Here is a 55,991-nt window from a genome sequence, read left to right on the forward strand (position 1 = left end):
AGATGTCCGGGAACGTCAGGAGCGGCTTGGCGTTGAATCGCAGCGGATCTTTCTGCAACTTCTCCGGCAGCTGGTCGAGCCGAGCCAGCGATCCACGGGAGAGGGCTGCGCGGCCGAGCTTGGGCGGCGGAGCAACCGCGTCGAACCATGCGCTCGAGTAGTCGTAGTTGTTCTCGCTGCCGTCGCTGTGCAGCGCGATGGTTTCGTCGAGGGTGCTGGTGACGTCGCCGTCGGCGATGAAGTACGCCGTTTCCGTGGGCGTCATCTCGATGGTCGCGCGCAGGATGATGCCGGTCAGACCGTTGCCGCCGACCGTTGCCCAGAACAGTTTGGCGTTCTTGCCCGACGGCGTCAGGTGCCGGATCTGACCGTCCGCCGTGAGCAGTTCCATCGAGCGGACGTGGTTGCCGAAGCTGCCCGCGCTGTGATGGTTCTTGCCGTGGATGTCGGTGCCGATCGCACCTCCGATGGTGACCTGTCGCGTACCCGGCAGCACCGGTACCCACAGACCGAACGGCAGCGCAGCACGCATCAGCTGATCGAGGTTGACGCCACCGTCGACGTCGACGATGCGCGTGGACGCGTCGATGCTGTGAATGCCGTTCAGCGCATTCATGTCGATGACGAGGCCGCCGGAGTTCTGCGCGTTGTCACCGTAGGAGCGGCCTAGGCCGCGGGCGATGACGCCGCGTCGGAGGTAGGCCGGCTTGGAGTCGTTCTGCTCGGCGACCTGCTTGACCGCGTTCGCGATGAGCTCGGGGTCGGAGGTCGAGAGCACCTCTCCAGTGGAGGGAGCAGTGCGGCCCCAACCGGTGAGTGTGCGGGTCTGCGTGGGTAGCGGCGCAGTGTTCCCGGCCTGTGGTTCCAGGGGGAAGAGTGCGTCGTCGGCTGTCGTGGACATCGCTCAAGAGGGTACCCGCACCGCAGCAGCGGCTAGTGTCAGTCCTCGTGTCCACCCCCGACCGCTCCGCAGAAGAAGGCTCGACGGGCGACGACTGGTCGCCCGAGGACGAAGAGTTGCAGCATCACGTCCCGCTACCCGTCGAGCTGCCGTTGACCGAGAACATCGCCGACGCGGCCCTCGACCTCAAGACGCAGGTGCTGCGGTTCCTGGCGACGGGTGTGTTGTCGGCGATCGTCGACCAGGGCGTCAACCTGCTGCTGCATTTCGTGTTCGGCGTCGGTGTGACGCTGGCCAAGGCCATCGGCTTCGTACTCGGAACGACGACGGCCTACCTGATCAATCGCCGCTGGACGTTCAACGCGGCCCCGTCGCGGGCTCGGTTCTTCGCCGTCGTCGCGCTGTACGGAGTCACCTTCGCCGTCCAGGTGGGCATCTACACCTGGCTCTACCAGGCCCTTCCCGACGGCTTCTGGTACGCCAACGTGGCCTTCGTCATCGCGCAGGGCACGGCGACGGTCATCAACTTCCTCGTTCAGCGATTCGTGATCTTCAAGATCCGCTGAGCCTCCGGGTTCGGGCTCCCGGGGGTCCGCAAGCGCGGGTTCGCCCCCAGAGGTTCGCAAACGCGCGCGCACTTGCCGGACGCGCGCAGAATCGCCCGTGTCCGCGAGCGATTTCCCGCGCACCCGACGAACGCGCGCGCGTTTGTCCGATCCGGCGCTCGCCGCTCACGAGAAGCTCGGCAGGTCTCCGCGTTCGAGTGCTTCGGCGAGGGTGGGGGCGGCTGTGTCCTTGTCGGAGAGTTCGTAGGTCAGGGGCGATCCGTCGCGTGCGGTGGTGGGCCAGTCGATGCCCAGGGCGGGGTCGAGTGGGTTGATGTCGCGGTCCAGGGCCGGGGTGTACTCGAGGCTGCACAGGTACATGACGGTCGAGTTGTCCTCGAGCGAGAGGATGGCGTGGCCGAGTCCTTCGGACAGGAACACTGCTCTGCGGTCGATGTCGTCGATCAGCACGCTGTCCCACTGCCCGAAGGTCGGTGACCCGACGCGGAGGTCGACGATCACGTCGAGGAACGCTCCGCGGGCGCAGGTGACGTATTTGGCCTGCCCGGGTGGGTTGGTGGTGAAGTGGATCCCGCGCAGCACGCCGGCGGCGGAGACCGAGCAATTCGCCTGCAGCAGGTTCAACGACCGCCCCGTCGTCTCCTCGAAGAGGCTCGCTTTGAACCATTCGAAGAACACACCGCGATCGTCGCCGAACTGGCGTGGGGTGTACTCGTAGGCACCGGCGATGCTCAACTCACGAAAGCTCATGCTCGGTGTCCTCGGTCGATCAGATCCAGCAGGTAGTGGCCGTACCCGGATTTGACGAGTGTCTCCGCCCGGGCGCGCAGTTCGTCGTCGGTGATGAATCCGCGTCGCCACGCCACCTCTTCGGGGGATCCGATCTTCAGGCCCTGACGTTGTTCGATGGTGCGCACGTAGTTCGAGGCATCGAGCAGCGAGTCGAAGGTGCCGGTGTCGAGCCAGGCGGTACCGCGGGGGAGGACTTCGACCTGGAGGCGGCCTGCCTCGAGGTAGTGGCGGTTGACGTCGGTGATCTCGTATTCCCCACGCGCGGACGGCTGCAGGTCGCGGGCGATGGCGATGACGTCGTTGTCGTAGAAGTACAGCCCCGGGACGGCGTAGTTCGATTTCGGGGCGGCGGGTTTTTCTTCGAGGGAGATGGCTTTTCGGTTCGCATCGAATTCGATGACGCCGTAGGCGGTGGGGTCGGAGACCTCGTAGGCGAAGACGGCTCCGCCGTCGATGGTGTCGAAGCGAGACAGTTGGGTGCCCAGGCCGGGGCCGTAGAAGATGTTGTCGCCCAACACCAATGCCGCGGAGTCGGTGCCGATGTGGTCGGCACCCAACACGAACGCCTGGGCGAGGCCGTTGGGCTCGTGTTGGACCTTGTAGGTCAAGTCGATGCCGAATTGGGAGCCGTCACCGAGCAGACGCGTGAACTGGTCGGCGTCCTGGGGTGTGGTGATGACGAGGATCTCGCGGATCCCGGCCAGGATCAGAGTCGAGAGCGGGTAGTAGATCATCGGTTTGTCGTAGACCGGGACCAGCTGCTTGCTGACGCCCATCGTGATCGGATGAAGACGCGAGCCCGTGCCGCCCGCCAGAATGATTCCCCGCATGACGGCGAAGTCTTCCAGACCCTCCGATCACCCGCTCGCTTGTGCCGCTCCGTTTCCGCGCGCGATGTGGAATCCGCCTCTAAACTTCGTCCTGCCCCGCAGCTGTGGGGAACGGGACCGACTGACCACCGAGAACCGAGGACAAGCCACGTGACGACGACGAACCAGATCGCCACCGGTATCGATCAGGTCACCGCTCTGCTCTCCACAGTGACCGAAGCCGAACGCCCATCGGCGACGCCCTGCACCGAGTGGACCGTCGCCGACCTGACCGATCACCTGGTGAACACCGCTGCCAACCTGGTGACCATGGCTCGGGGTGGAGAGATCGACTGGTCGGCGACGCCCGAGTCGTCCTCGGATCCGATTCCGCTGTGGACCGAGCGGACTCGCGAACTGCTGGCCGAGATCGACGCAGGTTCGCCGCTGCCGCTCGGCATGGTTGCCGCGGAACTCTCGGTGCACGCGTGGGATCTCGCGACCGCACTCGGTCGCGGCACCGATGATCTCGACCAGACCGTGCCCGAGGAGGGGATGGTGTTCATGTCGGCGAACATGACCGACGAACGGCGCGGTGGTGCCTTCGATCCAGAGCAACCGGCACCCGACGACGCGAACGCGTACGAGCGTTTGGCGGCTTTCGCCGGCCGCACCGTCCGAGGCTCCTGACAGGTCCGACGGCCGATCGCTCAACCGAGTTGGCGACATCGGCCTACGTGATTCGGTAGGGCCGACACGGCACTCCCTCGTACGGTTCGGGCACTTCCGGTGCCAGCTGCGGGATTGCCCACATGAGGCCGAACGACAGCGCTATCGATGCCGCGAGACGAACAGGAATCTTCCCCAGACCCATCCGATTACTACTCCCCCGAAGTCGAGCAGAAGCTAGCACGCGTGGCAGACAAGATCGGCCCGCACGAGCATCCCCCGGTAAAGTGCCTGTTCATGAGAATTCTCGTCACGGGTGGGGCCGGGTTCATCGGCGCGAACTTCGTACATCAGACCCTCGCGCAGCGTCCCGATTCCCAGGTCACCGTGCTCGACAAGCTCACCTACGCCGGTAACAAGGCTTCCCTCGATCCGGTGGCCGATCGAATCGAGTTCGTGCACGGCGACATCGCCGACGCCGATCTCGTCGACCGCCTCGTGCGCGAGACGGACCTGGTCGTGCACTTCGCCGCCGAATCCCACAACGACAACTCGTTGACTGATCCCTGGCCGTTCGTACACACCAACGTCATCGGCACCACCACCTTGCTCAATGCGGTCCGCGAACACGACGTCCGCTACCACCACATCTCCACCGACGAGGTCTACGGCGACCTCGAACTCGACGACCCGGCGCGGTTCACCGAGTCCACTCCGTACAACCCGTCGAGCCCGTACTCGTCCACCAAGGCGTCGAGTGATCTGCTGGTGCGGGCCTGGACGCGTTCGTTCGGCGTCCGCTCCACCATCTCCAACTGCTCCAACAACTACGGCCCGTATCAGCACGTGGAGAAGTTCATCCCGCGCCAGATCACCAACATCCTCAGCGGCTCCCGGCCCAAGCTCTACGGCGCCGGGCAGAACGTGCGTGACTGGATCCACGTCGACGACCACAACAGCGCCGTCTGGGCCATCATCGACGGCGGCCGCATCGGCGAGACCTACCTCATCGGAGCCGACGGCGAAGCGAACAACCGCACCGTCCTCGAAGCGATTCTCGAAGAGACCGGCAACGCACCCGACGCCTTCGACTTCGTCACCGACCGCCCCGGCCACGACCTGCGTTACGCCATCGACTCGACCAAGCTCCGCACCGAATTGGGTTGGACGCCAACGTATGTCGACTTCCGTGCCGGCCTGAAGGCGACCGTCGACTGGTACCGCGAGAACGAGCAGTGGTGGCGACCGCAGAAGGACGCCACCGAGGCCGTCTACGCGGCGAAGGAGTCGGTCCTGCCCTGAAGCAGGGACTAGCTGCTGCGCGACATCCGGTGGCGCAGCAGCAGGTACACCGCGCGACGCATGAACGACGTCATCAGTGCCTTGGCGTTTCCGATGCGAACGTCGTTGTCGGACAACAGGCTCGGGTCGCTGGCCTGTAGTGAGCGGTGGAAGTCGGCGGCCTGACGTGCCTGCTGCGTCGCAAGCTCCACACTCCACTGCCCCGAGTTGATGCGGAACGATGCCAGTGGTCGGGGAATTGCCACGATGTCGCCGCGGAGCGCGACAGCGATGAACGTGGCCTGATCGATCAGGTAGGGATGGCTGTTGTCCCACAGCCCGATTTCGCGGAGCTCCGCGAGCTTCATCATGACGCCGCCGGGTTCGCCGAAGATGTTGGCGCCGGCTCGGACTGCGGTTCGCGCGGCAACTCGACCCGAGACCGTTCCGTGCAGGCCGCCGAGCCCGCGGGCGGCGATCACCGTCTTGCCGTAGGCGTCGATCAACGTCCGCTGAGAGGCGACCAGAACGGCGGTCGGGTTGTCGTCGAATGCTTGGACCTGAGTCGCCAACGCGGTGGGCGCGATGGTGTCGTCGCCGCAGACGAGTTTGATCAATTCGCCGGTGGCCTCTTCGGTGACCCGATTCCAGTTGGCCTGCGCGCCGCCACCGGCCGGGGTCGTCAGCACACGAATGCGCGGGTCGTCGAATTTCTGCGCGACGGCGAGGGTGCCATCGGTCGACGAATGATCGGCGATGACCAGCTCGAAGTCCGTGAAGGTCTGGGCGAGAATCGAATCGATGGTCTCGGCCAGGTACTCGGCGTTGTTGTACGCCGGGACGACGACGGATACACGGGGTGTCATGGTGTGGGGGCCTGGCTCTTTCTGCGGAACGAGAAGTCGCGGTAGCCGAAGAAGCTGACGACTGCCATCACTGCTGTGACGACCAATTGTGAAGGGATGGGCGGGAAGTGGAAGACGGATACGGCGATCGTCATCAGGGAGATGTTGGCGACGAAGGCGCCGAAGTTCACGACGAAGAAGCGCAGCAGATCGCGTAGGAAGTGCCCACGCACGCGGAACACCAGGTATCGGTACATCGCGAACGCGCACAGCACGTTGCAGAGGTAGCCGAGCACGATCGCGGCGTGATATCCGTATCGCTCACCGATCAGCAACTGCCACAAGATGAACCACGCGGTACCCAGTGCAGTGTTGACGCCTCCGACGAGCAGGAACGCGATCTTCTGATTCTTGACGATGCGCATCAGCGGCCCCGGTGCGCCGTTCATCCCGGCCGGGGGAGCGGGGGTCTGTGGTTCGGTCATCGACCGACCCCCAATGCCTCACGGGTCGCGAACAGTGTGGAGGCGATTCCTGCGGGCAACGTGCGGTGCGTTCGACGATCGATCTGCGGCCAGACCGTCGAGCGCAGTCGCAGATCGCGACCTTGGAACACCGCGAGCGGCGACGCCGCCAGCACCACGTTCGGTCGACGGCGGAACACCGTCCGGCAGGCTCCGAGGATCGAGCCGATGGTGACGGCCTCACCGGAGGCGAAGATCTTGATCGTCGGCGAGTGTCGTTGCGTGGCAGACATACCGAGAGTGTCGGCGACCATCTCCGCCGCGTCGGACACGTACAGGTAGTCCCGCAACGTGTCCATCGGTACGTAGATGGAGACGGGTGAGGCCATGAGGTAGCCCCGGCACAGGTGTGAGATCAGGCCCTGCGGCTTCGCGAGGTTCTGGCCGGGCCCGTAGAGGTTCGCGAACCGACCGATGGCCACGTTGATCCCGGTGCGTTCCCCGAACTCGGTCGCGATGGCCTCGGACTGTAGTTTCGCGAAGCCGTAGTCGCCCAACGGAACCGGCCGTGTTCCTTCGTGATGCGGGGCTCCGGTCGCACCGGCGTAGACGCCTCCGGCGGACGAAGCGAGGAATACGGTTCCGGTGCCCGCGCGGTCGCCGGCGGCACTTTCGATGCGCGCCAACACGGCTCGGATCAGGCCGTTCTCTTCGGCGAATTGCGCTGCGCTGGTTCCGTTCACACCCGCACCGGCGGCCCAGATCACGTTCCACGTACCGTCGGAGAAAGAGTCGAAGAACTCCGAACAGCGCTGCAGCAGAGCTTGTTCGGCAGATTCCCTGTCCGACCACGGGATGGTGCTGGTGTGCACTCGGTGCCCGCGACGACCGGCCTCGCGGGTCACCGCAGCGCCCAGGAGTCCGCCGCTGCCGACGATCCACGTGTGCGTTGCGGTCACGCCGACGGTGTGTTGTCGGTCGACTGTGGAGTTTCGACTGATCCTGCAGGCGCGGTGCGTCCGAGGGGGCCGTTTCCCGGATCGGTGACGATCAGGTACGGCGGCTTGCCCATGGCCGTCTTGACGTTGACGCCCACGTACTCGGCCACCACGCCGAGGGAGAACAGAGTCGCCCCGAAGCCGAACAGCAGAATCACCATCGTCGATGCCCAGCCTCGCACCTCGGCACCGGAGTCGAAGACGAAGTACGACACCAGTACGTAGGCCACCAGAATCAGGCCGAGTACCGCGAAGGCGATGCCGATGAAGCTGACCAGCCTCAGGCCCTTGGTGCCGCTCGAGAGCACCATCCGCCAGAAATGCGAGAGCAAGGTGCGCAGGCGGTAGCCCGATCGACGGTCCACCTCTTCGCGCAGCGCCACCGGGCTGGTCGTGACGTCGCCCGCGATCCACCCGAGTGCGATGTCCAGGTACGCCTCCGAACCGGCGTAGGCCGCGACGGAGCGGCCGACCTCACCGAGCACCAGGCGATAGCTCTGATAGTCGACGGTGTTGTCCCCGGCCAGGGCCTTGGCGATCAGCCATTTCGCGCCGCGGGAGGCGGTGTTGCGCCACAGTCCGTGCGGTGCGACGTTGGTGGGCTTGGCGTAGACGACTGTGGACTGCCGGTCGAGGGCGGTGTCGAGCATGCCGCCGATGGCTGCCGGGTCGTGCTGCCCGTCCTCGTCCATCGTGACGATCCATTCGCCGCCGCTGGACGCCATGCCGGCGAGGGTGGCGGGGTGCTGGCCGAAATTGCGACTCAGCCACACTCCACGAACGAACGGGTGCGCAGCGGTCAGCCGCCTGATCACCGCAGCGGAATCGTCGGGTCCGTGATCGAAGACGAGCAGAACTTCCTCGACGATCATCGGCCGCCCGACGGGGGTGTGAGTCACCTGCGTCAACGGAAGGATCTCGTCCATCAACGCACTGAGGGTCCGTTCACCCTGGTAGACCGGCACCACGATGGAAATGCGGTGCGGATCAGCAACAGAATCGTCGGACATCACGAGGGCCTACCCTATCCGTTCCCGCTGTCGCCATCGAACTCCGGCGCGGCAGGGCTTCTGCGTCGTCGCACATCGAGTACCACCAGACCGACCAGCAGCAGCACCCCGCCCGCCATCGCGGCGAGTCCGAGACGTTCGCCGGGCGGCCGGAAGGTGATGTGCAGATCTGCGTTCTCGGTACCGGGCGGCAGGTCGACGTAGAGGAAGATGTCGGCCAAGCCCTTGGTCTGCAGCTCTTCACCGTTCAGGGTCGCGGTGTAGCCGGGCCAGGCCAGACGGGAGAACACGACGCTGCCGCCGTTCGGAGCGCTGACGTCGACGTGCTCGGAGTCGGCGTCGGACGATCGAGGTTCGGCCGTGGCGTTCACGGTCGCGACGACGCGTCCCGACGTGGCGGGAATCAGTCCGTCGACGCGTTCGAGGACGTAGATCTGGCGGGCGGACTCGGGCGTGGGAGCGGTCACCCACTCCCAGCCTGCGGGTGCGGGCCGTGCATTCGCGAGCGGATACTGGTTCTTCTGCAGCACGATTCGATCGAGTTGCATCAGATCGGCGTAGGTCTTGCCGGTGTACGGCTCGATCTCGAACACGCGCCGGAAGGCGTCCTCGCAGGTCGATCCCTCGTGCTCGAAGCACAGCAGGTTGGCGAAGTCGAGATATCCGACCGGGGTGTACGCGTTGACGTAGTCCAGGCCCATGATTTTGGCGGAGTTGCCGTACACCTGGGAGTGCCAGGGCAGCTTGGGGTCGTCGGGTCCGTCGGCCTCGGTCTCGGTGAGCGCACGGCTGCCGAGTTGCAGAGTCGCGCCCTGCCACTGCGGGAACTCGGCCTTGGCCTCGGATTGGGACGCGGGCAGCCACCACTTGTCGAAGGGTGGTTCGTAGGTGGCCACCTGGTACATCGCGACCGGCGCGATGGTCACCAGCAGCAGTGCCGCGGTCGCGCGCGTGGAGAACCGGTGGGCCAACAGCAGGGCGAGTGCTCCGACGAGCAGGATCACCAGCGCAGCGAGGACATGGCGGCCGAAGAACTCCGGGCCCGAAGAACCGGCCCGCAGCAGCAGCACCAGCGTCAACAGGCCGGCGGCGAGCAGCCGGGGCCGTAGCTTGTCGAGAGTGCCGTACCGGCTGATCAGGGTGACCACGAGAATCAGCGCGACGAGGGCGACGAACGGCAGGATGCGGGCGGGCCAGCGGATCGGTCCGATGTCGCTGGGGCCCGCGGTGAAGATCAGGGCGAACGCCAGCATGATCAGCGGGGCTGCCAGCTCGCGCAGAGCCGCGGGTACTCGACGCCATGCGATGAACGCCAGCGCGGGCACCACGAACCAGGCGATGTAGGTGACCGGCGATTCGGTGGTCTCGCCCGCCCAGGATTCGATGCTGGTCACAGCGGTCGGGATGCTCGCGGTCAGCGATTCCGACCACGGTGCCGTCAGGAAGTTGTCGTTGAACGTGCCTTCGTCGCCGCTACGCCAGGTGACCGCCGAGGTGAGCACGCCGGGCAGGAACGTGACGGCCCCGCAGGCCGCGGCGGCGATGCCTACGGCGCACACCTTCACTGCCGGACGCCACAGCCGCTGGAACAGGCGTTCGCCGATCGCGACGGATCCGATCATGACTCCGGCCATCACCGCGGCGTGGACGTATCCCACGCTGATGGCGAGGTAGAGGAAGACGAACGGCACGATGGGGCCGGTGCGGCCGCGGGCGTAGGACACCGAGCTCGCCCACGCGTTCATGATCCACGCGGTACCCATCAGTGCGGTCACCCACGAGGTGTTCTCGAAGAACAGCGTGAAGCCGACGAACGGTGCGCTCGCGCCCGCTACCGCGGCCCAGTTCGCCCGCGCTCCGTAGGCCAGAGCGACGCGAAAGACGCCCCAGGCCAACAGAATCGAGAATCCGAGTTTGACGACCGTGGCCAGCAGCACCAAGTTGTCGATCGACGGCGAGATGTAGTTGATCGCCATCTGCACGGGATTCCACAGGCCGCCCTGGCCCTCGACCGGGTAGTTGCCTGCCATCCACTGATCGAGCACCAGCGAGGGGAAGTGCCCGTCGCGCATGATGCGTCCGAGCTGGAGCCAGTTGGGTACGGCACCCGATTCGGTGTCGTCGATGTAGAAGAAGCGGGGATCGACGCTGAGCACAAGGAGGTAACCGAGAACGACGACTGCAGCGACCGCTGCTCCCCACGCGAGGCGCTCTCTCCTGCTGTCGGGCAGGGCGGCGCGCGCGATCTGGGTATCCGTGGGGGTCAAGGGTCAACTCCGTGAGTGCGGGCAAAGACACCCGACTGTAGCTCCCGAGGTGTCCGGGAACCGAAACGTCGACGCGTGTGACCCGCAGGTGTTGGCGGAAAACCGACTATTGCGAGCGATCACTCTCTAAGTTAGATTGACGTGACACTATGACGGAGGTCACATTGAACTCGAACACTGCTTTCGACGTCGTCATCACCGGCGGCACCGTCTACGACGGGTCCGGCGGTCCCGGAGTGCGAGCCGATGTGGGCATCGTCGACGGTGTCGTGCGGGCCGTGTCGGCCACGCCGCTCGAGGTGGGTCCGGCGACCGAGGTGGTCGACGCCACCGGCAAGTGGGTCACCCCGGGCTTCGTGGACGTGCACACCCACTACGACGCGGAGGTGCTCGTCGGCCCGGGTCTCGAAGAGTCCGTCCGGCACGGGGTCACGACGGTTCTGCTGGGGAACTGTTCGTTGTCGACGCTCTATTCCACTCCGGTCGACATCGCGGATCTGTTCAGTCGGGTCGAGGCGCTGCCGCGAGATCATGTGCTCAAAGCCGTCGATACGCACAAGACGTGGACCAGCCCCGACGAGTACATCGCTGCGCTCGAACGACTGCCTCTCGGTCCCAATATCGCTGCTCTGGTGGGACATTCGGATCTACGGGCGCACGTGATGGGCTTGGATCGCTCGACCGATCGCAGTCAGCGGCCCACCCGCGAGGAGTGGCGCGCCATGTCGGACGCGCTCGAGCAGGCACTCGATGCCGGACTGCTCGGGATGTCGACGATGACGAACCCGTGGGACAAGTTGGACGGCGATCGGTACCGGTCTCGGTCGTTGCCGTCCTCGTACGCGCGGTGGAGCGAGTTCCGTGCGCTGCACAAGATCCTGCGTCGACGCGGCCGGTTGTTGCAGAGCATTCCGAACCTGAACACCAAGTACGACATGCTGTTCTTCCTCGCATCGGCCACCGGGATCGGCCGCACTCCGCTCAAGATCTCGCTGCTGGCGGCGGCCGATGCCAAGGCGTCGCCGTGGATTCATCGCGTCTTCGGCCCGCTCGCGCGCATGGTCAACGGACCGGGCAGGGGCCAGTTCCGCTGGCAGCATCTGCCCACCACGTTCGACGTGTACTCCGACGGCATCGACCTGGTGGTGTTCGAGGAGTTCGGATCGGGCCGAGCGGCTCTGCATCTACGAGAAGAGTTGGGACGCAACGAGTTGCTCTCGGACGAGGCGTACCGCCGCTGGTTCCGCGCCGACTTCGAAAAGAAGTTCAGCTCACGCGTCTGGCATCGAGACTTCGCCGACGCCGAGATCACCGAGTGTCCCGACGCGTCGGTCGTCGGCAAGAACGTCGCCGAGGTCGCGGCCGAGCGCGGTGTGCACGTGGTGGACGCGTTCCTCGATCTGGTGGTCGAACACGGACGAAAACTGCGCTGGCACACCACGGTGGCGAATCATCGCAAGCGTCAGATGGACAAGCTGATCAACCAGCCCGGGGTGACCGTGGGGTTCTCCGACGCAGGCGCTCATCTGCGCAACATGGCGTTCTACAACTTCGGTATCCGGTTGCTGCACCGCGTGCACGATGCGCAGAGCGATCGCAGGCCGTTCATGACCGTGGAGAAGGCCGTGCACAAGCTCAGCGGCGAATTGGCCGACTTCTACGGTGTCGACGCCGGACACGTGCGGGTGGGTGATCGAGCCGACATCGTGGTGATCGATCCGAATGGGCTGGACGAGGAGGTCCTGGCCTATCGGGAGGAGACCATGCCGGAGTTCGGGGGCCTGAGCCGCATGGTCAACCGCAACGACCGCGCTGTCGCCGCCACTCTGGTCGCGGGCCGAGTGGTGTTCTCCGGCGGCACCTTCGCTCCGTGGTTCGGTGTGTCGGAGCGGGCCGGCAGTTTCCTGCGGGCGGGTACCCCGACGGCTCCTCGTCGCCGGGAGCGTGTGTGAGCCCGAGTCAACAGCAGCGCCGGACCGAGACGATCGGAAAGTTGCTCGACGCGACGATCGCGTCGTTGTGCGAGAAGGGCTATGCCGCAACCAGTGTCAGTGAGATCGTCGGCCGCGCCGGGGTGTCCTCCGGTGCCATGTTCCGACATTTCGACACCAGGCTCGACCTGATCGTCGCTGCGGCCGACGAGGTTCGTCGCCGCCAGTTCGTCGAGTTCCGTCATGGCCTGTCCGGTTTCGGTAGCGCGTCGATCGAACACTGCCTCGAACTGCTCAGGGCAGCGTGCCGAGCCCCGATCAACGGTGCGTGGTACGAGCTCCTGACCGCAGCCCGCAGTGACGAAGAGCTGCGAGAGAGGCTGCAGCCCTTCACTGTTCGCTATCACGAGCAGATCGCCGAACTCGCTCGCACACTACCGATCGCAGGCGCGCTCGACCCACGGCATCTCGAGACGGTGATCTTCAGCGTGGTGCATCTGCTCGACGGCGAGGCGTTGGCCGCCGTGGTGCACCCGCAGCCCGAACAGGAGGCCATGCGGCTGAGGATGATTGCGCACCTGTTGCGCGGTGGCACTTTGCAGGCCCTGAGCGACGCGGGATGACCCACTGGACGGTGCGCACGCCCGGCGCAGAACTTCCCGTCGTCGAGCACGGGAACCCGGAGGCGCGCTCGACGGTACTGCTGGTGCACGGCTATCCCGACAACCGCCATGTGTTCGATCCATTGATCGCCGAGCTCGGCGACCGGGTCCGGGTGATCGCCTACGACACGCGAGGCAGCGGAGCGTCCGCGCTCGAGCCCGCAGCGGACGTGTCCATCGAGCAACTGGCGCGCGACGCCTTCGCGGTGGTCGAGTCGATACCGGGGCTGACCGGGAAGGTCCACGTCTTCGCCCACGACTGGGGGTCGGTCCAGATGTGGGAGGCGATGGCCTCGCCTCGCGCATCCACCGCTTTCGCGTCGTACACGTCGGTATCGGGCCCGAGCCTGGGTCACCTGCGGCAGGTGGCGCGGGCGCGGCTGGTGCGACCGCAGCGTTGGCCGTCGCTGCTCGGCCAGTTGGCGCGGTCCTGGTACGTCTTCGGGTTCCACGTGCCCGTGCTGGGCACCCGGGTTCCGGGATTGCTGGCGCGCCTGAATGCCGCGGGCGAGCCGACCCCGACGGCGGCCGACCAGCAGCGCGGCATCGCCCTGTACCGCGCCAACGTGCTCAGGCGTCTGCTCGGCGGACCCGTCCCGCGCTGCGCCGTCCCGACCACCGTGGTCGTCCCGACACACGACCGCATGCTCTCGCCCAACCTCACCGACGGTCTGGATCGATGGATCCCCGACCTGCGCGTCGACCGGGTCGATGCGGGCCACTGGTGGCCGTACACGCACCCGGTCGACGCCGCTCGCGTGCTGATGGCGAGGGTGCGGGAAGCGGAGTAGACGGCGAGCGTCGGACGGATCGGTCGGGGGCTGTGCAACCATGGTCAGTGGTCTTCTTCTCTCCACGGCCGCACAGAGCCACTACTCGAACTGGATGGGGTACTTCTCGGTATGGACGGCACTGCTCTCGATCGTCTCGGCTCCGCGTCGAATTCGTCGGCTGTTGCCGGCGGTGACGGTGAGCCCGAACTGACAGTCCAGAGACTGCTGTTCGACGGTCCGTCGCCCCTGGTCAGTGCCGATATGTACAGCTCGGTCGGCAAGGGCAACGCCGAGCGCACCCGCACGGGCGCTCGGATCGCCAAGCGCAGCGTGGTGCACACCAACAGCTACTTCGGACGGTTCCCGGCCAGCTACTGGCAGCGGTGGACCACCGTCACCGAGGTGGTGTTCCGGGCGAGCGTCGCCGGTGCCGGTCGGATCGATCTGGTGGCCACCGATTACAAGGGCCACGAGCGCACGATGGCCAGTACAACGGTCGATTCCGCGAACGCGTCGACTCAGGTGGCCGTCCCCGTCGCCACCACGCAGTTCCTCGACGGCGGTGCGCTGTACGTCCGCTTCACCACGACCTCGACCGAATTGTCGGTGCAGGACGCGGAATGGACCGTCGCCGCGCCGGAGAAGCTGCGTCCCACCTCGGTGGTGATCTGCACGTTCAACCGCGCCGACGACTGCGCCAACACCGTCGCTGCCATGGCCGACGATCCCATCGCCCTGCTCGGGGTCGACAACGTCTACGTCGTCGATCAGGGCACCGATCAGGTGCAGACGCGCGAGAAGTTCCAGCGCGTCGCGGCGGAGCTCGGCAGCAAGCTCGTCTACATCACTCAGCCCAACCTCGGCGGCGCAGGTGGATTCACCCGCGGGCTCTACGAGGTGCAGGGTAAGGGCGGCGACCCGGCCAATGTGATCTTCATGGACGACGACGTGCTGTGCGAACCCGAGGCGATCGTGCGCATGAACTCGTTCGCCAACATGACCGTCGAGCCGGCGATCATCGGCGCCCAGATGCTGTACCTGTTGCACCCCGATCGCGTGCACGTCGGTGCCGAGGTGGCGAACCTGCAGAAGCTCGAAGCCGGAGTGCACGTCAAGAACGCGATCTCGGACAAGAGTGCGTTCAAGCGCAAGCGTCAGCAGGACGTCCGGGTCGACGCAGGCTACAACGGTTGGTGGTCGTGCCTCATCCCGTCCGAGATCGTCGGGCAGGTCGGCTACCCGCTGCCGCTGTTCTTCCAGTGGGACGACATCGAGTACGGATACCGCTCGCGTGCAAACGGATTCGCCACCGTGACGCTCCCGGGCGCAGCTGTGTGGCATGCCGACTTCGCGTGGAAGGACTGGGACGAGTGGCACCGCTACTTCAACCTGCGCAACGGCATGATCACCGCCGCCCTGCACATCGAACTCGACGGTAAGGCGCTCGCCAAGCAACTGTTCACCGATCTGCTGCGTTACCTGGTGTCGATGCAGTACGGCATGGCGTACACGCTGATCAAGGCCGTCGAGGACTTCCTGGCCGGTCCGGATTATCTGCTCGACGGCGGAATGGACGCTGCCGGTTCCATCCGGCGCGAGCGGGCTGCCTACGGAGAAACCAAGCGGCACAACGCCAATGACGTTCCGGGTGTGCGTCCGGCGGATATGTTCATCACTCCCGCCGGTCCGCATCCGAAGAAGAGCATGGAGTTCGCGGTCCTGGCCAAGCGCGTGCTCAATCAGTGGCGTGGCACCGTGAATCCGGGCCCGGTCGCCATCTCGGCCGACGATGCCCACTGGTGGCACGTGTCGCTGTTCTCCCACGCCATCGTCACCGATCGCTCGCAGGAGGGCGTCCGAGTTCGCAAGCGCAACAAGGCGCATGCGACCGAACTGCTCAAGCGCGGCGTCACCGCACTCAAGCGTCTGCGCACCGAGACGCCGACGGTCGCCGCGTCCTACCGCGCCGCCGTGCCGCAGCTCACGAGCCGAGAGAACTGGGCTCGCCTGTACGGGCAGTAGCTAGTTCGCGCGGACCTTCGGGGCCGTGCGAATACGGACGACGACCTGTTCGTTGTCGGCGGTGTAGCCCAGGTAGTCGAACTCGGTGCCGGTGCGTGCGACGAATTCCGTCCACGCCCGGTATTCGTGGTTGCGCCAGCCGGGGAAGTTGAAGTATTCGTCGAACACGATGACGGTGCCAACAGCCAGTCGATCGGCCACCAGATCCAGCACGGTGACCGTCGACGAGTACAGGTCCGCGTCGAGGTGCAGGAACGCCAACTTCTCGTGGTGCCCCTTCAGAAAGCCCGGCAGCGAGTCCTCGAACAGGCCGGGGACGATCTGCGCGCCCGGCACTTCGGGGATGGTGTCCTGCTCGAACAGGCCCTTCGGAAAGCCCGTGCGCCACGTCTCGGGTAGGCCGGAGAAGACGTCGAATCCGGCGACGACGGTGATGTCCTTCCGCGCGCTCAATTCCTCGGCGATGATCTCGAGCGTGGTCCCGCTGGCGACGCCGAACTCGAGCGCCATACCGCGAATGGAGACCTCGCCGAGGGCGAAGCGCAGCGTCGCGTGCGGCCGTAGGAACGTCGGGGCCTGCGGCATCATCTCTTCGGCGAATTCTGCGCTCTGGGCGGCGGCTTCGACGTCGGAGGCGTACGGGATGTCCCGACGCATCCGCATCTCGAGACCGCGGATGAACGCGTGCAGATCGTCGATCTCGCGTCGTTGGCGTTCGAGGACGTCGAGCAGTTTCGCCTGCTGATCGCTCGTCTGCTCGGCCAGCTGCGCGGTCTGCTGAGCCAGAACCTCGCCGATCGCTCGTTGAAGCTTCTCCCGTGCCGACGACTTGATGCGATCAGCGAGCTTCCGAGGTTCCGTCATGGGCACACGGTAGCGGTATCACGCGGGTGCGCGCACCCCATGGTGGACGGCTCTACGGTCGACGAAAGTGTTCCCGACGCCCCAGCCCGCGCAGCCGGAACCACTCGGCCAGACCCTTCGGGTTGCGGGTGGTGATCAGGAAGAACCAGGTGAAGCGAATCCACTCCTGCGGCAGCAGCTTTCGCATACCTGGCTGCGACATCAGGTAGCCGCGGTTGCGGTACGTGAAGTAGCGCTTGGTCGCGTCCTCCGGGTACTGCGTGTGCATCCGGCCGCCGAGGATCGGCTTGAACTCCTCGGCCCCGTTCGGGTGGACGTAGGCGGCGGTGAGGCAGGTACCGAACTTCAGGCCCGAGCGCTGCAACCGACGGTGCACCTCCACCTCGTCGCCGCGGACGAACAGGCGCAGATCCGGCACGCCCACCGCATCGATCGTCGACGCCTTGAACAGAGCGCCGTTGAACAGCGACGCGATGCCTTCGAGAAGATCGTCGTCCGGGTTCGCCGGGTCGATCAATTCGGACCGGAGCCGACGCCATTCGACGCCGCGGCGCAACGGGAAAGCCAATCGGTCCGGATCGGCGATGTCGCAGACGACGGGGGAGACCTCGTCGAGTCCGTGTGTGATGGCGCAGTCGTAGAGAGTCTCGAGTACCTGCGGGCCCTCGGGGCGGCCGTCGTCGTCGGCGAGAAACACCCAATCGGCACCGAGGGAGAGCGCATACAGAATCCCGAGCGCGAACCCGCCTGCACCGCCGAGATTGTGCTGCGAGCCGAGATACGTCGTCGGCAGGTCGATCGACTCCACCAGTTCGCGTACAGCGGGCTCATCGGCATTGTCGACGACGACCAGATGGTCGAGCGGACGCGTCTGCGCGCCGATCACGTCCAGCGACAGCGCCAGCAACTCACGCCGCTTGTGCGTGACGATGACGCCGACGATCTTGTCAGCCACCGGCCGTATCCTCTGGTCGTTCCGCAGGCTTCACTCCTGCGTCCTCCCGCTCGATCTCTTTCAAGATCTGGGCGACGTGGTCTCCCGCGTCATCACCGTCGTACGCCCGCACCACGTCCTCGATCCCGCCCTGTTGGCGAATCTGGCCGTGATCGATCCACATCGCGGTGTCGCACAACTGAGCCAGGAACTCGTTGGAGTGGCTGGCGAACACCAGGATTCCCGAGCGCTTCACCAACTCCTGCAGCCGATGACGCGCCTTCTTCATGAACTCGGCGTCGACGGCTCCGATGCCCTCGTCGAGCAGCAGGATCTCCGGGTCGATGCTGGTGACCACGCCCATCGCGACGCGCACGCGCATGCCCGTCGAATACGTGCGCAGCGGCATGTCGAGATAGTCACCGAGTTCGGTGAAGTCGGCGATCTCGTCCATCTTCGCGAGCATCTGCTTGCGGGTCTGACCCAGGAACAGGCCGCGGATGATGATGTTCTCGTAGCCGGAGATCTCCGGGTCCATACCGACGCCCAGATCGAACACCGGCGCGACGCGGCCGCGGATGGTGGCGCTGCCCCGCGTCGGCTCGTAGATGCCCGAGAGCAGACGCAGCAGCGTCGACTTGCCCGCGCCGTTGTGTCCCACCAGTCCGACGCGATCGCCGTCCTTCAGGTTCATCGTGATGTTCTTGAGCGCTTCGACGACGACGACGTCGGAGGAGTTGCGGTCGATGGCACCGCCGGCCTTACCGAGGAATGCCTTCTTCAGCGACCGCGTCTTGGCGTCGAATATCGGAAAGTCGACGCATGCGTCATGGGTACTGATGCTGATGGACAACTGCTGACCCCTAAACCCAGTAGGGCACGCGGGCCCGGTACTTCTTGAGAGCGAGAATGGCCAGCGCCCATCCGACGACGGTGAAGCCGAGCACGATGTACCAGTGGTACGCCTGCTGATCCTCGCCGATCAGGGGGGCTCGGATGATGTCGAGGTAGTGGAAGAGCGGGTTGATCTCGACGAGCTTGGCGCGATTCGCAGCCTCACCGCCCATCGACTCGAGTCCCGAGGTGGTCCAGACGATCGGTGTCATGAAGAACATCAGCGTGACGAAGCTGCCGAGGATCGGGGCGATGTCGCGGTAGCGGGTGGCGACGATGCCGAACAGGATCGACACCCATATCGCGTTCAGCAGAATCAGCACCAGCGCCGGGATCGCGAAGACCACGGTCCAGTGCAGACCGCCCTCGGGCCAGAAGATCGCGATGATGATCACGTAGATCAGCATGTTGTGGCCGAGCAGCAGCAGCTGACGCCACACCAGGCGATAGACGTGCACACTCAGCGCGCTGGGCAGCTGTTTGATGAGACCCTCGTTGGCGACGAAGACGTCTCCGCCTTCGAGGATCGCGGCACTGATGAGGTTCCAGATGATCAGACCGACGGTGACGTGCGGCAGGAACGACCGCAGGTCGATGTCCAGGAGTACCGAATACAGAAGGCCCATGGCGATCGCCTGCACACCGGTGGCGATGGTGATCCAGAACGGACCGATCACCGATCGGCGATACCGCTGCTTGATGTCCTGCCAGCCGAGATGCAGCCACAGCTCGCGCTGAGCGAAACCGGTTCTGAGGTCGCCGAACGCGCGCCGATAAGTCTGTGAGTCCGAAACCGGAGCAGGCATCTGTTCTCCTGCCTCGCTCTCGGGATCCTTCGCTGGTGCCGACACGACGGTCGACACTACCTCTTCACAGGTGTCGACTCTTTACAAGTACTGGCCGGTGCCACTACCACCGTGACCTGCGCCACCAGGAGCGCCCATCACGCCGGGAGGCAACGCGCCCTGCCGCATCTGCTCGAGTTGAGCTCGCGCGGCCATCTGCTGAGCGAACAGGGCCGTCTGGATGCCGTGGAACAGGCCTTCGAGCCAGCCGACGAGTTGAGCCTGCGCGATGCGCAGTTCTGCGTCGGTGGGGACCACGTCGTCGCCGAAGGGCAGAACCAGGCGCTCGAGCTCGTCGCGGAGCTCCGGTGCCAGGCCCTGTTCGAGTTCGTGGATGGAGGACTTGTGGATTTCCTTCAGCCGCGTCCGGCTCGCGTCGTCGAGCGGTGCGGCGCGCACTTCCTCGAGAAGCTGCTTGATCATCGTGCCGATACGCATCACCTTCGCCGGCTGCTCCACCATCTCCGACAGGCCGGATCCATCGTCCGATCCATCGTTCGTGGAGGATCCGGCGGCGCGGGCCGCAGCGGCCGTCGCTTCCTCGCGGCTCAGGGCGAGCGGTTCTCCGTTGGGGCCGATCACAACAACGTGGTCGTCGGGCGCACTGTTCGGCTCGGATTGAGTCATATATCCATCTTTACGCCTCGCTCGCCGTTGCGCGATCGTCTGGGGCGATTATCCTGGTTCGGTCGTCGGGAACAAGTGGAGGCCGGGAGGATCGAGCGTGCGAGGTGGGCAACCGTTCCCTGGCGAAACAGGACGTGGAACACATGCTGCACCGGTCGGCGCTTAGAGTGTCCGGCATGGGTTACGACGTCGCGCGAGTGAGAGGGTCCATCCCCTCGCTCGGCGACGGGTGGATTCATCTCGACCCTCAGCTGGGCATGCTGATCCCGGACCGCGTGTCGACCGCCGTGTCCACCGCTTTCCGGCACAGTGCCTCCAATCATTCGGCCGGCAACACCGCGGCCAAGCGCAGCGCAGCTCTCCTGGAATCCGCTCGCGTCGCCATCGCCGATCTCGTCGGTGCCTATCCGTCCGGTGTGGTCATCGGTCCCGACCGCGCGACGCTGCTGTCCTGGCTCGCGGATTCGATGAGCTCGCGGCTGGGGCTCGGAACCGGCTTGGTGCTCTCGCGACTGGACGAGGAAGCGAACGTCGCGCCGTGGCTGCGGGTCGCCAGCAGATCCGGCGCGCACGTGCGATGGGCCGAGGTCGAAATCGATACGTGCGAGTTGCCCACGTGGCAGTTCGATGACCTCATCACCTCGACCACTCGGCTCGTCGCGGTTACTGCGGCATCGCCGATCGTCGGCAGTGCACCCGATGTTCGGGTCGCAGCGGATCTGGTGCACGAGGTCGGTGGGCTGATCGTGGTCGACGCGGCCGGAGCGGCCCCCTACGCCCACGTCGACATCAAGGAACTCGGAGCCGACGTCGTCGCGATCGACACCGCCGCATGGGGCGGGCCGTCGGTCGGTGCGCTGATCTTCCGCGATCCGACGCTCCTGGAACAGTTGCCTTCGATGTCGCTGAACCCGTCGGCGAAGGGGCCTCAGCGGCTCGAGGTCAGCGCGCATCAGTACGCGTTGTTGGCGGGGGTGGTCTCGTCCATCGACTATCTGGCCAATCTCGACGACGCAGCGACCGGGACGCGTCGCGAGCGCCTCGAGCTGTCGATCGGATCCCTGCAGCATTACCACGACGGCCTGTTCGATTACCTGATGAAGGCGCTCGAATCCCTGGACCACGTCATGGTGCTCGGCAATGCGCCGACGCGTATTCCTACCTTGAGCTTCACCGTCGATGGTGTTCCCGCGGTGAAGGTGTCCGAGCAACTCGCGCAGGCCAGAATCGGCAGTGTCAGCGGAGTCCACGGTGGCAGTCGGTTGCTCGACGCATTGGGCGTCAACGACGAGGGTGGTGCCGTCACCATCGGTCTGGCTCCGTACACCACCCGCTACGAGATCGATCAGCTCCAGGCTGCGTTGTCCGCTCTCGCGCTCTAGCGGGAGCGGCTCCGCCGCACGTGCATAGAAGTTCGTAGTGGGCTACGAACTTCTATGCACGACCTGAGGCGCACATCACTGCACGCGCAGGATAACCTTCCCGATGGTCTCGGCCTCGTCGAGCATTCGATGTCCTTGCGCTGCTTCGGTTATCGGGATTTCGGCGTGTACGACGGCAGTGACGCGGCCCTCGGAGATCATCGGCCACAGGTGCGCGGTCATGTCTGCGACGATGTTCGCCTTGCTCGACGGCCCGGTTTCGGGGCGGCCACGCAACCCGGCTGCGTGCACCGAGCCGCGCTTGGCGAGGAGTTTTCCGAAGTTCAGCTCGCCCTTCACGCCGCCTTGCATGCCGATGGTGACGACGGTGCCGTCCATGGCCAAGGCGTCGATGTTGCGGTCGAGGTACTTCGCTCCCATGTTGTCCAGGATCAGGTCGGCACCGTGATCCTGTGTCTGTGAACGTATCTCGGTGACGAAGTCCTGGTTCTTGTAGTCGATCAGGATGTCGGCTCCGAGGTCTGCGCACATGTCCAGCTTGTACTTCGAGCCGGCGGTGACGGCGACGGTGACGCCCATTTGCTTGGCCAATTGGATTGCGTGAGTTCCGATTCCGCTACCACCACCGTGGACGAGCAGTACCTGGCCCGAGCGCATGTGTGCATCCATCACCAGGTTGGACCACACTGTGGATGCGACTTCCGGAAGTGCTGCTGCCACATGCAGATCGAGGCCCTGGGGGATGGGAAAGAGCTGGGTGGCGGGTACGGCGACCTGCTCGGCGTACCCACCGCCGGCCAACAGGGCGCACACCCTGTCGCCGACGTTCCAATCGCTGACGCCCTCGCCGAGCTCGGAGATGATGCCCGAGCATTCGAGTCCGAGAATGTCGCTGGCACCCGGGGGCGGCGGATAGTTGCCTTGACGCTGCATGAGATCGGCACGGTTGACGGCGGTGGCCGAGACGTCGACGATCACCTGCCCGCGGCTCGGACGTGGGTCGGGAACCTCGGTCCATTCCATGACGTCGGGGTCGCCGAATTCTTTGAGTGTGATGGCACGCATGTCTCCATAGTGCGCCTCCGGCGGCAGGAGTGGAGCCTGCGGCACGACCCAGATGAGCAGTGGTGCGGTTAGGTGCCCCAGGGGGCACTCGCCCGCACCACTGCCGCAGGCACCTACAGGTCCCAGAGATTGATTCCGAAGTCCTCGGCATGCGTGTCGATCTCGGCGAGTTCGGCATCGGTGAAGTCCAGGTTCTGCAGTGCCGCCACGTTGTTCTCGAGCTGTTCGACGCTCGATGCGCCGATCAGTACCGAGGTCACGCGCGGGTCGCGCAGGGCCCAGCTCAGGGCGAGTTGTGCGAGGGACTGGCCGCGAGTCGAGGCGACGTCGTTCAACGCCCGGAGGTGCGCGATGTGGTCGTCGGTGAGCCAGTCCGGATTCAGCGATTTGCCCTGCGCTGCTCTCGAATTGGACGGAACGCCGTCGAGGTACTTGTCGGTGAGCATGCCCTGGGCCAGAGGTGAGAAGGCGATGACGCCTGCGCCGACGGCATCGAGGGTGTCGAGCAGTTCGGGTTCGATCCACCGATTGACCATCGAGTAGCTCGGCTGATGGATCAGCAGGGGAACGCCCGCGTCGGAGAGGAGGTCCGCCATTTTCTGCGTGCCCTCGGGCTTGTACGAGCTGATGCCCGCGTACAGCGCTTTGCCCTGCTGGACAGCGCTGATCAGTGCGCCTGCAGTCTCTTCGATCGGGGTGTCGTGGTCGGGCCGGTGGCTGTAGAAGATGTCGACGTGATCGAGTCGCATCCGCGTCAACGACTGCTCGAGCGAGGACAGCAGGTATTTCCGAGAGCCACCGAAGCCGTAGGGGCCGGGCCACATGTCCCAGCCGGCTTTGCTGGAAATGATCAGCTCGTCGCGATATCCGGCGAAGTCCTCGGAGAAGATGCGGCCGAAGTTCTTCTCCGCGCTGCCGTACGGCGGGCCGTAATTGTTGGCCAGATCGAAGTGCGTGATACCGAGATCGAATGCGCGACGCAGGATCGCGCGCTGGTTCATCAGCGGTACGTCGTCACCGAAGTTGTGCCACAGCCCCAGTGAGATCGCCGGTAGCCTCGGCCCGCGGGACCCCACTTGCCGGAAGAGCATGGACTCGTAGCGATCGGCGGCGGCGACGTACGGCGGGTCGATGTTGGGATCGGTCATTCTTTGACCTTAGGGCGCTGTACCGAACAGGGCCTCGAACCGCGTCAACCTACTCGTGGGTAGATTTCCTGCCTAAGATGACACGCGTGACGGCCGAATTAGCCATTGGTCCCGGGGGGGACCCGCAGTGGCTCGACACTGCGGAAATGAAAGCATGGCGCGCCTATATGGACGGCGGGCAACGATTGATGGGGGTATTGAACAAGGATCTGCAGGATCGCCACGACCTGTCGATGGCGGAATACCGAATCCTGGTGATGTTGTCGGAATCGATCGACGGCTCCATCAGAATGAGTGAGCTGGCCGACGGCGTCCTGTCCTCGAGAAGTCGCCTGACGCATCAGATCAGGCGAATGGAACTCCAGGACATGGTGACTCGCAGTACCTGCGTCAACGACGGCAGAGGCGTGCTCGCGGTGATCACCGAGGAAGGCCGTCGGCGATTGGCGGAGGCGGCACCGACCCACGTCCGCAGCGTCCGTCGGCACCTCATCGACATTCTCTCGCCCCACGAACTCGAGGTGCTCGGAGACATCTTCGAGAAGGTCGACGCCGCGATGGACGCGTCCGGTTCCACACCGCGACGATGAGCGGCGGACGACGAGGGGCGATTGGGCCTCGGCCCGCCGGGCCGTTTAAGATCGCACACGGAAGCGTGGCAGAGCGGCCCAATGCACTCGCCTTGAAAGCGAGAGACGTGTAAAAGCGTCCGGGGGTTCAAATCCCTCCGCTTCCGCCACACGTTCGTTTCGGAATCCGGTCCACCCGCATGGGTGGACCGGATTCGTTTGTCCCGGTCGAAGCTGATCTCCGTCGCGACCTGCTTGGTATCGATCCCGGCTCAGTGGGTACTGCCTGTTGATGAGTGAACAAGCGCGGCGCAACGACGGCGACAACGAGGGGCCTCTGGAAGAGGAGCTCGAGGACAGTTTCGACGCTGTCGTCGAGGAAGGTGCAGAGCGCTTGCATCGCACCGTGCGTACGGTCCTGATCACAGGATTGTTCGGCGGGCTCGAAGTTTCCCTGGGTGTGATGGCGTATCTGGCTGTGCTGGACGAGACCGGCAGCCATCTGCTGGCAGGTCTGGCGTTCGGCATCGGCCTGGTGGCCATCTACCTGGCACACGGTGAGCTGTTCACCGAGGACTTCTTGATGCCGATCGCCGCGGTGGTGGCCCGCAACGGAACTCCGCTGCAGCTCGCGAGGCTGTGGATCGGCACGCTGCTGGCGAATCTGCTGGGTGGTTGGCTCGTGATGTGGTTGATAGCGCACGCATTTCCGCAGTGGCAGAAGGTGTTGTCCGAATCCGCGCAGCATTTCGTTCACGCACCGCTCGATCTTCGGTCGGTCTGTTTGGCGGTTCTCGGTGGCAGCACGATAACGCTGCTGACGCGCATGCAGCAGGGTACGACGTCGGATGTCGCGCGGATCATCGCCGCCATGGGGGCAGGCTTCCTGCTCGCCGGGTTGCAGATGTTCCATTCGATTCTCGATTCCCTGCTGATCTTCGGAGCCATCCACGCAGGCGCAGACGTGAGTTATCGAGAGTGGATCGACTGGTTCGGATACACGGTGCTGTTCAACATCATCGGGGGCGTCGTGTTGGTCACCGCGCTGCGTCTGGTGCGCACAAAGGAACTGGTGAAGTCCGAACGTGACCGGAATCCCGAGTAGTCAGCGGCGACGGCAGTCATGGACTGCCATCCGACACCCAACGCTCCAGGCTCAATCCGGTCTCGAAGCGTCGCACAGATTTGGAAATAGGATCGATGAATTCGATTGCACTGGCGAGTAATTGAAGTGGATCAGTGAAATCGTCGACGGCCCGGTTGGTGGCAGTCGGGTAGAGGTCGTCGCCGAGGATCGGCACCCCGAGCGAATTCATGTGCAGTCGCAGTTGATGAGTGCGGCCGGTCGACGGTGTCAATCGATAGCGACCGAGTCCGTCTCGATGCTCCAGTAGTTCGACGGTGGTGTGCGCGTTGGGTTCTCCGGGCACCTCGTGGGCCGTGAATTGTCCTCTCTCGGAGACGATTCGGCTGCGAACGGCGGTGGGCAGGGTCAGTGTGGGGTCGTACGAAGCGATCGCCTGGTACTCCTTGTGGACCTTTCGATCCTGGAAGAGCGTTTGATATGCGCCGCGCAGGGTCGGATCGACGACGAACAGGACCAGGCCCGCGGTGACGCGATCGAGTCGGTGAGCGGGCACCAGTTGTGGCAGGTCGAGTTCGAGACGCAATCGCACGAGCGCGGTCTGCAGAATGTGGCCGCCGCGGGGGATGGTCGGAAGAAAGTGGGGCTTGTCGATCACCAGCAGCGCGTCGTCGCGGTACACGATCGAGATATCGAAGGGCACAACGGTTTCCGACGGCAGATCGCGGTGGAACCAGACCGCCTCACCGGGAACGTACGGCGCGTCGGAGGAGACGGGACCTCCCATGTCGACGATCTCGCCGGCGTCGAACATGGCGTCGATCCGGTGTGCAGGGATTCGTAACTCGGTCGCCGTCAGGAAGTCACGGACGGTGCGCCAGGTGCCGTCCTCGGGCATTCGGATGCGCGCGGGGTCCAGGCCGTGTCGCTTCGCCAGGGGAGGTTGCTGGCGTCGTCTCACCGAGTGAGCGTATCCGCCCGCCGAGATCGCACTTATGCAGGCATTTCGCGATGATCTGCCCGCATAAGTGCGAATTCGCTACTCGCAGCCGATGCCGTCGTCGTCGCGATCGAGATGAGGCCCGTAGCCGTACTCGTCCCGATAGACCGGAGCGGCACCGGCGTCGCGGGCCGCATCGCAGTTCTCGTACTGGAAGGCGCCGCCCTGTTGGGGTGCCGGGGCAGGAGCACCTTGAGGCTGTGGTGCAGGAGTGGGTGCCGCCAGCGGGGCCGGAGGCGGTGGGAGCACCGGGCAGAACTGAGCCGAACCGCTGTTGCAGAGGAAATCGGTGATCGGATCGGCCGAGGCGACGGCCGGTGCGGACACCAGGACGGCTGCAGCGATAGCGCCGCTGATGCCGAGCTTGACCAGCAGATTCTTCGTCTTCATGAGGCTCCAATCGAGGGGGTGTGATCTGGAGCATCCTCGACCGTTTATTGAACTGTCAATCAAGTCATTCGGGTGATCGACGTCGCGACCAGCAAAACCCGAGCGTGTTTGGAACCTGCCGATTCGGCGTATCTACGAACGTATGAGCGAAAACGAGCAGGTCAACCAGAACCCCGAGAAGGATCCCGACGATTGGGTCACCGGTGACGAGCCGATGACCGGCCCACAGAAGAGCTACCTGAGCACCCTTGCGCAGGAAGCCGGCGAAGAAGTTCCCGAGGGTCTCAACAAGGCGCAGGCTTCGGAGATGATCGACAAGTTGCAGGGCGAAACCGGCCGCGGCTGAATCGACCCCCAGAGGTCCACTCGATGTGACATCGACCCCCCGAAAGACCACCGAATGTCACATCGAGTGCCCTCGTGGAAAGTGTGTCCACGAGGGCATCCGACCAGGTAGGCCGTTCTGTCTCGAGTACATGTAACAAAGGATCACGCGGACTTTTGGACCTGCATGTGCGCGGCTATTGTGAGCGAACCCACAGCTTTAGCGTGCGCGCATATCGGTGGGTACGTTGAGTGACGGATGTTGTTCGTGTTGCGCCCCGTGAGGGTGCGCAGGGGGAGGATGGGCAATCTGATGCACCGCCGAATGTTGGCAGTAGCGGGCACTGCTCTGGCAGTGTCGCTGCTGGGGTCGGGTCTCGCCGGGGCGCAGCCGCTCCCCGGTACCGGCAGTTCCGATGGCGGCGGTGTGGCTCCCGGAATCACAGCTCAGTCCCTGCCTCTGGCATCGGCACGGATCGATCGTGTGGACATGTTGACCGACCGCCGCGCAGCGGTGTGGGTGGAGTCGCCTGCCATGGGCCGCGCCATCCAGGTTCAGGTTCTTCTTCCGGCCGCGCAAGCGGTGTCACGTCCGACGCTCTACATGCTCGACGGTGTGAGTGCCGGCAAGGAATCCGATTACAAGGAAAGCACCTGGACACAGAAGACCGACATCGTCGATTTCTTCGCGGACAAGCAGGTCAACGTCGTGCTCCCGGTCGGTGGATCGAGCAGCTACTACACCGACTGGAATGTTCCGGATCCGGTGCTCGGTGTGAACAAGTGGGAGACGTTCCTGACGTCGGAGCTGCCGCCGCTGATCGATGCGCGCTTCAACGGCAACGGCACCAACGCGATCTCGGGTGTCTCGATGGGTGCCCAGGCCGCGATGGACCTGATCACCCGTCACCCCAGCCTGTACACCGGCGTCGCCGGACTGAGCGGTTGCTACGACAATTCGCAGACCAACTTCAAGGATGCGGTGCGCGCCACCGTCGCCACCAACGGCGGCAATGCCACCAACATGTGGGGCGAGAACACCGATCCCCAGTGGGTCGAGCACGATCCGTCACGTAACGCCGAAGCACTCCGCGGCAAGGACGTCTATCTGTCCGTCGGCACCGGCCTGCCCGGTCCGTACGAGCTCGGCCCCGGTGGTAGCGGAGTCGAGGGTGCGCTGATGGGCGGACCACTCGAAGCCGCCGCGCTGTACTGCACGACCGTGTTCGATACTCGACTCCGGTCGCTGGACATCCCCGCGACGGTTGTCTACCGCCCCTACGGCATCCATCAGTGGCCGTACTGGCAGGACGACCTGCGCGAATCCTGGCCTACGCTCGAGCGCGCGCTAGGGCTGTAGAGCGAACTTCAGAAACGCGTCGTTCTCGTGCGGGTCGCCGATGGTGACCCGCACTCCGTCGTTTCCGTAGGCGCGCAGCAGTACGCCCTGTTCGGCTGCAGCAGCGGCGAATTCACCCGAGCGTTCGGCCAGCGGCAGCCAGACGAAATTGGACTGTGATGCGCCGACGTCGTAGCCGCCCGCAACGAGAGCGTCTCGTACCCGGTCCCGTTCCACGATGAGGGCATCGGTCCGGGCCAGCAGCTCCGCCGACGCCTCCAACGACGCCACCGCCGCATGCTGTGCCACGGTGCTGACGGCGAATGCGATCCGCACCTTCGACAGCGCCGTGATCACCTCGGGATCGGCCACCGCGTAGCCCACCCGCAAGCCGGCGAGTCCGTAGGCCTTCGAGAACGTCCGCAGCACGATCACGTTGCGTCGTCCGCGTGCCAACTCCACTCCGTCGGTGTGATTGCCTGCGTCGGGTCGGGTGTACTCGAAGTAGGCCTCGTCGAGGACCACGAGAATGTTCGACGGTACCGCGTCGAGAAACGCTTCGAGCCTCTCGCGCTGGACCACGGTTCCGGTCGGGTTGTTCGGGTTGCAGACGAAGATCAGCCGGGTGCGGTCGGTGATGGCGGCGAGCATCGCGTCGAGATCGTGCACATGGTCGGCGGTCAACGGAACCAAGACGGGTGTCGCGCCTGCGACGCTGGTGACGATGGGGTAGGCCTCGAACGAGCGCCAGGCGAACAGAACTTCGTCGCCGGGGCCGCAGGTGATCTGAACGACCTCCTGGCACAGCGAGACGGAACCACTTCCGACAGCGACGTTCTCCGTGGCAACGCCGAGTTTCTTCGCCAGTGACTCGACGAGGGCGGTCGCTCGATTATCGGGGTAGCGGTTGACGCCGCCGACGGCCTCCGCGATCGCGTCGCGCACGCTCGGCAGCGGTCCCTGCGTCGTTTCGTTGCTCGCCAGTTTGATCGCACCAGGAAAGGTGCGGCCGGGAACGTAGGCGGGGATGGCGTCGAGGTCGGGGCGGATGCGCGCGGTCACGGCTGCCATTATGCGCCCAGGTTCGGGGTTGACTTCTGCGCGTCCGTGATATTGCTGTGCGCGGCGGGGCAGATCGTCCTATCTTCGTTAAGTATGTCGGGAATCTTCAGCGACGCCGCAGTCCTTCGTTCCGCCACCGCGCCGACCATCGGCGCGGACGACGAGGTGGATACGTCCGCGCACGAATCTCCCCCGCAGGAAAAAGTACCGCTGATCGCCGTCGAACCCGATGGACCACCTCGCGGCGGAATAGTCGTACTGCACGAGGCGCGTGAGGTGCCCGAGTCTCTACTCGACCTCCTCCGTGCACTGGCGTTGGAAGGTTGGCTCGCCGTCGCGCCGAACCTGTTCCATCGAGGCCACGGCGACGAGAAGGAAGTTTTCGGAGACGACCTCTTCGCGGACTTCGACGCCACCTCCGACTGGCTCGTCCAGCGCGGTGTCTACCCCGATTGTGTCGGGGTGATCGGGTTCGACGATGCAGGTACGGCAGCGTTGATCGTGGCCACCAGTCGTCCGGTCGGGGCGGCGGTCAGTGTTGCGGCAGCGGGCATCGTCGAGCCGCTCAACTCCGACGCGGTCGCGTTGGTCGAGGCCGCACCCAAGCTGCAGGCCCCCTGGCTCGGTCTCTACGGCGAGGACGACCCCCACACCCCACCGGATCACATCGAAGCCCTTCGCGACGCCGCCACGCGTGCCTCAGTGGCCACGAACGTCGTCAGCTATTCGGGCTTGAAGCACCGAGCCGATCATCCCCGCGAACAACCCGGCAGTTCCGATCACAGCGACCCCGCAGCGGCCGCGCTCGTCGACGCGCAGACCCGAATCTTCGATTGGTTCGACAGCTTCATGCGCTGAAGAGCAACAAGCATCTTCTACGCGAACGCCGCGCGAACCGGAGGCGTCGACCAGCCGTTTTGCCTTCTGGCCTTTGCCGTGTGTAATCTCTTTCCTCGGCGGTCCGAGAGGGCCGGCAGCCTAGGAGGCGTGCCAGAGCGGCCGAATGGGAGTCACTGCTAATGACTTGTCCTTTCACCGGGACCGGAGGTTCAAATCCTCTCGCCTCCGCCACGAACGGTAGATCGTTACCGTTCTGCTAGACCAGTTGGATAACTGAACATGCGCCCGTAGCTCAACGGATAGAGCACTTGACTACGGATCAAGAGGTTAGGGGTTCGAATCCCTTCGGGCGCACAGAAGAAGAAGCCCCGAACTGCAGCGATGCGGTTCGGGGCTTTTTCGTCGGCGTGGTCGCGGCACGTCCCAGGTACGACTTGGTGTTCCGAGTTGCCAACGGACGAAATACGGCGTTACCTGGGCATCTATGACTTCCCGAACTCACATCCCGGTCGGCTCTTCCGACCCTGACCGTCACGAGGTCGACGCCGGGCAGAACGGGACGTCGACCTCCGCCATCCGCCCGCCTCGACTCGACAGAGTGGTCTTCGGTGTTGCAGCCGTCGTTGTGGTTGCCATCATCGTGTGGGGCCTGGTGGTGCCGGACAATCTCGAGTCCGTCTCGTCCTCGACACTGAACTGGCTCGTGACCAACCTCGGCTGGCTCTTCATCCTCGCCGCCACCGGGTTCGTGATCTTCTCGCTTTATCTGGCGGTGTCCAAGTTCGGACGTATCCCGCTGGGTGCAGACGGCGAGAAGCCCGAATTCAAGACCGTCAGCTGGATCGCGATGATGTTCAGTGCAGGCATGGGCATCGGCCTGATGTTCTACGGTGTCTCCGAGCCACTGACTCACTTCGTCACACCGCCTCCGGGAACGGGCGGTGGCGTCGGAACTGCCATGGCCACCACCATGTTCCATTGGAGTTTGCACCCGTGGTCCATTTACGCGGTGATGGGCCTGGCCATCGCGTACGGCACGTATCGCCGCGGTCGCAAGCAACTCATCAGCTCTGCGTTCATTCCTTTGATAGGTCGCCGCGCCGAAGGCCCGATCGGCAAGATCATCGACATCCTGGCCATCTTCGCGACGCTGTTCGGTACTGCAGCATCGCTGGGACTCGGTGCGCTGCAAATCGGTTCCGGATTCGAGGTGGTCGGCTGGATCGGTGAGAGCGGCACACTGTTGCTCGTCGCCATCGTCGCGTTGTTGACGCTGGCGTTCGTGGCATCGGCGGTGTCCGGCGTCTCCAAGGGTATTCAGTGGCTCTCCAACACCAACATGGTGCTTGCGTTGGTCCTTGCCATCTTCGTGTTCGTCGTCGGCCCGACTGTGTTCATCCTCAACATCATTCCGACGAGTATCGGCGACTACGCGTCTCAACTGTTCGACATGTCCGCCCGGTCGGCGGCGAACTCGGATCCCGAGACGGCTTCGTGGCTCTCGTCGTGGACCATCTTCTACTGGGCGTGGTGGATCTCGTGGACCCCGTTCGTCGGAATGTTCCTGGCGCGCATCAGCCGTGGCCGCACCATTCGTGAATTCATCGTCGGTGTCATCCTGATCCCGAGTGCTGTGTCACTGGTGTGGTTCGCGATCTTCGGCGGTGCCGGTATCGGTGAACAGCAGGACGGCATCGACCTCGCGACCCGCGACAGCACCGAGTCGCAGCTGTTCGGAATGCTCGAAAACCTGCCCCTGTTCGGCATTTCGACCGTTCTCGTCATGGTGCTCGTCGGTATCTTCTTCGTGTCCGGTGCCGACGCCGCGTCGATGGTGATGGGATCGCTGTCGCAGCGCGGAACGCTCGAGCCGAGCAAGTGGGTTGTGGTGTTCTGGGGCACGTTGACCGGCGCAACGGCGGCGATCATCCTGTGGACCGGAGGCTCCGACGCGCTCAACGGCCTCCAAACGATGACCATCATTGCAGCGGCACCCTTCGTGGTCGTCATGATCGGGCTGTGTGTCTCGTTGTACCGGGACCTCAGTAACGATCCGATGATTCTGAACCCGCCACCTCACCGCAAGAAAGACAGGGTGGCTTAGGGGCCGCTCGAGATCTCAATCCCTTCGGCGTAGGGACGACGAGGCCCGAACTGCAGCGATGCGGTTCGGGGCTCTGTCGTTGTGCGCGGCGTGTGCGGCCGACTCGGCAGATACTTGGACAATCGAAACAAACCGGGCGTAGGGTTTGCTGAGACCTTCGAGGGAGGGCGCGTGAGCGATCGACCGGACAGAATCTCGAGAGAACGCGGTCGGCTGGGCGGGGTCGGGGCCGATCCTCGACCGCATGCCGTGCCCGCGCGGTTGTCCGTCCCGCTGTTGATCATCGCGGTGACGTTCATCGGCGCGCTGCCGTTCTACGTTCGGCAGCCGTTCGGTTCCGGGGAGTCGGTATCGAGTCCGATGTGGTTCGGCGGATCTGCGTATCTCGCATCACCGGCAGCGGGTCTCTATTGGCTGATTGCACTGCCGGTGTGCATCGGGGCAGTCGCTCTCTACAGCACATGGAGTGAACGTAGATCGGGCACCGAACTGCGCGTTCGTGTCTGGCTCGCGGCCAGTGTTGGATTGTGCGTTGCCACGGTCGTTGTCGTGCAGGGCGGACTGCTGTTCTACATGGGCAACTTGACGATTCGTGGACTTCTTCCGCTGTTGACCATGTCGGTAGCGGTGTTGGTCTGGGGCGTTGCTCTGCGGTCGCGAGGAGTGGTCGCAGTAGGAGTCGCGGCCGTCGCGGCGAGTCTGGTGTCGAATCTCCACAACGTGGAGAATCTTGTGCCACAAACGCTTACATTCGACAGCCGCTTCAGCTTGTGGTCGAACATCCTGCTGACGGCGCTCGTATTCGTCGTCGGGGCAGCCGCGTCCGTGATCGGCGAGCGATCCAAGCGCTGACTTCCTGCAATTCGATCGGCCGTACGCAACGGCTACCTCCTGCGGGAGTTGGAGCGGTTGAGCACGGCCCACAGGAGTTCGTACAATCCGCACAGGGCAACACTCGTCAGAGCCACCCACCAGAACCCGACGTTTACACGACGAAGGCAATGAACTGATAGATCACCATGCATCCGAAAAACACGCGCCACCAACGCTGCTTGCGCTTTTCGGCTCCCGAAGTCGACTGCTCCACGTAGTCGACCGGTGGCATGGGTTCCATCGCCACACCTTGATACATGCGAGGTGAAGGGGAGGCAACCTGGCGTTCCGGTGGAGACACAGCACAGGGCCCGAGACATACTTCGGCTCTTCAACGGCGCGTGGGACGGCGCATCGATGCAACCCATCGGGTTGTAGCCAGAGTTGTCGCATGTGAATGCGAAACCGACAATTCGTCCTGCAGTTCCGGCAGACGTGGACCGTGCTGCCGAGTCACTGGGCCTTGCTTTCTCGGACTATCCGTTCACTCGGCACACCGTCGCGGCCGATGATCACCACGAGCGGGTGACATCGCTGCAACGCATCTATCTCGATACGATCGGCTTGCGATGCGGCCGAGTGTGGGTCTCCGATGATGTTGCGGCGGTGGCGGTATGGCTCACCCCGTCTTCGGTTGGCGTAGTAGACGCATTCGAGTCCGTCGCCGAACGCATCGAGCAATTGCATGGTAACCGCATCGATATCGCGCGAAGAGCAGACGAAGCCACCGAATCGTTGAAGCCGTCGGAGTCGGTGTGGCTGTTGGCGACGGTAGGCGTCGATCCATCCGTGCAAGGGCAGGGCTTGGGGCGCGCCGTCCTCGAACCCGGTCTTCAGCAGGCCCGCGAGCACGGTTGTCCGGCCTACCTGGAGACGTCGTCGACAGCGAACCTCGCCTTGTACGAAGGGTTGGGATTCCGGGTGACCGCGTCTGTGCAACTCCCCGACGGAGGACCCGAAGTGTGGGCGATGCTGCGCGCACAGCGGCCGCGGCGTGGCAGGTGTCAAATGGTGGCCTTCAACTCGTCGGTGATGCGGTGATAGATGCCGCCCGACGTCAGTCCACCGTCGATGACGATTTCGGTGCCGGTGATGTACCGCGATGAATCCGACAGCAGGAACGCGACCGATTCTGCGATCTCTTCGGCGTCCGCGACGCGCCCCGCGGGTACCGATTGCAGACTGGTCTCCACGAAAGCCGATGAGCCGGAATGCAGTAGGGGAGTATCGACCAGACCGGGGTGGATCGAATTGACTCGGACCCCGTACTCGGCGAATTCGAGCGCGCCCACCTTGGACAGACCACGCACTCCCCATTTGCTGGCACCGTATCCTGCCGCGAAGTAGCCGAGCATCCCGGCGATGGAGGACACGTTGACGATCGAACCGCCGCCACCTTGTTTCAGAAGTGGCGCACAGGATTTCATACCGTAGAACACCGAGCTCAGATTGATGTTCATGACGCGGTGCCAGTCGTCGACGGTCGTGTCCTCGATACCCGCTCGGTGGCTGACCCCGGCGTTGTTCACCAGTCCGTCGAGGTGACCGTCCGTTGACTCGATTGCCTTCGCCAGCGCCGTCCACGATTGCGGTGCGGTGACATCGAGCTGGAAGAACTCTGCCCGGCCGCCCGCATCGAGGATGTCGGCCACGACGGCTTCGCCTGTGGCCGTCGAGATATCGGTGACCCACACCTTGGCTCCCCGGGCCGCCAGGATTTCCGATTCGACTCGGCCCATGCCGCTGCCCGCGCCGGTCACCACGATCGTCTTGTTCTCGAAGTTCATGCGAGGGCCTCTCACTCTGTTTTCAGTTCGGTGCCCTTCGTCTCGGTCACGAAGAAGACCGTGGCGAAGGTGATGACGGCGCAGAAGACGAAGTAGCCGGCGGGTGCGAGCGGATTTCCGGTGAGCGAGATCAGGTACGTGGCGATGAAAGGTGCTGTGCCACCGAGCAACATGTTGGTGGTGTTGTTGCCCAGGGCCAGGCCCGTGTACCGCACCGAGGTCTTGAGCATTTCCACGTAGGTCACGTACGAGGCACCGTTCACCACGGACACCGCGATGAACAACACCGACTGCCCGACGACGGCCTGCCACAGAGTGCCACCGGCCATCATCATGAACATCGGGACACCGAGAACGATGGCTGCGAAGCTGCCTGCGAACAGCACGGGCTTTCGGCCGTACCTGTCGGCCATGTAGCCCGAGATGGGGAGGGTGATCACTCCGAGAACCAAGGCAAGCGAGGTCGACAGGAACGCTGCCTGAGAGGTCTGGCCGCCCTCGGTCCTGAGGTACGTGGCCGCGTAGACCGATGCGATGTAGTAACCACCGGTGATGAGCGCGCCGAGCAGGATGATCTTCACGACACTGCCGCCGGACGTGCTCAGTAGCTCCGAGAGGGGAAGCTTCTTCGTCTCTCCCTTGTTCTCGAGTTCCTTGAATTCAGGGGTGTCGTCCAGGCGGTTCCTGATCCAGATGCCGACACCGCCGATCACCAGGCTCAGCAGGAACGGGATCCGCCACGCCCAGGAGAGGATCTGTTCGTCGGTGAACACCGAGTTCAGTGCCAGTGCGCACAGCGAGGCGAGCAACGATCCGATGTAGGTACCGGTGTTGACCATCGATGTCTGGGTCGCGCGCCACCGCGTCGGCGCGGACTCGGATACGAACGCGTTGGCTCCTCCTAGTTCGCCACCTGCAGCGAAGCCCTGCAGGCATCTGCACAGGACGAGAACCGAGGTGGCCCACACTCCCAGAGTGACGTACGTCGGGAGCAATCCGATTCCGGCGGTGGCGATCACCATCAGCAGGATGGTCCAGGACAGCGCGTTCTTTCGGCCGTACTTGTCGCCGATGTGTCCGAAGAAGATGCCGCCCGGAACTCGCAGGAAGAAGGCGACGGCGAACGCGGCGAACGTGCCGAGAAGCGCGGCCGTCGGATCGTCGGACACGAAGAACAGCGCGGCGATGGTGGTGGCCATGTAGCCGTAGATACCGAAGTCGTAGTACTCGACGACGGTTCCGACGACGGCGGCACGGATTACTGTCAGGGGGGATTGCTTCGGGTTCGTCCCGGGTGTGTGTGCGTCCGAGTCGGGCTGCACGGCAGGTTCGTTCGTAGTCATCGGTGTCCTCGAGGTCAGGGTGGTCAGGCCGTCAGTGGCTGTGCATCGACGGAGTGGAGGGCGGCGTTGCGACCGGCGATCCGGCCCATGGTGAGTGCATTGGCCACAGCGTTGCCGCCACCGACATAGCGCTGCCCGAGAACTCCCGCTCCTGCCTCGCCTGCAGCGAACAGGCCGGGTACGCGGGTGCCTCGTGTCGAGAGCACGGCGGAATCGGAATCGATCTCCAAACCTGCATGTGTGCAGACCAATTCGGCGGGGAGGATTCGTGCGGCATAGAAGGGGGCGGTGTCGATAGGTTCGGGATTCGACGTACTGCCCTTGTTGGCGAGTGTTCGGTGGCGAAGGAAGTCGGGGTCCTCGCCGTGGGGCAGATGCGCGTTCCATCGCTCGACCGTGGAATCGAGGGCCGCGGCGGGCACAGCCATGAGTACGGCCAGCTCCGCGAGGGAGGATGCGCGAAGCGTCCGGCCGGCGTCTGCCTCGTCCTCGATGCGATCGGGTGCCCAATCGGCATATCCCGCAGGCAGATTCTGTCGAGCGTTGTCGTCGAAGATCATCCAGGCGGAGCCACCCTGACCGTCGATGATTCCGGTCGAGACGGCGTACGAGGCGTCCTCGTCCATGAATCGACGCCCCGCAGCGTTGACGTGAATACGTGATTTCGGGGGGAACCCGGACTGCCAGTGGTGGTATCGCTGAAAGTAGACGGTGGGCAGCATGAGTCCCCACCCGTCGCCGGTTATGGACGCGTCCACCGACGGTGCATAGCGCAGGTGGTCGCCGCGACTACCCTCGGCAGCAACGACGAAGGCAGCGGAGCCGGCTCGGTTGGCTGCCGGAAAATGAAGATCGACCAGCTCGGGATCTCGGGCGAAACCACCGGAGGCCACGACGACTGCTGCAGAACGGAGTTCGACATCGTCGGCTACGACTCCCACGACCCGGTCGCCCTCGGTGAGGAGCGCTTGCACGCGAGTGTCGAGAACGACCTCGATTCCGTGCCTGCGGCGCGCTGCGTCCAGAACCTGGACGAGTCCGTATCCCTGGTCCTTCGGGACGTGACCCCTCCAGACGTCCTCGACGCCCGCCTGGCTCAGTCCCGGTTGATGCGCGTTACCGGAAATCTTTGCGGGAACGTCCAATCCGAGTCCGAGAAGCCACTCCAGTGTCGGTCCGGCCTGCTCGCAGAAGGTCCTGATCAGGCCGGGCTTGAGCATCCACTGGTTGAGATCCATGTAATGCTGGAAGTATTTCTCTGCGCTGTCGTCGATTCCGAGGTCGCGCTGAACGCTCGTCGCTGCGGCGGTGAACAATCCGGCCGACAGGGCCGTCGATCCACCCAGTTCTTTGCGCGCCTCGAAGAGAATCACGGACGCACCGTTCTCGGCCGCCGTCACCGCCGCCGCCAGCCCAGCTCCACCGCCACCGATGACGATGACGTCGTAATCGGTGTCAGACATGACGCGACCCGCCGTCCACCGCGATACTGTGCCCGGTCACGTAGCGAGCACTGTCCGACAGCAAGAACAGAAGAGGCCCGAAGACTTCTTCCGGTGCTCCGAGTCTGTGCAGAGGAACCGAATCCAGAGCTTTGGCAAGCGCTTCGGGATCTTCCTGCACCCACCGCGTCATTTCGGTGTCGATGTAGCCGGGTGCAATGGAATTGACGCGAATACCGATATCTCCGAACTCGACGGCAAGGGATTCCGTCAGGTGGGCGACGGCTGCTTTGGACGTGCAGTAGGCACCGCGGCCCTTACGGACACGAAGTGCGGATACCGAGGACATGTTGACGATCGCGCCGCCTTCGCGCATGTGACGACCCGCTGCTTGCGAGCCGTACAGAACGCCTTCGACGTTCACGCCGAGCGTGGCACCCATCTGCTCGGGGGTGATGTCCGCGGCGTAGGCGAACGGGAAGATTCCCGCGTTGTTGATCCAGAAGTCGATCCGGCCGAATTCGGCCAGGGCCGTCCGGGCGAGAGCCTCGTGATCATCGGCGACGGTGACGTCGGCTCGAGCGCCGATGATCGTCCCGGGTCGTTCGACCAGTGAGTCGGTGCTCAGCTCCGTATTCAGTTGCTCGGCCGTCTCTTTCATCCGGGCGTCGTTGATGTCGGCACCGACGACGTGTACGCCGCGCGCCGCAAGTCCCTTGGCGAACACCGATCCCATGCCCTGGGCGGCCCCGGTGACGACGGCAACCTTGCCCGCCAGTTCGGGGTACACCGCAGTCATCGTGCGATCGACGACGCGTCCTGGATTGGGGTTGTTCATGGCGCTCTCCTCGTGCAAAAGATCTCGGCCGGGTCCGTTTGCACCGACCTCGACTATGTGCGATAATCGCACGCAGTGTGCGATTCAGATCGAACTGTAGGTGGTCCACCTCACAGTCGTCAACAGGGGGCAGTGCATGACCGACGGAAAAACCACGGTGTCCATCGATTCGGGGATGTCCAAAACGCTGCATCACGGCCTCGTCGTGCTCGAGCTGTTGGCCGAGCATCCGAACGGCTTGTCGATCACCGAGATCGCCGACGGGATCGGTGTGCACCGCACCGTTGCGCATCGGCTGGTTCGCACGCTCGAGGCTCATCATCTGTGTCGGCGAGACGAGTTCAAGCGAATTGCCCTCGGTGCCGGGCTGGTGGCACTCGCCGAACCCGTCGAGCAGGATCTGCGAACCGTGGCACGCCCGGTACTCGAAGAACTGGCGGATCAACTGGGCGCGACCGTCCATCTCGTCGTTCGCGAGAATTCAACGGAAGTAAGAGCTTTGATGGTTGTCGAGCCACGAGGGGCGAAGGTCCACGTGGCATTTCGTGGAGGGCAGGTCGACCCGATCGACCGGGGGTCTGCAGGCCTGGCAATGCTCGCGTCCTTGCCCCCGGAAGATGGCGAACGTGCGGAAGTGGCGCGGGCGCGAAGCGTTGGATACGCGGTCACCCACGGCGAAGTGATTCCATCGGTAGGAGGAGTGTCCGCCGTCGTGCCGGGTCGCCGCGGAGACGCGATGGCGAGCTTGGGTGCGTCGGTGTTCGAGATCGGCGACGAAGAACAGCTCGGTGCGGCCGTCGTCGCTGCAGCGGCGCGGTTGGGGCGTTTGCTGCGCTAGTCAGCGACGACGGGTCGTGTCAGGCGTCGTCGCGTGACACGGTCCTGTGCTGGATGCGCCACTGATCATCGACTCGCACAACACGATCCCGGACCGAGGTGAATCGGACGAGCCGGGTCTCGCCGCCACGCGGTGTTGCCATGATCTGGAGGTAACAGTCGACTGCGAGTTCATCGACGCTCACGAGATCGACGGCAATGTTCGTGATGACGTGCCGGCGCCTCTCGTTCGCGTCGGCCGCGCTGTCGAAGAAGCCTTGGGCAAAGGCGGTCAGCTGGTCGCTACCGACCTCGGGTTCGGGGTAACTGGGTGAATCGAAGACGCCGTCTGCGGTGAATGTCTCTGCCCATTCCGTTGCGCGTCCGGAATCGATTGCGTGGCTTTGTCTGCCGTACAAAAGCTGGACCTCGGCAATGGTTCCCGCATCTGGATCGGGCATCGGCGTCTCCTTCGGTGCGCTATTCGCACGGACAGTGCGTATTGCCGATGACGTTACGTCCGGTCCGTCCGGCAGTCGAGTCAGGGGTCCACTCGGCGCAGCCGAAAATGAAGCGCGCGAGTCACGCCACGTCTGACATCATCGTGCTGTGAAGATCATTTCGATCAATGCATGGGGCGGCGCGATGTTCGACGAGCTCGTTGCCTGGCTCGAAACCGTTGACGCGGAGGCCATTTGCCTCCAGGAAGTCACGCGCACCGCAGATCGGTCAGGATGGTCGACGTTCGCCGACGGCGAGCGCACACTGCCGCAGCGGCTCAACCTGTTCGACGACGTGTCGGCCGTGCTACCCGGGTACACGCCGTATTTCGTCGCCAACGACGCCGGACCTGTCACCGACGGTGAGGGCGTCGAATTGCGTCAGGACTTCGGGATCGCGACCTGGGTGCGTGACGACGTTCCCGTTGTAGGGCTCGACGCGCGGTTCGTCCATTCCCGGTTCGTCGATCACGCCGAGTGGAGCGCGACCGATCGCCCACGAGCTGCTCTGACGGTCACCGTTCGGGATCGCGTCGCAAGTAAGTCCGTATCCGTCATCCAATGTCACGGTCTGCGCGATCCAGCAGGTAAGGGCGACAGTCCCATTCGGCTGGAGCAGGCCAGGAAATTGGCGGAGATGGTCGAGCATGTTCGTCCGTCGGTTGACGTCGTTGTGCTCTGTGGCGATCTGAACCTGCTGCCGACCAGCGAGACGTTCGCACTGCTGGCCGAACATGGGATGACCGACCTCGTGGGAGACGCCGACACTCGAACATCCATCTACACCAAAGCAATTCGCAGTGCCAGCTACGTGTTGGTGTCGTCACCGACCGCCGTACGAAGCTTCGAGATCGTCGCCGCGCCGGAAGTGTCCGATCACCGAGCTCTGGTGCTGGAACTTCTTTGATCCTTGTCTGCAGTGCCGACAGCTGTTCGATCCGACCCCGCGGGCGTCTGCGCACTGCGTTCGGCAGCACCGCGTAAAGCGTTCGAGATCGCGTACATAGCCGGGGTGTACTGGCGCCGCGCGAGTGAGGCGATGTATATGACCCGGGTCGGAACACGATCGGTGTCGAGGAAAGCGATGGTGGTGACGTCGGGTCGGTGGTGGACCACCGACAGTTGGGGGACCATGGCGATGCCGACGCCTGCGGCCACCATGGCCTCGATTTCCTGGTAGTCGTGGGCTTCGTACACGACGTCGGGCTCGAATCCTGCTACGCGGCAACTGCGATAGAGAACCTCCGCTGCCGGGTGGTCGTTGCTCCGAATGATCCACCGCGCGCCTCGGAGGTCGTGCAAGGACACATCCCGTCCCCGGCGATCGTCGTCTATCGGAAGCAGCAGCACGGTCTGGTCTTCCATCAGTGGCTCGAGTGACAGCGATCGTTCTGCCTCTTCCGTCCAGGCGTAGCTCCACAGCAGTGCCAGGTCGATCTCGCTCGAATGGAGCATGTCCAGCAATTGCGGTCGAACGGCCGACCGAACACGAACGTCCACCCCCGGCCATCGCGAGTGATAGTCCTTCAACGCGTCGGAGAGCAGCGACGCACTGACCGTGGGAAACGAGCCGAGCCGGACCGATCCACGTTCGAGGCCCCGGATGGCCTCCAGGTCGCCGCTCGCGGCACGCATCTCGCGGCGAAACAGGCGGGCCCGGCTGGTCAGGATCTCGCCGGCCTCGGTGAGCTGTACGCCGCGCGGCAGGCGAGTGAGGACCGGCTGTTTGATGCCGTGTTCGAGTTTGCTGATGCGTTGGGACGCTGCCGAGGGAGTCATGTTCGCTCGCTCGGCACCTGCGGTCAGGGAGCCGGCCTCGGCGATGTCGAGCAGAAGGAACAACGTCACGACGTCGAACGTGTGGTTCATGCGCACATCTTTCAGCTCAGCTAAACGACCGGGTAGCAAAACGATATTGTCCTAAAAGTGTCGCGTCAATAATGTGACAGGGACAACGTTCGAGTGCGGATGTAACCGAGCACTTACCCAGCCACCCGAAAGACGCCCATGACTTCCATCGAGATCCTCCCGCTCATCGCGTTGGTTGCGATGTTCGTGATCGCAACCTTTTTTCCGATCAATATCGGCATCCTCGGATTCATCGGTGCCTTCGTGGTCGGATACTTCGCGCTGGGATTCGACGACAAGGAAATCTTGAACGAGTTCCCCAGCTCGATCGTGTTGACCATCGTCGGCGTCACCTACTTCTTCGGTATGGCCAAACGCAACGGCACCATCGATCTGCTGGTGAACAGTTGCATCAGGGCGGTGCACGGTCGGGTGACGGTGGTGCCCTGGGTGTTCTTCTTCGTCGCCTCGGTCTTGACGGCGCTCGGCACATTCAGCCCCGCCGCGGTCGCATTGATCGTGCCTGCAGCCATGGCGTTCGCAGCACGAACCGGCATGAGTCCCCTGGTCATGGGCATCATGGTGATCAACGGTGCGCACGCTGGGGCGTTCTCCCCGATCTCCGTTTCCGGCGTTCTGGTTCGTGACATCGTCGAGAACAACGGACTCGCGCTCGACCCGTGGACGCTGTTCTTCGCCAGTTACGGCATCAACCTGCTGCTCTCGGTTCTCACAGTGACGGGCTACGCGGCCCTGGCCCGGATGAAGGGCTTCGAGTACACCGCAACAGGATCCACCGATCCCGCACCCGGCAGCGGCCCGGTGGGCGGATCACCGATCGGGGCGTCCGTCCCCACCGGTGGCAGCACCGGAAGCACCGGCGGTGGCAGCACGGCAGGCGGCAGCACTGCGGTGCTCACTCGCCCGACCACAACCACGCTGGTCGACGCTCCCGCCCCGGTCACGTTCGTACAGAAGCTCACTCTGTTCCTCATCGGCGCGCTTCTGGTGCTCGTTCTGGTGTTGCACCTGCCGATCAGCTTCATCGCCATCGCCGCCGGAGCTGTGCTTGCATTCACGGATCTGAAGAAGCAGAACGAGGCCATCGCAGACATCAGTTGGTCGACGGTTCTGCTGGTCGCGGGCATGGTCACCTACATCTCGATCCTGCAGGAGGTAGGCACCATCGACCATCTCGCCGAGATGGCCATCACTATCGGCGCTCCGATCATCGTGGCTGTGGTGCTCTGCTACGTCATCGGCATCACCTCGGCATTCGCGTCCTCCACCGCCCTGCTGGCCGCGGTCATTCCGCTGGCCATGCCCTTGCTCGGAACCGGTGCACTGCCGGTCGTCGGTGTCGTCGCTGCTCTGGCCATCTCGGCCACCGTCGTCGACGTCTCGCCCTTCTCGACCAACGGTGCGCTCGTGCTGGCCAACGCGCAGAACATCGAACGCCCACGCTTCTATCGCCAGTTGCTGCTCAATGCCGGAGTCGTCGTGGCCATCGCGCCGGCTCTGTGCTGGCTGATCCTGGTTGTCGTCCCCGCCCTGTTCTGAACCGGTACCAGTGCGTTAAGTGTTGCTGCACGGCATGAACATATTTCGTAATTGTGCTTGATCATCCTCTGGCCCAGGGTGGAAGCATCGGATCCTGATCGGAAGGCACAGCAGATGTTCACTCTTCGTGGAACCTGGATGCGTGGGGGGACCAGCAAGTGCTGGTTGTTCAACGCGGTCGATATCGACCCGTACGTCGCCGAGGCCGGCGGGCTCGACAACATCCTCACTGCCGCGTTCGGTTCCGGCGATCCACGGCAACTCGACGGAGTGGGTGGGGGCAGTTCGACGACCTCCAAGGCCGCGATCGTTCGTCGCTCCAGCGCTCCGGGTATCGACGTCGATTACCTCTTCGCTCAGGTCGCCATCGAGAACCGCACGGTCGAGTGGGGCAGCAACTGCGGAAACTGTGCGACGGCGATCGGGCTGTACGCCGTGCAGACCGGTCTCGTCGCCGTCGACGATCGCGTCACCGTGGTGCGCATGCGCAACGAGAACACCGGTGCAATTCTCACCGCGGAGATCTCGACCCCGGGCGGACGCATTCCCGCCGAGGGCGGCGCGGCTGTCCCCGGAACCACGGCCCTCGGTGTGCCGGTGGGGCTCACCTTCACCGACCCTGCCCCTGACCGACCGACGATGCTTCCCACCGGCGCAGAGATAGATCGAGTTACGCTCGGCGACCGTGAGTTCCGAGGAACATTCGTTCGTGCCGGTGCACCCGCCGCGTTCTTCGATGCTGCCGATTTCGGGCTGGACGGTTCGGAAAGCAACGATGTCGTCGCCGCGCACGTCCCCACACTCATTGCGCTGCGTAGGCTGGCAGCGCTGAGAATGGGACTGAGCAAGCCCGAAGAGCCCGTCTCGCATGCCGTTCCGAAGGTCGGAATCATCGGACCTCCCGTGGGCTACACCACGACCACCGGTGAGCGCGTCGCCGCTGCGGACTACGACATCTCGGTGCGCATGCTCTCCATGATGGCACCGCACCCGGCGATAGGACTGACGTCGGCGGTTGCTGTCGCAGCGGCTGCCACGGTCACGGGTGGTGTGGTCATTGCCAACGCCCGCATCGGCTGGCCCGGATCACTCCGCATCGGCACAGCGGCAGGTGTGCTGGACGTCGACTACGTCACGGATCGGGACGGATTTCTGCACTCGGTCACCCTTCATCGAGCGGTGCGTCGTATCGCCACCGCCGATCTGTTCGTCGTGCCCATGCCCACTCTCGTCGGTGCGCACTAGGGCTGAGCGACATCGCTTCTCAGAATCGGGCGGCGACGTCCTCGAACATCTTCAGTAGCACGGTCGCACTCGGCGAGAGCTTCTGTTCCGCCAAGTGGGCCAGCAAGATTCGACGCGACGGTGCGCCCGTCAACGGGACCAATCGCACATCGTCTCGAATATTGGACAGAGCCATCCGGGGTGCGAACGACACGCCGAGGTCCACCGCCACCATGGCCTGAGCCTCCTGATAGTCGTTCGCTGCGAACGACACCGACGGCGAGAACCCGGCAGCATGGCATGCCCGTTCGAGCGCTGCACCCACCGGATGAGTGTCCTCTCTGGTGATCCACTGCTCGTGTTCCAGCTCGTTCATGTGGATCGAACTACGCTCGGCCAGATGATGATTGACGGATACGACGAGCATGGGTGGGTCGATCATGAGTTGGTGCACCGTCAGGTCCGAGTCTGTGATTCTGGCCCACTCGTAGTCCCAGAGTAGGGACAGCTCCACCTCACGGGTGTCGAGCATTCCCCGGAGCCCGGCGAATCGCGAGCTGCGCACCGTCAGTGCCACCGCAAGATGACGAGATTTGAACAGCTTCACCACGGGCGGTAGCAGACTGGCCCCTGCGGTGGGGAAGGTTCCTATTCGCAGCGTCCCGGCGCGCAGGCCGGAGAGGTCTTCGAGTTCGTTTCGTGCAGCGAGTAATTGCGTCTCGATTCGTTCTGCATGACGCACCAGAACCTCACCCGCCTCGGTCAGTCGAACTCCCCTGGCGTGGCGCTCGAGCAGTGGTTGCCCGGCTTCGATCTCGAGCTTGCTCAACTGCTGCGAGACCGCAGATGTGGTGAAGCTCAAGCGAGTTGCGGCCGCCGTGATGGATCCGGTTCGCACGACCTCCACCAGAAGCAGCAGGCGTCGGGTGTCGAACATGATCGAACCACCTTTAAGTGAAAGTTAAGGGATCTCGACTTTTTCGTAATTGTACTCGACGGCTGTGTGATGCAGGCTATGAACAGCAACCGCACGAGAGCTGCGTCACATGACCGCAAGGCTCCCTCGAATGTTCAACTCCAAGAACGTTTTCGAGAGTAACGATCGGAAGGTATCCGAGGATGTATTCACTGCGTGGCACGTGGATGAGGGGCGGGACCAGCAAATGCTGGCTCTTCAGCTCCGTCGACGTCGAGCCATTGATCGAACAAGCAGGATCTCTGGACGAGATTCTGGTCTCCGCCTTCGGATCCGGCGACCCCCGCCAGCTCGACGGCGTCGGCGGCGGCAGCTCGACCACTTCGAAGGCGGCCATCGTCAGCAGGTCCTCCGAGGACGGAATCGACGTGGACTACCTCTTCGCTCAGGTTGCCATCGGTGACCGAAAGGTGGAGTGGGGAAGTAACTGTGGCAACTGTGCCACCGCGATCGGCCTGTACGCACTCCAGCAAGGACTGGTGCCGATCGATCCGATTACCACCGTCGTACGGCTTCGTAACCGCAACACCGGTGCGGTGCTGCTCACCGAGATCGATACCCCGGGCGGCGTGGTTCCGACCGAGGGGTCGGCCCAGGTTGCCGGAACATCGGCCCTCGGCGTTCCCGTCGGACTGACGTTCATCGACCTGGGTGCCGATCGCACTCGGCTGCTCCCCACCGGGGCGGTGGAGGACACCGTGGAGCTACATGGATCGCAGTACCGCGGCACCATGGTGGTCGCCGGCGCTCCCGCTGCGTTGTTCGATGCATCCGACCTGGGTATGACCGGAGCCGAGACCGCCGCCGAACTGACCGAACGTGTTCCGCTACTGGTCGAATTGCGCCGTAGTGCAGCACTGCTCATGGGGCTGTCGCGCCCGCAGGATCCGATCACGCACGCAGTGCCCAAGGTCGGCATTATCGCGCCTCCGGTGGATTACCACCTCGAAGACGGAACGCTCGTCTCGGCCGGCGAGTACGACGTGTGCGTGCGCATGCTCTCGATGATGGCACCGCATCCGTCCATCGGCCTGACGTCGGCGGTCGCGGTGGCCGCTGCCGCAACCGTGCGCGGCGGTGTGGTGGATCGGGTCGTCCGCGGTGCGGTCACCTCGACGCTGCGACTGGGGACGCCGGCAGGTGTGTTGGCCGTCGATGTCGACATCGCTGCGGACGGCAACCTCACCAGCGTGACCCTGCACCGCGCTGCACGACGTATCGCGACAGCAGAATTGTTCGTTTCCGCTGCGGCAAGAGCACTTTCGATCGGATAGCTCGACCTGTGAACACGGCTTCGACGACTGAAGAAAAGGAAGATCATGAAGGTTAGCATCGAGAATCTGAGCCTCGCTTACTCGGGAAACACTGTTGTCCGCGACCTCGACCTGGAGATCGCCGACGGAGAATCCCTGGTGCTGCTGGGGCAGTCCGGCTGCGGTAAAACCAGCACGATGCGCTGTGTGGCAGGGCTCGAAACCCCAAGCGCCGGGCGCATCACGATCGGTGACCGCGTCGTCCACGACTCCGACAAGAACAAGACGATCCCGCCGCACAAACGCAACGTGGGCATGGTCTTTCAGTCCTACGCAGTGTGGCCGCACCGGACCGTGTTCGACAACGTGTCGTTCTCCTTGAAGATGCAGAAGGTCAACAAGACCGAGATGAACCAGCGCGTTCTCGAGGCCCTCGACCTCGTCGGGTTGGGTGAAATGGCCCACCGCGGAGCGAGCTTGCTCAGTGGTGGTCAGATGCAGCGGGTGGCGCTGGCTCGGTCCTTGGTGATGCGCCCCAGCGTGCTCCTGCTCGACGAGCCGCTGTCGAACCTCGATGCCCGACTGCGCGAACGACTTCGGATGGAATTGCGAGAGCTTCAGCTCCGACTCGGACTGACCACCGTCTACGTCACGCACGATCAGGTCGAGGCGTTCGCCCTTGCCGACCGAATCGCGTTGATGCAGAACGGCCGAATCGTGCAGATCGGTACCCCCGAGGACATCTACACCTCGCCGATGTCCGCCTCGGTGGCCGAGTTCCTCGGTGTCGGCAACATCTTCCGCGCCACGCCTGCCTCGGGCCCGCGCTCGACGATGGAGCTGACGGACTTCGGGCAGATTGCAGTGTCGGTCGATGCAGCGTCGGCGGCCGACGGGCCCGTCGTGGTGTGCCTGCGGCCCGAGGATCTGTTGGTCACCCCGCTGGACGATGCCGAGCCCGAGGGCCAGTCCTGGATGGGCACAGTCGATGTCGCCAGCTACCAGGGTGCGTCCATTCGATACCGCGTCACACTGGACGACGGCCCCGAGATCGAAGCCGTCGCCACCGGACACGCCAGCCGAATCCTGGGAATGGGAGAACGCGCACGGGTCACAGCAGTAGCCGGCGGAGCTCAGGTTCTCGTCGACGATCGCGTCGCCTCCGAGGCGGTGCCGGTATGAGCGCCCCCACCGACAATCGGCCCGTCACCACGACGAAGCCGCCGGTCGACACCCCGACACCCCAACGCAGGCCGGGTCCGAAGAAGTGGATTCCGACGCTTCTGCAGTTGGCTCTGCTCACCGTGATCGTGCTGTTCCCGATGTTCTTCATCGTGATGGGCGCATTCACCGACAACGCCGAGCGCACATCGCTGTTCGACTTCGGTAACTTCACCCTCGACAACTTCGCACTGCTCGGATCCTCGACGGCACGCAGTGCCCTGTGGAATTCGGCACTGGTGGGTATCGGGTCATCCATCGTCGCGCTGGCGATCGGGTGCACGCTCGCCTTCCTCGCAGCACGTACCAACGTTCCGGGTCGAAAGATGATCTACGGCATCGGTATTGCGCCGTTGTTTCTCCCGGCGCTCGTCGGGGCACTTGCCTGGGCACTGCTGGCCGGCCCGGCCACCGGTTACATCAACCTGATTCTGACTGCCATCGGTCTGCCCGGCTTCATCGACATCTACAGCTTCGGCGGAATGATCTTCATCCTCGGCATCTACTACGCGCCGTATCCGTTCCTGATGGTCCACTCTGCGCTCTCGTTGATGAATCCGGACCTCGAAGACGCCGCCAGTCTGCACGGTGCGAAGTTGACGAAGATGCTGAGCAAGATCACGTTCCCGCTCGTCATGCCTGCCGTGATCGGCTCGGGAATCCTGGTTTTCGCGCTCACCGTGGAGAACTTCCCGGTGGCACAGGTGATCGGTGTGCCCGGCGGAGTCGACACCCTGCCGACCCTGATCTACCGATTGATGAATGCATCGCCTGCCCGCGGCAACGATGCCGCCGCTGTCGCCGTCGTACTGACCGTCCTGCTGGTTGCCGTCGTCGCCTTCCAGCAGCGCGCGATGAGCAGCAAGGAATACACCACAGTCAGCGGCAAAGGTGTTCGGGCACGACAGGTTCCGCTGCGGGCTTGGCGTATTCCGGCGGCCGTGTTCGCGTGGGTGTACTTCACGCTCGCCGTTCTCCTGCCGCTCATCGCCCTTGTGTTGGCGGCCCTGCAGACCAGCCCGTACGTCGCGAACATCGGTCAGCTCTTCGACTCGGGAGCGCTGTCGTTCTGGGGACTGGGAGAGACGTTGCGCAGTGCCGACTTTCACAGCGTGATGACCAACAGCGTGATCGTCGGTGTCGCGACCGCCGCGATCGGTACCGCGTTCTGCTTCGCCTTGGCGTACACGAGGTACCGCACGAACGCTCCGGGCCGAAAGCTGTTGGAGTACCTGGCGATGTTGCCGCTGGCTGTTCCTGCCATCGTGCTCGGCCTGGGTCTGCTGTGGACGTGGCTGGCGCTTCCACTGCCGATCTACGGAACACTTGCGGTGCTGGTAATCGCCTTCGTCGCTGTCACCATTCCGCAGGGCTACCGCGGTGTCTCTGCGTCGATCATTCAGTTGGACAAGGACTTGGAAGACAGCGCTGTCATGTTGGGTGCACGGCGGCACCGGGCGATCTCCTTCGTCACCGCTCCGCTGCTCAAGGTCGGTCTGTCCTCGACCTTCCTGCTGCTGCTCATGCTGTCCATGCGTGAGCTCACCGCCGCGCTGTTCCTGTTCACCTCCGACACGCGGCTGCTGTCGATCGCGATCTTCGACGCATACGACAACGGCTCGTTCCAGTCGGCTGCCGAGTTGAGCCTGCTGTACTGCGTCGTGATCGGTGTGCTCGCAGTCCTCTCGCGTCGCTTCGGATCCAAGGAAACTGTCTGATGAGAAAATTGGTCACAGCAATCGCGTTGGGTATCGCAGTGGCAACGGCCACGGCCTGCTCACCGCCACCCGAACGCCCCGCTCTGGCTCGAGCGGCGGAGGAGATCGTCACCGACAACGGCCTCGTGATCGACGGCGAGCAGATCGCCGATCCGGATCTGTGGACGCAGGCCCAGGCCGAAGGTGGCATCACCCTGTACAGCGGCTACACCGCGGTCACCGAGGCCACGGTGCTGAAGAACTTCGAGAAGGACACCGGACTCGACGTCAAGCTCGTGCGGCTCACCCCGAACCGGCTCTACGAGCGACTGGTGGCCGAGTACGGTGCCGGCCGCCTCGATGCGGACGTCGTCAGGATCTCCGACGCCGGCTTCGTCAGCGGACTCAGCGAGCGTGGTGTGTTCCAGCCGTACACACCGCCCACTGCCGGCGAGCTGCAGGACGACGTGGTGTTCGACGGTGGCAACTACTACCGCACCTTCGATCCGATCTACACGATGGGCTACAACAGTGCGCTCATCGAGGGCGACGACAGGCCGGCGTCCTGGGCAGATCTTCTCGACGACCGGTGGAAGGGCAATCTGGGTATCGCTCAGGCCGGAGCCGGCGGTAGTGCACTGGCGCTGACTCGGTTCCAGCGCGAGGTACTCGGCGACGACTACCTCCGCGAGTACTCCTCGGAGGCAAGGGTGTTCGACTCCATCGGCGCTCAGCTCGATGCGCTCGCCCGCGGTGAGATCGAAGCAGGGACCGTCGTGGTGAGCAGCGTCAACATCGCCAACAACGAGAATGCGCCGGTCAACTTCGTGGTACCGGAGGAGGGACTGACCGCCTACGACTACTACACCGGTGTTGCATCCACAGCGAAAAACATTGCGGCCGCGCAGGTCTTCATGAACTGGAACCTCTCCAAGAGGGGACAGCAGGTCTTCAGTGATCTCGGTGAGTACTCGGTGCGCAACGACATCGACCCGCCGGTGATCCGCGGAATCGAACTGCCGAAGTTCACCGACCCCAAGGTCAACCGAATCACGCAGTCCGAGTCGATCGAGAACTCCGCTGACGACCAGGAGGCCTGGAACGCGATCTTCGGTTACAACGAGTAGTAGACCAGCTCATGTGCTGCCGCCGAGTCCACCGGACTCGGCGGCCGTACGTGTCATGTCGTGCCGATGCCATCAAGGACCGCGGCGACCAGGTTTTCGGCGTAGGCGCGGTCGGTCTCGGCTCTGTCGGCATCGGAGCGATGCGAGAAGATGACATGGCTGAATACCGCTCCGGTCACCAGCTCGAGGATTCGGGTGGTATCGGCGGACTCCGGTAGTTCACCTCTAGCCTGAGCTCGATGAACGATGAGGCGCGCTGCGACCAGTCGGCTCCGGTTGAGAGTGTCGATCATGTGTCCGAGAAGATCGGGGTGCACCCGCGCATCGAGGGCGACCCTCAGACTGACCAGACCAGCTGTCCCTCTGTAACCGTGCAGAAGCTGCACCGCCAGTTCGACGAGATCCGCCCGCAGCGTGCCGAGGTCGATCGGCGTCGCGAGTGGACTCCTGGCTTCCAGCGCATCGACGACCAAGGCCCCCTTGGATTCCCAGCGACGATAGAGCGCGGCTCTACCGACCGAAGCACGGCGGGCAACGGCGTCGAGTGTGAAACCGGACCAACCCTTTTCCCAGTACACCTCGAGCACTGCGTCGTAGACGCGGTCTTCCAGGTGCGGATCGCGAGGACGTCCTCGTCGGCTCTTGGCTTCGTCGGTCACCCCCGGATTGTCGCACCTGGTGGCATTGCGGACAATCTCTGTCTGTAATAGGTTTGCGTCCATGAGTTCTGTACGCCTGGAGGCGTCGACGGTGGATCCGACGCGTATTCCGGTGATCGTGGCTGTCGGTGAAACAAGCGGCCGCGGCGAACCCGTGGGCGTCGAACCCATGGAACTGATCACGCTCGCTGCGACTGCGGCAGTCCAGGACTCGCCGACCTCCGAGCCGTGGATTCGCCGCGCGGACAGCATCGCGTTCTGCCATATCGCCAGCTGGGCCTACGCCAGTCCCGCCGCGGCGCTGGCACGTATCTTCGGTGCCACACCAGCAGACGTGTTCGACGCTCCGATCGGTGGACAATGGCCCGCCCGACTCCTCGATCGCGCGGCCGCACGCATCGCTTCCGGAGAGTCGACGGTGGCGGTGATCGCAGGCGGTGAAGCCCAGGCCTCGATGAGCGCACTGGTCAAGGCCGGTCGAGACCCCGTCGACGACGGCGGGTGGAGCACCGATCCGGGCGGTCCGCCCACCTTCGACCTCGACCAACTCGGCAGCGCTGCAATGCAAGAAGCCGGTCTGATCTCACCGGTCCGGATCTATCCGTTGTTCGAGAGCCGATTTCGCTTCGAGTCCGGCGTGGATCCGGTAACGCGGCAGGCCGAGTGCAGCGAGCTGTACGCGACATTCTCGCTTGTCTCCGAGAAGAATCCGTACTCGTGGAACGGAAGAGCGAGGCCGGCTGCGGACATCGGAGCGCCGTCGCCGAAGAACCGCATCGTGTGCGAGCCGTATCCGCTGTCGATGAACGCCATGCCGTTCGTCGACCAGGCGGCGTGCATCGTTGTGACGAGCTTGGCCGAAGCCCGCGAACGTGGCGTGCCCGAGAGCGACATCGTGTACGTCTGGGGCGGTGCCGGTGCCGAGGACACGGTAGACATTCTCGACCGCAGTAGTTTCGGCCGGTCCGCAGCGATGGAAGATGCGATGGATCGGGCGTTGCACGGCGCGGAGATCGGGGTCGAGCAACTGGACGTATTGGACGTCTACAGCTGCTTTCCGATCGTGCCGACGCTCGCAACACGCCACCTCGGAACGCCGAAGTCGTTGATTGCCAGCGTGACCGGCGGGCACTCCTCTTTCGGCGGGCCGCTCAGCAGTCATTCGCTGCATTCGATCACCGCGTCGGTTCGGGAGATTCGTGGCGGGAAGAGCCGTGCGCTGGTGCACGCGAACGGTGGGTATCTGACCTACCACCACTCCGTGCTGTTGGCCGGCGACCAACATCCGCTCGGCTACACCGGAAATCCCGAACCCGCAGTGCTGAAATCGAATCCGCCAGCGCGAGCACCTGTCGAGGACGGGGATCTCGTGGTGGAGACTGTCTCCGTCGAGCATTCACGGCAGCGGGAACCGAACCAGGCCTTCCTCGTCGGGAGGGACGAGCGCGGACGACGCGTTGCCGCGCAGACGGCACCCGGAGACACGGCCAGTGCGCATGCGTTGTCCCTCTATCGAAGCGAACCTGCACGCGAAATCATCGGAGCAACAGTCAGTGTCGAGTCGAACGAGGGGAACATTCGTGTCCGAGGCCGATAGCATCGAACCTGTTGTACTGGCGAGGCGTGAAGGTCATGTTCTCGTCGTCACGATCAACCGACCGAAAGCTGCCAACAGCATCGACGCACGCGTGCACACGCTGCTCGGGCAGGCCTGGGAGTCGGCCGAGGCCGACCGCGACATCCGTGCCATCGTCTTGACCGGTGCGGGATCGGCGACCTTCTGCGGGGGTGCCGATCTGAAAGCCCTCGGCGCCGGAGGCCCCGGCGCCGTGACCCCGCCCGAGACCGAGCATTGGGGGTTCGCCGGGATTGTCCAACACCCGATTTCGGTTCCGATCATCTCGGCGGTGAACGGGTCGGCGATGGGAGGTGGAACCGAGATCGCTCTGGTCTCGGATATGGTCGTCGCCTCGGACACGGCCGTATTCGGCCTACCCGAGATTCGCCGCGGACTCGTCGCCGGTGCTGGGGGAGCCTTCAGGCTCATGACTGCGGTACCGGAACACATTGCGCTGGAGATGATCCTGACGGGCTAGCCGATCTCTGCGCAGGAAGCCGCGCGATGGGGGTTGGTCAACAGGGTGGTCGCGCCCGACGACGTCCTCGATACGGCACTCGGTCTCGCTCACCTGTGCACGGAGGGTGCGCCGCTCGCGGTGCGCGCATCCAAGCGGCTCGCTCGACGTATCTCCGACGGCACCATCGCGCACGAGGAACAATCGTGGCAGCAGAACCGTCAGGAATTGGATCGACTCGCCACCACGAAGGACGTCGTCGAAGGAATCACCGCATTCCTGCAGAAACGCGATCCGACATGGACCGCGCAGTGACCGCTCGGACCCGCGAACCACTGGGGTCTACTCAGCGCGAAGCCTGACGTACTGCTGTCACTGCGATTCTGGCCGCATGGCCGATGGCCTGATCGACCAGCGGGAGGTTCAGGTCCATCCGCGCTGCCCTGGTGAACACCGACACCGCGACGGGCGTCTCGCCTGGAAACGACACCACGGCGACCTCGTTGCGAATGGGCCCGATGGTGCCGGTCTTGCCCGCGACCTGCACATCCGGGTACGGGATTCCGCTACGAATCCTGTGCGGCCATACCTGCTGAGACAGAACCTCCTTCATGTACCGGCACTGCGCCGGCGATGCCGCGGTGCCCAGCCAGACCGAGCGCAGAACGGTGTTGCTGTCACGGGGTGTGGTGCAGGAGGTGTACGCCGGATCGAAGCCCGAGCTGTCGACCACTGTGTAATTGCTGGCCAGTAGACCCACCGCTTCGTCCGCGTTCAACCGGCCGGTATCACGGACGATCTGATCACCCAGTTGTTTCGTGCCACCGACGATGCGCGTGTGTTCGAGTCCGAGATCGTCGATCACTCGGGCAACTGCATCGAGCCCCACTGCGCCGAGAAGTGCGTCGGCAGCGGCGTTGTCGGAGACGGTGATCATCGAGCGTGCGATGTCTCGCCAACTCATGCTCACCGGATCCGCGAAACTTGCGATACCGGTCGGCCCGGGACTGCACTGTGCCGGAACGAGTCGCACCGAATCGGTTGCAGTCAAGGATCCTTCGTCGAATGCGCGCGCCGTGGCAACGAGCAGCACGATCTTCCACACCGACGCGGCGACGACGGGGTCGTCTCCCTCGTAGTCGACGACCGTGCCCGTGCCGTCGATCCGCTCGGCGCGCACCCAACCACGACAGCCTGCGTCGGCGAATACGGCGCGCAGCTGTTCGTCGGTCGTAGTCACTTGCCGGCCTGCAACAGGATTCGGTCGATGAGATTCACCAGAGACTCGGCCTCATCGTTGCGGCGCACGATACGCACCCGCAGGGCAACGTCGTCGGAAGAGAGGTCGAGATGTTCGGTGCCAGGCAGTACCGGACTCCCGGCAGGTACGAGCCCGAAACATCGACCTGACGCAACCCCGATCGTGGCGGCGCGAAAGGTGTTCGCAACGAACACCTCTGGATCGAGGGCGTGGCGCCGAAACGCATCGAGCAGCAGGTCGTGTGCAGGTGGATTCGCAGCCCGCGGTGTGGTGGCGAAGGCGAGGTCGGACAACATGGTCAGTCGCGGCCGCGCCGCTCGGCCCGACCTGTGACCGACTGGAACGCTGACCCGCCGGGGTAGCGCAATCACTGGTCCGGCCACCAGTCGATCGAGTACCACCGGGTGATCGATCACGGCAACATCGAGTTCGTGTGATCTGACACGGTCCAGCAAGGACACTGCTCCGCCTGTCTCCACCCGCGCTTGGACTCCGACGGACGCGGCGATACGTGCGGCCAGTGCATCGTCCAGTTGGGGAATGAGGCCGATGCGGGACCGTCTCGGACGCGGTGAGCGACTCTGCCGTGGTGGTCAATCGGCGTGCATCGTCGACGATCAAGCGAGCCCGTGGCAACAGTGCAGCCCCGTGTTCGGTGATGGCTGCACCGTCGGGTGTTCGCTCCACGAGTACGAGACCAAGGTGCTTTTCCAAGGTCTTGATCGCCCGAGACACGGGTGGCTGCGTCACCCCCAGAGTCGCCGCTGCGCGGCCGAAGTGGCGTTCCTCGGCGACGGCGACAAAATACTCGAGATGGCGAACAAGATCCATCGACCTATTGAAACACGTCCACCAGCCGCGATACCGAAGAGGAATGACGATGCCATGCCTCGGGACTTGGCCCGGAGGCAAGAGGGTGTGATCGCATGACCCCATGCTTACCTCGACATCCACCCGACTGATCACCGTGATCGCAGCGGCGGCGCTGACCGCCGGAGTGTCCTGTTCCTCGACGGCCACCACACAACCA

55 protein-coding genes, 3 tRNA genes and 2 pseudogenes (2 of these 60 cut by a window edge) are annotated in these 55,991 nt (G+C 64.1%); 30 read left to right on the forward strand and 30 right to left on the reverse strand.

Features of this window, described 5'->3' with window-relative positions; genetic code table 11:
- Positions 1 to 901, reverse strand: the 5' portion of a protein-coding gene (locus CH276_RS23585; RefSeq protein WP_094631886.1) for an FAD-binding oxidoreductase. It extends 551 nt beyond the left edge of the window; 901 of the gene's 1,452 nt are visible here — the first part of the coding sequence; it begins with the start codon at positions 899 to 901; its stop codon lies beyond the left edge, outside the window.
- Between the two features lie 47 nt (positions 902 to 948).
- On the opposite strand from CH276_RS23585, the gene CH276_RS23590 reads away from it, so the two are divergent.
- Positions 949 to 1,467 carry a GtrA family protein gene (locus tag CH276_RS23590; protein WP_082074050.1) on the forward strand — a complete coding sequence of 173 codons (519 nt, stop codon included), beginning with the start codon at positions 949 to 951 and terminating at the stop codon, positions 1,465 to 1,467.
- A 165-nt stretch (positions 1,468 to 1,632) separates the two neighbouring features.
- Here CH276_RS23590 and CH276_RS23595 read toward each other — a convergent pair whose 3' ends face one another.
- Positions 1,633 to 2,217 carry a dTDP-4-dehydrorhamnose 3,5-epimerase family protein gene (locus tag CH276_RS23595; protein WP_094631887.1) on the reverse strand — a complete coding sequence of 195 codons (585 nt, stop codon included), beginning with the start codon at positions 2,215 to 2,217 and terminating at the stop codon, positions 1,633 to 1,635.
- Positions 2,214 to 3,089, reverse strand: coding sequence for a glucose-1-phosphate thymidylyltransferase RfbA (rfbA, locus tag CH276_RS23600; RefSeq protein WP_094631888.1), 876 nt, complete (start codon positions 3,087 to 3,089; stop codon positions 2,214 to 2,216). The genes CH276_RS23595 and rfbA overlap by 4 nt, the downstream gene beginning before the upstream one ends.
- A gap of 150 nt (positions 3,090 to 3,239) precedes the next feature.
- On the opposite strand from rfbA, the gene CH276_RS23605 reads away from it, so the two are divergent.
- A complete protein-coding gene (locus tag CH276_RS23605) occupies positions 3,240 to 3,758 on the forward strand; it encodes a maleylpyruvate isomerase family mycothiol-dependent enzyme (protein WP_176459411.1) in 519 nt (172 codons plus the stop codon).
- A 276-nt stretch (positions 3,759 to 4,034) separates the two neighbouring features.
- The gene (rfbB, locus tag CH276_RS23610) at positions 4,035 to 5,039 is read left to right on the forward strand and encodes a dTDP-glucose 4,6-dehydratase (protein ID WP_037188736.1); all 1,005 of its coding nucleotides are present in this window, start codon (positions 4,035 to 4,037) and stop codon (positions 5,037 to 5,039) included.
- Positions 5,040 to 5,047: 8 nt separating this feature from the next.
- On the opposite strand, the gene CH276_RS23615 is transcribed toward rfbB, so the two are convergent.
- Genes CH276_RS23615 through CH276_RS23635 form a run of 5 tightly spaced genes read right to left on the reverse strand, consistent with a single transcriptional unit; the run spans position 5,048 to position 10,602 of the window.
- The gene (locus tag CH276_RS23615; RefSeq protein WP_032395527.1) at positions 5,048 to 5,884 is read right to left on the reverse strand and encodes a glycosyltransferase family 2 protein; all 837 of its coding nucleotides are present in this window, start codon (positions 5,882 to 5,884) and stop codon (positions 5,048 to 5,050) included.
- Complete coding sequence (locus tag CH276_RS23620; RefSeq protein ID WP_032395526.1) at positions 5,881 to 6,348, reverse strand: GtrA family protein; 468 nt, start codon at positions 6,346 to 6,348, stop codon at positions 5,881 to 5,883. The genes CH276_RS23615 and CH276_RS23620 overlap by 4 nt, the downstream gene beginning before the upstream one ends.
- Positions 6,345 to 7,286 (reverse strand): NAD-dependent epimerase/dehydratase family protein, encoded by a 942-nt coding sequence (locus CH276_RS23625; protein ID WP_094631890.1) that lies wholly within the window; start codon positions 7,284 to 7,286, stop codon positions 6,345 to 6,347. Before CH276_RS23625 ends, CH276_RS23620 begins: the two co-directional genes overlap by 4 nt.
- Positions 7,283 to 8,335: a glycosyltransferase gene (locus CH276_RS23630; RefSeq protein ID WP_176459412.1), complete on the reverse strand. Its 1,053-nt coding sequence runs from the start codon at positions 8,333 to 8,335 to the stop codon at positions 7,283 to 7,285. The genes CH276_RS23625 and CH276_RS23630 overlap by 4 nt, the downstream gene beginning before the upstream one ends.
- 14 nt (positions 8,336 to 8,349) lie before the next feature.
- Positions 8,350 to 10,602, reverse strand: coding sequence for a hypothetical protein (locus CH276_RS23635; protein WP_094631891.1), 2,253 nt, complete (start codon positions 10,600 to 10,602; stop codon positions 8,350 to 8,352).
- Positions 10,603 to 10,751: 149 nt separating this feature from the next.
- On the opposite strand from CH276_RS23635, the gene CH276_RS23640 reads away from it, so the two are divergent.
- The 4 genes from CH276_RS23640 (at position 10,752) to CH276_RS23655 (ending at position 15,990) form a co-directional block, all read left to right on the forward strand.
- Entirely contained in the window at positions 10,752 to 12,554 is a 1,803-nt protein-coding gene (locus tag CH276_RS23640) for an N-acyl-D-amino-acid deacylase family protein (RefSeq protein WP_094631892.1), read from the forward strand.
- The gene (locus CH276_RS23645) at positions 12,551 to 13,156 is read left to right on the forward strand and encodes a TetR/AcrR family transcriptional regulator (RefSeq protein ID WP_094631893.1); all 606 of its coding nucleotides are present in this window, start codon (positions 12,551 to 12,553) and stop codon (positions 13,154 to 13,156) included. Before CH276_RS23640 ends, CH276_RS23645 begins: the two co-directional genes overlap by 4 nt.
- The gene (locus CH276_RS23650; RefSeq protein ID WP_094631894.1) at positions 13,153 to 13,986 is read left to right on the forward strand and encodes an alpha/beta fold hydrolase; all 834 of its coding nucleotides are present in this window, start codon (positions 13,153 to 13,155) and stop codon (positions 13,984 to 13,986) included. The genes CH276_RS23645 and CH276_RS23650 overlap by 4 nt, the downstream gene beginning before the upstream one ends.
- 111 nt (positions 13,987 to 14,097) lie before the next feature.
- A complete protein-coding gene (locus tag CH276_RS23655; RefSeq protein ID WP_094631895.1) occupies positions 14,098 to 15,990 on the forward strand; it encodes a glycosyltransferase in 1,893 nt (630 codons plus the stop codon).
- Here CH276_RS23655 and CH276_RS23660 read toward each other — a convergent pair whose 3' ends face one another.
- The 5 genes from CH276_RS23660 to CH276_RS23680 are packed head-to-tail and all read right to left on the reverse strand — an operon-like array spanning position 15,991 to position 20,154.
- Positions 15,991 to 16,854, reverse strand: a complete 864-nt coding sequence (locus CH276_RS23660; RefSeq protein WP_094631896.1) for a TylF/MycF/NovP-related O-methyltransferase — start codon at positions 16,852 to 16,854, stop codon at positions 15,991 to 15,993.
- 52 nt (positions 16,855 to 16,906) lie between these two features.
- Positions 16,907 to 17,809, reverse strand: a complete 903-nt coding sequence (gene glfT1 / locus CH276_RS23665; RefSeq protein WP_094631897.1) for a galactofuranosyltransferase GlfT1 — start codon at positions 17,807 to 17,809, stop codon at positions 16,907 to 16,909.
- Complete coding sequence (gene wzt, locus CH276_RS23670; RefSeq protein ID WP_045198036.1) at positions 17,802 to 18,641, reverse strand: galactan export ABC transporter ATP-binding subunit Wzt/RfbE; 840 nt, start codon at positions 18,639 to 18,641, stop codon at positions 17,802 to 17,804. The genes glfT1 and wzt overlap by 8 nt, the downstream gene beginning before the upstream one ends.
- A gap of 10 nt (positions 18,642 to 18,651) precedes the next feature.
- Complete coding sequence (gene wzm / locus CH276_RS23675; RefSeq protein ID WP_094632161.1) at positions 18,652 to 19,533, reverse strand: galactan export ABC transporter permease subunit Wzm/RfbD; 882 nt, start codon at positions 19,531 to 19,533, stop codon at positions 18,652 to 18,654.
- Positions 19,534 to 19,569: 36 nt separating this feature from the next.
- Complete coding sequence (locus CH276_RS23680; protein WP_032395518.1) at positions 19,570 to 20,154, reverse strand: bacterial proteasome activator family protein; 585 nt, start codon at positions 20,152 to 20,154, stop codon at positions 19,570 to 19,572.
- A gap of 176 nt (positions 20,155 to 20,330) precedes the next feature.
- Between CH276_RS23680 and CH276_RS23685 the strand changes: the two genes are divergently transcribed.
- Positions 20,331 to 21,536, forward strand: coding sequence for a cysteine desulfurase-like protein (locus CH276_RS23685; RefSeq protein WP_032395644.1), 1,206 nt, complete (start codon positions 20,331 to 20,333; stop codon positions 21,534 to 21,536).
- A gap of 75 nt (positions 21,537 to 21,611) precedes the next feature.
- Here the strand turns inward: CH276_RS23685 and CH276_RS23690 are convergent, their stop codons facing one another.
- Positions 21,612 to 22,601: an NAD(P)H-quinone oxidoreductase gene (locus CH276_RS23690; protein WP_094631898.1), complete on the reverse strand. Its 990-nt coding sequence runs from the start codon at positions 22,599 to 22,601 to the stop codon at positions 21,612 to 21,614.
- Positions 22,602 to 22,714: 113 nt separating this feature from the next.
- Positions 22,715 to 23,749, reverse strand: a complete 1,035-nt coding sequence (gene mgrA, locus CH276_RS23695) for an L-glyceraldehyde 3-phosphate reductase (protein WP_094631899.1) — start codon at positions 23,747 to 23,749, stop codon at positions 22,715 to 22,717.
- 77 nt (positions 23,750 to 23,826) lie between these two features.
- Between mgrA and CH276_RS23700 the strand changes: the two genes are divergently transcribed.
- The 3 genes from CH276_RS23700 (at position 23,827) to CH276_RS23710 (ending at position 25,423) form a co-directional block, all read left to right on the forward strand.
- Entirely contained in the window at positions 23,827 to 24,339 is a 513-nt protein-coding gene (locus CH276_RS23700; protein ID WP_045198045.1) for a MarR family winged helix-turn-helix transcriptional regulator, read from the forward strand.
- Between the two features lie 59 nt (positions 24,340 to 24,398).
- Positions 24,399 to 24,488, forward strand: a tRNA-Ser gene (locus tag CH276_RS23705).
- Between the two features lie 122 nt (positions 24,489 to 24,610).
- Positions 24,611 to 25,423 (forward strand): formate/nitrite transporter family protein, encoded by an 813-nt coding sequence (locus tag CH276_RS23710; RefSeq protein WP_094631901.1) that lies wholly within the window; start codon positions 24,611 to 24,613, stop codon positions 25,421 to 25,423.
- Positions 25,424 to 25,439: 16 nt separating this feature from the next.
- Here CH276_RS23710 and CH276_RS23715 read toward each other — a convergent pair whose 3' ends face one another.
- A complete protein-coding gene (locus CH276_RS23715; protein ID WP_176459413.1) occupies positions 25,440 to 26,363 on the reverse strand; it encodes an RluA family pseudouridine synthase in 924 nt (307 codons plus the stop codon).
- A gap of 78 nt (positions 26,364 to 26,441) precedes the next feature.
- Entirely contained in the window at positions 26,442 to 26,792 is a 351-nt protein-coding gene (locus tag CH276_RS23720; RefSeq protein ID WP_094631903.1) for an excalibur calcium-binding domain-containing protein, read from the reverse strand.
- Positions 26,793 to 26,934: 142 nt separating this feature from the next.
- Here CH276_RS23720 and CH276_RS23725 point away from each other — a divergent pair, with 142 nt between their 5' ends.
- Positions 26,935 to 27,138, forward strand: coding sequence for a DUF3072 domain-containing protein (locus tag CH276_RS23725; RefSeq protein ID WP_032395510.1), 204 nt, complete (start codon positions 26,935 to 26,937; stop codon positions 27,136 to 27,138).
- Positions 27,139 to 27,429: 291 nt separating this feature from the next.
- Positions 27,430 to 28,476, forward strand: coding sequence for an alpha/beta hydrolase (locus CH276_RS23730; protein WP_094632165.1), 1,047 nt, complete (start codon positions 27,430 to 27,432; stop codon positions 28,474 to 28,476).
- Here CH276_RS23730 and hisC read toward each other — a convergent pair.
- Positions 28,465 to 29,517, reverse strand: a complete 1,053-nt coding sequence (hisC, locus tag CH276_RS23735; RefSeq protein ID WP_094632163.1) for a histidinol-phosphate transaminase — start codon at positions 29,515 to 29,517, stop codon at positions 28,465 to 28,467. The two genes, CH276_RS23730 and hisC, sit on opposite strands and share 12 nt — an antisense overlap.
- Positions 29,518 to 29,610: 93 nt before the next feature.
- Here hisC and CH276_RS23740 point away from each other — a divergent pair, with 93 nt between their 5' ends.
- The 5 genes from CH276_RS23740 (at position 29,611) to CH276_RS23760 (ending at position 33,313) form a co-directional block, all read left to right on the forward strand.
- On the forward strand, positions 29,611 to 30,375 hold the full coding sequence (locus CH276_RS23740) for a dienelactone hydrolase family protein (RefSeq protein WP_045198051.1): 765 nt from the start codon (positions 29,611 to 29,613) through the stop codon (positions 30,373 to 30,375).
- Positions 30,376 to 30,498: 123 nt separating this feature from the next.
- A tRNA-Ser gene (locus CH276_RS23745) sits at positions 30,499 to 30,588 on the forward strand.
- A gap of 50 nt (positions 30,589 to 30,638) precedes the next feature.
- A tRNA-Arg gene (locus CH276_RS23750) sits at positions 30,639 to 30,711 on the forward strand.
- A 130-nt stretch (positions 30,712 to 30,841) separates the two neighbouring features.
- Positions 30,842 to 32,461 (forward strand): BCCT family transporter, encoded by a 1,620-nt coding sequence (locus CH276_RS23755; RefSeq protein ID WP_094631904.1) that lies wholly within the window; start codon positions 30,842 to 30,844, stop codon positions 32,459 to 32,461.
- A 171-nt stretch (positions 32,462 to 32,632) separates the two neighbouring features.
- Positions 32,633 to 33,313 (forward strand): hypothetical protein, encoded by a 681-nt coding sequence (locus CH276_RS23760; protein ID WP_094631905.1) that lies wholly within the window; start codon positions 32,633 to 32,635, stop codon positions 33,311 to 33,313.
- 133 nt (positions 33,314 to 33,446) lie between these two features.
- Here the strand turns inward: CH276_RS23760 and CH276_RS29110 are convergent, their stop codons facing one another.
- Complete coding sequence (locus CH276_RS29110) at positions 33,447 to 33,575, reverse strand: hypothetical protein (protein WP_254924416.1); 129 nt, start codon at positions 33,573 to 33,575, stop codon at positions 33,447 to 33,449.
- Positions 33,576 to 33,727: 152 nt separating this feature from the next.
- Between CH276_RS29110 and CH276_RS23765 the strand changes: the two genes are divergently transcribed.
- Positions 33,728 to 34,375 (forward strand): GNAT family N-acetyltransferase, encoded by a 648-nt coding sequence (locus CH276_RS23765; protein ID WP_094631906.1) that lies wholly within the window; start codon positions 33,728 to 33,730, stop codon positions 34,373 to 34,375.
- On the opposite strand, the gene CH276_RS23770 is transcribed toward CH276_RS23765, so the two are convergent.
- From CH276_RS23770 to CH276_RS23785, 4 genes are read right to left on the reverse strand one after another with little or no spacing between them, the layout of a single operon-like run.
- On the reverse strand, positions 34,339 to 35,121 hold the full coding sequence (locus CH276_RS23770; RefSeq protein WP_094631907.1) for an SDR family NAD(P)-dependent oxidoreductase: 783 nt from the start codon (positions 35,119 to 35,121) through the stop codon (positions 34,339 to 34,341). The genes CH276_RS23765 and CH276_RS23770 overlap by 37 nt on opposite strands.
- Before the next feature lie 11 nt (positions 35,122 to 35,132).
- Entirely contained in the window at positions 35,133 to 36,464 is a 1,332-nt protein-coding gene (locus CH276_RS23775; protein ID WP_045198060.1) for an MFS transporter, read from the reverse strand.
- A gap of 23 nt (positions 36,465 to 36,487) precedes the next feature.
- Entirely contained in the window at positions 36,488 to 37,927 is a 1,440-nt protein-coding gene (locus tag CH276_RS23780) for an FAD-dependent oxidoreductase (RefSeq protein ID WP_094631908.1), read from the reverse strand.
- On the reverse strand, positions 37,920 to 38,744 hold the full coding sequence (locus tag CH276_RS23785) for an SDR family NAD(P)-dependent oxidoreductase (RefSeq protein WP_254924417.1): 825 nt from the start codon (positions 38,742 to 38,744) through the stop codon (positions 37,920 to 37,922). Before CH276_RS23785 ends, CH276_RS23780 begins: the two co-directional genes overlap by 8 nt.
- Positions 38,745 to 38,919: 175 nt before the next feature.
- Between CH276_RS23785 and CH276_RS23790 the strand changes: the two genes are divergently transcribed.
- Positions 38,920 to 39,582 carry an IclR family transcriptional regulator gene (locus CH276_RS23790; RefSeq protein WP_176459432.1) on the forward strand — a complete coding sequence of 221 codons (663 nt, stop codon included), beginning with the start codon at positions 38,920 to 38,922 and terminating at the stop codon, positions 39,580 to 39,582.
- A gap of 19 nt (positions 39,583 to 39,601) precedes the next feature.
- On the opposite strand, the gene CH276_RS23795 is transcribed toward CH276_RS23790, so the two are convergent.
- Positions 39,602 to 40,021 carry a nuclear transport factor 2 family protein gene (locus CH276_RS23795; RefSeq protein ID WP_094631909.1) on the reverse strand — a complete coding sequence of 140 codons (420 nt, stop codon included), beginning with the start codon at positions 40,019 to 40,021 and terminating at the stop codon, positions 39,602 to 39,604.
- A gap of 148 nt (positions 40,022 to 40,169) precedes the next feature.
- On the opposite strand from CH276_RS23795, the gene CH276_RS23800 reads away from it, so the two are divergent.
- Positions 40,170 to 40,967 (forward strand): endonuclease/exonuclease/phosphatase family protein, encoded by a 798-nt coding sequence (locus CH276_RS23800; protein WP_094631910.1) that lies wholly within the window; start codon positions 40,170 to 40,172, stop codon positions 40,965 to 40,967.
- Here the strand turns inward: CH276_RS23800 and CH276_RS23805 are convergent.
- A complete protein-coding gene (locus tag CH276_RS23805; RefSeq protein ID WP_094632169.1) occupies positions 40,937 to 41,929 on the reverse strand; it encodes a LysR family transcriptional regulator in 993 nt (330 codons plus the stop codon). The two genes, CH276_RS23800 and CH276_RS23805, sit on opposite strands and share 31 nt — an antisense overlap.
- Positions 41,930 to 42,067: 138 nt before the next feature.
- On the opposite strand from CH276_RS23805, the gene CH276_RS23810 reads away from it, so the two are divergent.
- Both CH276_RS23810 and CH276_RS23815 read left to right on the forward strand, forming a co-directional pair.
- Positions 42,068 to 43,468 (forward strand): SLC13 family permease, encoded by a 1,401-nt coding sequence (locus CH276_RS23810; RefSeq protein WP_094631911.1) that lies wholly within the window; start codon positions 42,068 to 42,070, stop codon positions 43,466 to 43,468.
- Between the two features lie 114 nt (positions 43,469 to 43,582).
- A complete protein-coding gene (locus CH276_RS23815; protein ID WP_094632171.1) occupies positions 43,583 to 44,713 on the forward strand; it encodes a PrpF domain-containing protein in 1,131 nt (376 codons plus the stop codon).
- A gap of 19 nt (positions 44,714 to 44,732) precedes the next feature.
- On the opposite strand, the gene CH276_RS23820 is transcribed toward CH276_RS23815, so the two are convergent.
- A complete protein-coding gene (locus CH276_RS23820) occupies positions 44,733 to 45,629 on the reverse strand; it encodes a LysR family transcriptional regulator (protein WP_094631912.1) in 897 nt (298 codons plus the stop codon).
- A 182-nt stretch (positions 45,630 to 45,811) separates the two neighbouring features.
- On the opposite strand from CH276_RS23820, the gene CH276_RS23825 reads away from it, so the two are divergent.
- The 4 genes from CH276_RS23825 to CH276_RS23840 are packed head-to-tail and all read left to right on the forward strand — an operon-like array spanning position 45,812 to position 50,966.
- Positions 45,812 to 46,942: a PrpF domain-containing protein gene (locus CH276_RS23825; RefSeq protein WP_094631913.1), complete on the forward strand. Its 1,131-nt coding sequence runs from the start codon at positions 45,812 to 45,814 to the stop codon at positions 46,940 to 46,942.
- A 45-nt stretch (positions 46,943 to 46,987) separates the two neighbouring features.
- A complete protein-coding gene (locus tag CH276_RS23830; protein WP_094631914.1) occupies positions 46,988 to 48,103 on the forward strand; it encodes an ABC transporter ATP-binding protein in 1,116 nt (371 codons plus the stop codon).
- A complete protein-coding gene (locus tag CH276_RS23835) occupies positions 48,100 to 49,860 on the forward strand; it encodes an ABC transporter permease (RefSeq protein ID WP_082322483.1) in 1,761 nt (586 codons plus the stop codon). Before CH276_RS23830 ends, CH276_RS23835 begins: the two co-directional genes overlap by 4 nt.
- Entirely contained in the window at positions 49,860 to 50,966 is a 1,107-nt protein-coding gene (locus CH276_RS23840) for an ABC transporter substrate-binding protein (protein ID WP_094631915.1), read from the forward strand. The genes CH276_RS23835 and CH276_RS23840 overlap by 1 nt, the downstream gene beginning before the upstream one ends.
- A 53-nt stretch (positions 50,967 to 51,019) precedes the next feature.
- On the opposite strand, the gene CH276_RS23845 is transcribed toward CH276_RS23840, so the two are convergent.
- Positions 51,020 to 51,625 carry a TetR/AcrR family transcriptional regulator gene (locus CH276_RS23845; protein ID WP_094632173.1) on the reverse strand — a complete coding sequence of 202 codons (606 nt, stop codon included), beginning with the start codon at positions 51,623 to 51,625 and terminating at the stop codon, positions 51,020 to 51,022.
- Between the two features lie 61 nt (positions 51,626 to 51,686).
- On the opposite strand from CH276_RS23845, the gene CH276_RS23850 reads away from it, so the two are divergent.
- Both CH276_RS23850 and CH276_RS23855 read left to right on the forward strand, forming a co-directional pair.
- Positions 51,687 to 53,222 (forward strand): acetyl-CoA acetyltransferase, encoded by a 1,536-nt coding sequence (locus CH276_RS23850; protein ID WP_254924418.1) that lies wholly within the window; start codon positions 51,687 to 51,689, stop codon positions 53,220 to 53,222.
- A gap of 1 nt (position 53,223) precedes the next feature.
- Positions 53,224 to 54,015 (forward strand): annotated as a pseudogene (locus CH276_RS23855) (enoyl-CoA hydratase-related protein).
- Positions 54,016 to 54,046: 31 nt separating this feature from the next.
- Here the strand turns inward: CH276_RS23855 and CH276_RS23860 are convergent.
- From CH276_RS23860 to CH276_RS29335, 3 genes and pseudogenes are all read right to left on the reverse strand, one after another.
- On the reverse strand, positions 54,047 to 54,940 hold the full coding sequence (locus CH276_RS23860) for a serine hydrolase (RefSeq protein ID WP_094631917.1): 894 nt from the start codon (positions 54,938 to 54,940) through the stop codon (positions 54,047 to 54,049).
- On the reverse strand, positions 54,937 to 55,512 hold the full coding sequence (locus tag CH276_RS23865; RefSeq protein WP_094631918.1) for a LysR substrate-binding domain-containing protein: 576 nt from the start codon (positions 55,510 to 55,512) through the stop codon (positions 54,937 to 54,939). Before CH276_RS23865 ends, CH276_RS23860 begins: the two co-directional genes overlap by 4 nt.
- 106 nt (positions 55,513 to 55,618) lie before the next feature.
- Positions 55,619 to 55,897: pseudogene (locus tag CH276_RS29335) on the reverse strand (helix-turn-helix domain-containing protein); the annotation flags it as partial.
- Between CH276_RS29335 and bla the strand changes: the two are divergent.
- A protein-coding gene (gene bla / locus CH276_RS23875) for a class A beta-lactamase (protein ID WP_094631919.1) crosses the window boundary here: on the forward strand, positions 55,896 to 55,991 show its 5' portion. It continues 834 nt past the right edge of the window; 96 of the gene's 930 nt are visible here — the first part of the coding sequence; it begins with the start codon at positions 55,896 to 55,898; its stop codon lies off the right edge, out of view. The pseudogene CH276_RS29335 and the gene bla sit on opposite strands and share 2 nt — an antisense overlap.

The sequence above is a fragment of the Rhodococcus sp. 06-470-2 genome, assembly GCF_002258235.1.
Taxonomy (GTDB): Bacteria; Actinomycetota; Actinomycetes; order Mycobacteriales; family Mycobacteriaceae; genus Rhodococcoides.

Bases quoted from the DNA above. Each gene is read 5' to 3' on its own strand.
- CH276_RS23595 (WP_094631887.1), bottom strand. From the start codon at position 2,217: ATGAGCTTTCGTGAGTTGAGCATCGCCGGTGCCTACGAGTACACCCCA.
- rfbA (WP_094631888.1), bottom strand. From the start codon at position 3,089: ATGCGGGGAATCATTCTGGCGGGCGGCACGGGCTCGCGTCTTCATCCG.
- rfbB (WP_037188736.1), top strand. From the start codon at position 4,035: ATGAGAATTCTCGTCACGGGTGGGGCCGGGTTCATCGGCGCGAACTTC.
- CH276_RS23615 (WP_032395527.1), bottom strand. From the start codon at position 5,884: ATGACACCCCGTGTATCCGTCGTCGTCCCGGCGTACAACAACGCCGAG.
- CH276_RS23620 (WP_032395526.1), bottom strand. From the start codon at position 6,348: ATGACCGAACCACAGACCCCCGCTCCCCCGGCCGGGATGAACGGCGCA.
- CH276_RS23630 (WP_176459412.1), bottom strand. From the start codon at position 8,335: ATGTCCGACGATTCTGTTGCTGATCCGCACCGCATTTCCATCGTGGTG.
- CH276_RS23640 (WP_094631892.1), top strand. From the start codon at position 10,752: ATGACGGAGGTCACATTGAACTCGAACACTGCTTTCGACGTCGTCATC.
- CH276_RS23650 (WP_094631894.1), top strand. From the start codon at position 13,153: ATGACCCACTGGACGGTGCGCACGCCCGGCGCAGAACTTCCCGTCGTC.
- CH276_RS23655 (WP_094631895.1), top strand. From the start codon at position 14,098: ATGGACGGCACTGCTCTCGATCGTCTCGGCTCCGCGTCGAATTCGTCG.
- CH276_RS23660 (WP_094631896.1), bottom strand. From the start codon at position 16,854: ATGACGGAACCTCGGAAGCTCGCTGATCGCATCAAGTCGTCGGCACGG.
- CH276_RS23680 (WP_032395518.1), bottom strand. From the start codon at position 20,154: ATGACTCAATCCGAGCCGAACAGTGCGCCCGACGACCACGTTGTTGTG.
- CH276_RS23685 (WP_032395644.1), top strand. From the start codon at position 20,331: ATGGGTTACGACGTCGCGCGAGTGAGAGGGTCCATCCCCTCGCTCGGC.
- CH276_RS23690 (WP_094631898.1), bottom strand. From the start codon at position 22,601: ATGCGTGCCATCACACTCAAAGAATTCGGCGACCCCGACGTCATGGAA.
- mgrA (WP_094631899.1), bottom strand. From the start codon at position 23,749: ATGACCGATCCCAACATCGACCCGCCGTACGTCGCCGCCGCCGATCGC.
- CH276_RS23700 (WP_045198045.1), top strand. From the start codon at position 23,827: ATGACACGCGTGACGGCCGAATTAGCCATTGGTCCCGGGGGGGACCCG.
- CH276_RS23710 (WP_094631901.1), top strand. From the start codon at position 24,611: ATGAGTGAACAAGCGCGGCGCAACGACGGCGACAACGAGGGGCCTCTG.
- CH276_RS23720 (WP_094631903.1), bottom strand. From the start codon at position 26,792: ATGAAGACGAAGAATCTGCTGGTCAAGCTCGGCATCAGCGGCGCTATC.
- CH276_RS23725 (WP_032395510.1), top strand. From the start codon at position 26,935: ATGAGCGAAAACGAGCAGGTCAACCAGAACCCCGAGAAGGATCCCGAC.
- CH276_RS23730 (WP_094632165.1), top strand. From the start codon at position 27,430: ATGCACCGCCGAATGTTGGCAGTAGCGGGCACTGCTCTGGCAGTGTCG.
- CH276_RS23740 (WP_045198051.1), top strand. From the start codon at position 29,611: ATGTCGGGAATCTTCAGCGACGCCGCAGTCCTTCGTTCCGCCACCGCG.
- CH276_RS23755 (WP_094631904.1), top strand. From the start codon at position 30,842: ATGACTTCCCGAACTCACATCCCGGTCGGCTCTTCCGACCCTGACCGT.
- CH276_RS29110 (WP_254924416.1), bottom strand. From the start codon at position 33,575: ATGGAACCCATGCCACCGGTCGACTACGTGGAGCAGTCGACTTCGGGA.
- CH276_RS23770 (WP_094631907.1), bottom strand. From the start codon at position 35,121: ATGAACTTCGAGAACAAGACGATCGTGGTGACCGGCGCGGGCAGCGGC.
- CH276_RS23775 (WP_045198060.1), bottom strand. From the start codon at position 36,464: ATGACTACGAACGAACCTGCCGTGCAGCCCGACTCGGACGCACACACA.
- CH276_RS23780 (WP_094631908.1), bottom strand. From the start codon at position 37,927: ATGTCTGACACCGATTACGACGTCATCGTCATCGGTGGCGGTGGAGCT.
- CH276_RS23785 (WP_254924417.1), bottom strand. From the start codon at position 38,744: ATGAACAACCCCAATCCAGGACGCGTCGTCGATCGCACGATGACTGCG.
- CH276_RS23790 (WP_176459432.1), top strand. From the start codon at position 38,920: ATGTCCAAAACGCTGCATCACGGCCTCGTCGTGCTCGAGCTGTTGGCC.
- CH276_RS23795 (WP_094631909.1), bottom strand. From the start codon at position 40,021: ATGCCCGATCCAGATGCGGGAACCATTGCCGAGGTCCAGCTTTTGTAC.
- CH276_RS23805 (WP_094632169.1), bottom strand. From the start codon at position 41,929: ATGAACCACACGTTCGACGTCGTGACGTTGTTCCTTCTGCTCGACATC.
- CH276_RS23810 (WP_094631911.1), top strand. From the start codon at position 42,068: ATGACTTCCATCGAGATCCTCCCGCTCATCGCGTTGGTTGCGATGTTC.
- CH276_RS23815 (WP_094632171.1), top strand. From the start codon at position 43,583: ATGTTCACTCTTCGTGGAACCTGGATGCGTGGGGGGACCAGCAAGTGC.
- CH276_RS23820 (WP_094631912.1), bottom strand. From the start codon at position 45,629: ATGTTCGACACCCGACGCCTGCTGCTTCTGGTGGAGGTCGTGCGAACC.
- CH276_RS23825 (WP_094631913.1), top strand. From the start codon at position 45,812: ATGTATTCACTGCGTGGCACGTGGATGAGGGGCGGGACCAGCAAATGC.
- CH276_RS23830 (WP_094631914.1), top strand. From the start codon at position 46,988: ATGAAGGTTAGCATCGAGAATCTGAGCCTCGCTTACTCGGGAAACACT.
- CH276_RS23835 (WP_082322483.1), top strand. From the start codon at position 48,100: ATGAGCGCCCCCACCGACAATCGGCCCGTCACCACGACGAAGCCGCCG.
- CH276_RS23840 (WP_094631915.1), top strand. From the start codon at position 49,860: ATGAGAAAATTGGTCACAGCAATCGCGTTGGGTATCGCAGTGGCAACG.
- CH276_RS23850 (WP_254924418.1), top strand. From the start codon at position 51,687: ATGAGTTCTGTACGCCTGGAGGCGTCGACGGTGGATCCGACGCGTATT.